Source organism: Serratia sp. CY38905, assembly GCF_052168875.1.
Lineage (GTDB): Bacteria > Pseudomonadota > Gammaproteobacteria > Enterobacterales > Enterobacteriaceae > Serratia > Serratia sarumanii.
Window position 1 is genome coordinate 112700 of the sequence record NZ_JBJNLV010000010.1, and the last position, 55613, is coordinate 168312.

Sequence of the window (55613 nt, forward strand, 5' to 3'; positions counted from 1 at the left end):
GTTGCGGCAAAGACCACACTCTGTTTGCTTTGAAAGACGGTAAAGTCAAATTCGAAGTTAAAGGCCCGAGCAATCGTAAATTCATCAGCATCGAAGCTGAATAATTTTTCGAGCCTTACGAAATAGATGTAAGCCCCGCAATTCGTTGCGGGGCTTTTTACATTTATGGGTTGCCTGAGGGCAGGCCCGTCAGCGTTGGCGAAGGTGATATGGATACGAAGCAGCAGGTCGGCGTTGGCATTTCTCTGGCGTTAACCACGGCGGTTTGCTGGGGCGCGTTGCCGATTGCGATGAAAGAAGTGTTGGTGGTGATGGAGCCGTTTACCGTTGTCTGGTATCGCTTTACCATGGCCGCCATCGGTTTGGGCGCGATCCTCGCGGTGCGCGGCAAGCTGCCGCCGCTGACGATGTTCCGCCAGCCGCGTTGGCTGCTGCTGTTGGCGATCGCGACGGCGGGGCTGCTGGGCAACTTTGTGTTCTTCAGCTCCTCGCTGCAATACCTGAGCCCGACGGCGTCGCAGGTGATTGGCCAGCTGTCGCCGGTGGGCATGATGTTCGCCAGCGTGCTGATTTTAAAAGAACGCATGCGCGTCACCCAGGTCATTGGCGCCCTGATGCTGATTTGCGGACTGATGCTGTTTTTCAACGTCAGTCTGATAGAGATCTTCACCCGGCTGACGGACTACACGCTGGGCGTCATGCTGGGCGTGTGCGCGGCGATGGTCTGGGTGAGCTACGGCGTGGCGCAGAAGGTGTTGCTGCGCCGGCTGGCTTCGCCGCAGATCCTGGTTATGTTGTACACTTTATGTGCGATGGCGTTGTTCCCTCTGGCCAAACCCGAGGTGATTTTCCAGCTGAGCGGCTGGCAATTGGCGTGTTTGCTGTTTTGCGGCGCCAATACGCTGATCGGCTACGGCGCGCTGGCAGAGGCGATGGCGCGTTGGCAGGCGGCGCAGGTAAGCGCGTTGGTGACGCTGACCCCGCTGTTTACCCTGCTGTTTTCAGATTTATTGGCGTTGGCCTGGCCCCAGGCATTCGCCGCGCCGACGCTGAACATTGTCGGCTATGTCGGTGCGTTTGTGGTTGTGGCGGGCGCCATGTTTTCCGCAATTGGTCACCGGTGGTGGCCGCGACGGGCAGAACCCCCCCTGGTTGCTCCTTTGAAGCAGCCCGGTGAATGATTTACGGAGACGGTAAATGAAGTTTGTAGATGAAGCAGCGATTCTGGTCGTTGCAGGCGACGGCGGCAACGGATGCGTCAGCTTCCGCCGCGAAAAATATATCCCCAACGGTGGGCCTGACGGCGGCGACGGCGGCGACGGCGGCGACGTCTACCTGCTGGCGGACGAGAACCTCAACACTCTTATCGACTATCGCTTTGAGAAGTCTTTCCGCGCCGAGCGCGGCCAGAATGGCCAGAGCCGCGACTGTACCGGTAAACGCGGTAAAGACGTCATCATCAAGGTGCCGGTCGGCACGCGCGTGAAGGATCAGGGCACCGGCGAGATCCTCGGCGACATGACCCGCCACGAGCAGAAGCTGATGGTCGCCAAAGGCGGCTGGCACGGCCTGGGCAACACCCGTTTCAAATCTTCGGTCAACCGTGCACCGCGTCAGAAGACGCTGGGTACCGCCGGCGAAGCGCGCGACCTGTTGTTGGAGCTGTTGCTGCTGGCCGATGTGGGCATGCTGGGCCTGCCAAACGCCGGCAAATCGACCTTCATCCGCGCGGTGTCCGCCGCCAAGCCGAAGGTGGCCGATTATCCGTTCACTACGCTGGTGCCGAGCCTGGGCGTGGTGCGTATGGATCACGAGCAGAGCTTTGTGGTCGCCGACATTCCGGGGCTGATCGAGGGCGCCTCCGAAGGTGCGGGCCTGGGCATTCGCTTCCTGAAACACCTGGAGCGTTGCCGCGTGCTGCTGCACCTGGTGGACATCGCGCCGATCGACGAATCCGATCCGGTGGAGAACGCCAAAGTCATCATCAACGAGTTGAACCAATACAGCGAAAATCTGGCGCAGAAGCCTCGCTGGCTGGTGTTCAACAAAATTGATGTGATTGGTGAGGAAGAAGCCGCCGAACGCGCCAAGGCGATTGTGGAAGGCATGGGCTGGGAAGGGAAGTACTACATGATCTCCGCCGCCAACCGCGAAGGCGTCAACGCGCTGTGCTGGGACGTGATGAACTTCATCAACACCCAGCCGAAAGCGATGGCGATCGAAGAAAGCGCACCGGAAAAAGTCGAATTCATGTGGGATGACTACCACCGCGAGCAAATCGCGGAAGTGGAAGCCGAAGCGGAAGATGACTGGGATGACGACTGGGACGAAGACGACGACGAAGGCGTCGAAATCATTTACCAGAAGTAATTCGGTGATAAGGGGCTCAGCAACGCTGGGCCCTTGTTATTTAAGCGCCTTTTCCGGCAGCCAGCACTGGGCGTTCAGGCCGCGCGCATCGCGGCGGTTTTCCAGCGTCAAACGCCCCTGGTGCAACTGCACGATGCGGATCACGATATTCAGGCCCAGCCCACTGCCGCCGTAGCGTTGATCCATGCGGCGAAACGCCTGCGTCAGCTCCCCGACCATCTCTTCCTTGATACCCGGGCCATCGTCGATGACTTGCAGCAGATAGCCGTTGTCTTGCGGCGTTAATCTCACCTGTATCGCGCCGCCTTCAGGGCCGTAACGGTGGGCGTTTTCGACCAGGTTGCGCAGCAGCAGCCGCAGCAGCACAGGATCGCCGTTTACTGTGGCAGTAGCCGGCAAGTGCCAGTCCAGCGTCTGCGCGCGTTGGGTGGCCATTTCGTCGAGCTCTTCACGCAGCGGCTGGATCACATCGGCCACCCAATCGACATGCTGATAATGGCCGCGGGCGAAGTCTTGCCCGGCGCGCGACAGCATCAGCAACTGCTCGACGGTGTGCATCAACTGATCGATGCGGGCGATCAGCGCCTGGCTGCCCTTGACGCCCTGTTTCTCCATCAGTTCCAGATGCAGGCGGATGCCGGCCAGCGGCGTGCGCAGCTCGTGGGCGGCGTCGGCGGTGAACAGGCGTTCCTGTTGAATGGTGTTGTCCAATCGTGAGAACAGCTGATTGAGTGCATTGGTGACCGCCACCATTTCCTGGCTGTCGCTGGCGATCGGCAGCGGCGTCAGGTTATCGGCAGAGCGCTTTTCCAGCCGTTTCTGCAATTGGTTGAGCGGGCGGATGATCCAGCTGATGGCCCAAAACGACGCCAGCAGCGTGACGATCATCATGATCAGCGAAGGCGCCAACAGCGACGCGATGGCCTCGGCGATCTCGCTATCGACGCGTTCGGTACGCACTTTGGCGGACAGGGTTTCGTCCACCAGGAAGCCGATCTGTTCCTGGCTTTCGTGCCACAGCCAGAAGGCGCTGATGAGTTGCGTGACCAGCAGGATCAGCGCCAGCATCAGCAGCAGGCGGCGGCGCATGCTGATCATGAGGAGGGTTCCAGGCGGTAGCCGATGCCGCGCACGGTGCGGATGCGATCCTTGCCCAGTTTGCGGCGCAGGTTGTGAATGTGCACTTCCAGCGTGTTGGAACCTAAATCGTCTTGCCAGGTATAGAGATCCTGCTGCAGGAGTTCACGGTTGACCGTCTGCCCGGCACGCATGATAAGACGCGCCAGAATGGCGAACTCTTTCGGCGTGACCTCCACCGGCTGCTGCTGCAGGTAAACCTGCTGGCTGGAGAGGTTCAGCTGCAGATCGTCCACCTGCATCAGATTGTCGCTGTGCCCCTGGTAGCGCCGCAGGAGGGCGCGCACGCGCGCCTGCAGCTCGACCAGCGCGAAGGGTTTGACCAGGTAGTCGTCGGCGCCGGCGTCCAGCCCGTCGACGCGGTCTTCCAGCGCGTCGCGGGCGGTCAGGATCAGCACCGGCAGATCGATCTGTTGGCGGCGCCACTGCCGCAGCAGCGCGGCGCCGTCGGTGTCCGGCAGGCCGAGATCCAGGATCACCATGCTGTATTGGCTGGTGATGAGCAGGCTGTTGGCCTCCGCCGCCGTGGCGGCGCAGTCGCAGACGTAACCTTCGCCGGTCAGCGCCAGCGCCAGCCCCTGTTGCAACAGTTCATCATCCTCAACGACCAGCAGCTTCATGACGATCCTCAGTTGTTTTGGTAAATATCCCGATACAGGCGGCTTTCGAAACGCACCAGCGGCGCGCGGCGCTGTTTCTGATCCTCCGGCGGCACGGCGTAGCCGGAGAGATACTGCACGAAGGCCATGCGCTGGCCGCTGGCGGTGGTGATGAAGCCCGCCAGGTTGTACACGCCCTGCAGCGCGCCGGTCTTGGCCGACACTTTGCCGTCGACGCCGGCTTCGTGCAGGCCGCCGCGGTAGCGCAGGGTGCCGTCATAGCCGGACAGCGGCAGCATCGAGATGAAGTTCAGCTCGTTGTCGTGCTGCGCGATGTACTGCAGCGCCTGCATCATGGTCGCCGGCGCCAGCAGGTTGTGGCGCGACAGGCCGGAGCCGTCGGCGATGATGGTGTTGCCCAGATCGATGCCGGCCTTCTGGCGCAGCACCTGGCGTACCGCATCGGCACCCGCTCGCCAGGTGCCCGGCACGCCGAAGCGTTCGTGGCCGATGGTGCGGAAGACGGTATCGGCGATCATGTTGTCCGATTTTTTCAGCATGATCTTCAACAGATCGTGCAGCGGCGCCGACTGGGTTTGCGCGATCACCGTGCCGGTGATGCCGGGACGCGTCTGGCGTTTCAAGTGCCCGTCGATCTGGATGCCGGCCTGGATCAGTTCGTCTTTCAGGATGGCGCCCGCATAGCTGGCACCGTCCTGGATGGCGAAGGCCAGCGGCAGCGGTTCGCTGCGCTGCGTCAGGCAGCCGGTCAGGGTAAAGCGGTTCAGCTCGCCCGGCACCACGTCCAGTTCGCAGTACTGCGCGTCTGCAGAGCCGCGCGCCAGGGTACGCACCTGGCTAAACATATTGACCGGATAATAGGAGGCGACGCGGATAAACGCCATGTCGCCCGGATTAGGCGCGCTGTACAGCGAGACCGAGAAACAGTTGCGATCGACGATGGCGGCGGCCGGCGGCGCGCTGAAGCACTGCGTCAGATCGTTCCACGGCCAGCCGGGCGCCTTGTCATGGCTGGCGAAGACCGAGGTATCGACCAGCACGTCGCCGCTGATTTGGCGCACGCCCTGTTTCTTCAGGACGGCCACCATATTGCGCAGGCTCTGGCGTTTGAAGGTCGGATCGCCGCTGAAGCGGGCGATCAGGTTGCCGCGCAGCACGCCGTCGCGGATATCGCCCTGGCTCTCCAGCGTGGTGGTGAAACGGTAATCGGGCCCGAGTTGCAGCAATGCCGCCAGCGCCGTCAGCACTTTTTGGGTACTGGCCGGCAGCGCCATCTGCTGAGAGTGATAATCGATCGTCGGCGCGCCGGCACCGATTTTCTGAACGACCAGGGCAAGGTTGGCCCCATCAGGCAGATATTGTGTGTACTCTTCAACCGGGGCCGCATTCGCATTCAGAACAAATGCGCAAGCCAATGCACTGACAATTCGTGAAAAACGCATAATCTCGGGATAACAGCTGGATAACGTGCCGTCATACTACGGTGCAATCAGGGAAAAAGTAAACGATGACCCTCAAGGAACTCTAGGCTAAAATGCGTATCAAAATGCAAAACCGATCTTGGCTTGGGCTCCGTTCCGAGTCAGGTTTCTTTTGTTTGTCGCCTGGAGGCGGGTGGCGGTATGCCAACCGTGTTTTCATACGAATACGTCAGGATGACGGTTATTTGAACAGGAAAGATTTAGAGGTATTTATACGATGAACCAAATTCCGATGACCTTGTTTGGCGCTGAAAAACTGCGCGAAGAGCTCGAATATCTGAAAAGCGTGCGCCGCCCGAAAATCATTGCGGACATCGCTGAGGCGCGCGAGCACGGCGATTTGAAAGAGAATGCCGAGTACCACGCCGCCCGCGAACAGCAGGGTTTCTGCGAAGGCCGCATTCAGGAAATCGAAGCCAAGCTGTCCAATGCTCAGGTGATCGATATCACCAAGATGCCGAACACCGGCCGAGTGATCTTCGGCGCCACCGTATCGGTGATGAATCTGGACAGTGAAGAAGAAGTGACTTACCGCATCGTTGGCGACGATGAGGCCGATTTCAAGAAAAATCTGATTTCGGTAAACTCGCCGATGGCGCGCGGCCTGATCGGCAAAGAGCAAGACGATGTGGTGGTGATCAAAACCCCTGGCGGCGACGTCGAGTATGAGATCCTGAAGGTTGAGTATCTCTGATCGAGGCCGTTGGTCATTAATGCGCCAACGTTTTGTAAAGATAGGAAAAAGGCCGCAAGCGGCCTTTTATCTTGGTCAGGCGCATGGCACCTTTTCGTTAACCTGATGGTTATTAACGCGGTAGACTGATCTTGCGCTCTTTCGACGGGCGGTAAAGAATAAGCGTACTGCCGATAACTTGCACATTGCAGGCGCCCGTTTCACGCACGATAGCATCGGCGATCAGGGTTTTGGTTTCGCGATCTTCAGCGGCGATTTTTACCTTGATCAGCTCGTGATGCTCCAGAGCCTGTTCAATTTCAGCCAGCACCCCTTCGGTAAGACCGTTATTGCCCAGCATCACCACCGGTTTTAACGGATGCGCCAGGCCTTTCAGGTGCTGTTTTTGTTTATTATTCAGATTCATTGTCTTTTTTGCTTAAGTTGGGATTGAAAACGGTACATTCTACCGCCATCTCATGTATATCACCAAATCGGTCTTCACCGGTGTGAGTCTACGTGAGCAGCGACCCTGACATAAGACTCTTTTTATGATAGTTGGAAAACGAGATGGCTAATAAAAAGCGTTCGGCTAGCTCCAGTCGCTGGTTACAAGAACACTTTAGCGATAAATATGTACAGCAGGCGCAGAAAAAGGGACTGCGTTCCCGCGCCTGGTTTAAACTTGATGAAATACAGCAGAGCGACAAACTGTTCAAACCGGGCATGACCGTGGTGGATCTCGGCGCCGCGCCGGGCGGCTGGTCGCAGTATGTGGTCACCCAAATCGGCGGTACCGGGCGCATCATCGCCTGTGATATTTTGCCAATGGATCCTATCGTTGGCGTCGATTTCCTTCAGGGCGATTTTCGTGATGAACTGGTGCTGAAGGCGCTGTTGGAACGAGTAGGCGAGAGTAAGGTTCAGGTGGTCATGTCCGATATGGCCCCGAATATGAGTGGCACCCCGGCGGTCGATATTCCAAGGTCGATGTATCTGGTGGAGTTGGCGCTGGATATGTGTCGGGATGTCCTCGCACCAGGCGGAAGTTTCCTGGTGAAGGTGTTCCAGGGAGATGGCTTTGACGAGTACCTACGGGAAATTCGCTCCCTGTTTACGAAGGTTAAGATTCGTAAGCCAGACGCTTCCCGCGCCCGTTCGCGCGAAGTGTACATTGTAGCGACAGGGCGCAAACTGTAGTACCCTAACGCTGTTTGTTAACACAGTTGTAAGATGAGGTTAATCCCTTGAGTGACATGGCGAAAAACCTAATTCTCTGGTTAGTCATCGCGGTAGTGTTGATGTCTGTATTCCAGAGCTTTGGGCCCAGCGAGTCGAATGGCCGTAGGGTGGATTACTCTACCTTCATGTCCGAACTGACCCAGGACCAGGTTCGCGAAGCGCGAATCAACGGACGTGAAATTAACGTTACCAAGAAAGACAGTAACAAATACACGACCTACATCCCTGTCAACGATCCTAAGTTGCTGGATACGTTGTTAACGAAGAATGTGAAAGTTGTCGGCGAGCCGCCTGAAGAGCCGAGCCTGCTGGCTTCTATCTTTATCTCCTGGTTCCCGATGCTGTTGCTGATCGGGGTCTGGATCTTCTTTATGCGGCAAATGCAGGGCGGCGGCGGCAAGGGCGCGATGTCCTTCGGCAAGAGCAAGGCCCGCATGCTCACGGAAGACCAGATCAAGACCACTTTCGCCGATGTCGCCGGTTGTGACGAAGCGAAAGAAGAGGTGAGCGAACTGGTGGAATACCTGCGCGAGCCGAGCCGTTTCCAGAAATTGGGCGGCAAGATCCCGAAAGGCGTGCTGATGGTTGGCCCGCCGGGGACCGGTAAAACGCTGCTGGCGAAAGCGATCGCCGGCGAAGCGAAGGTGCCGTTCTTCACCATTTCCGGTTCCGACTTCGTCGAAATGTTCGTCGGTGTGGGTGCATCCCGCGTGCGCGACATGTTCGAGCAAGCGAAGAAAGCCGCGCCGTGCATCATCTTCATCGATGAAATCGACGCCGTCGGTCGCCAGCGTGGCGCCGGCCTGGGTGGCGGTCACGATGAGCGCGAACAGACCCTGAACCAGATGCTGGTTGAGATGGACGGTTTCGAAGGCAACGAAGGCATCATCGTCATCGCGGCCACCAACCGTCCGGACGTGCTTGACCCTGCGCTGCTGCGTCCGGGCCGCTTCGACCGTCAGGTCGTGGTCGGGCTGCCGGATGTGCGTGGCCGTGAGCAGATCCTGAAGGTGCACATGCGCCGCGTGCCGTTGGCGGCCGACATCGACGCCTCCGTCATTGCGCGCGGTACGCCGGGCTTCTCCGGTGCCGATCTGGCTAACCTGGTCAACGAAGCGGCGCTGTTCGCCGCCCGCGGCAACAAGCGCGTGGTGTCGATGGTGGAGTTCGAGAAAGCCAAAGACAAGATCATGATGGGTGCGGAACGCCGCTCCATGGTGATGACCGAAGCGCAGAAAGAGTCGACCGCGTATCACGAAGCGGGCCATGCCATCATTGGCCGCCTGGTTCCTGAACACGATCCGGTACACAAGGTGACGATCATTCCTCGCGGCCGTGCGCTCGGCGTGACTTTCTTCCTGCCGGAAGGGGATGCGATCAGCGCCAGCCGTCAGAAGCTGGAGAGCCAAATCTCCACCCTGTACGGCGGCCGTCTGGCGGAAGAGATCATCTACGGGCCGGAAAAAGTCTCTACCGGTGCGTCGAACGACATCAAAGTGGCGACCTCCATCGCCCGCAACATGGTGACCCAGTGGGGCTTCTCCGAGAAGCTGGGGCCGCTGCTGTATGCGGAAGAAGAGGGCGAAGTGTTCCTGGGCCGTTCCGTGGCCAAGGCGAAGCACATGTCGGATGAAACCGCGCGCATCATCGACCAGGAAGTGAAGTCGCTGATCGAGCGTAACTACACGCGTGCTCGCTCGCTGCTGATGGAAAACATGGACATCCTGCACTCGATGAAGGATGCGCTGATGAAGTACGAAACCATCGATGCGCCGCAGATCGACGATCTGATGAACCGCAAAGACGTGCGTCCGCCTGCAGGCTGGGACGATGCGAACAAAGGCAACAGCTCCGACAACGGCGGCACCCCGAAAGCCCCGACGCCGGTAGATGAGCCTCGCACCCCAACGCCGGGCAACACCATGTCCGAACAGCTCGACAAGTAACTGCGGCTGTGTAATAACATCAAACCCCGGCATGCCGGGGTTTTTTTTTGCCCGGCGGGCAGTGAACCAGGCAACAGTAAGGTGGACCAACCATGCAGTTAACCGTGCGCGACATGACGCTCAATCTCTCCCATCCGCAGGTGATGGGCATCCTCAACGTGACGCCGGATTCGTTTTCCGACGGCGGCCGCCACAACACCCTGAACCAGGCATTGCTGCACGCGCATGCGCTGATTTCGGCCGGCGCCACGATGATCGATATCGGCGGCGAGTCGACAAGGCCGGGGGCAGCAGAGGTGAGTGAAGAGGAAGAATTGGAACGGGTCGTGCCGGTGGTGGAAGCGCTGGCGCAGCGTTTTGAAGTCTTTATCTCTGTCGATACCTCGAAAGCGGGCGTGATCCGCGAATCGGCGCACGCCGGCGCACACCTGATCAACGACATCCGTTCGCTGCAGGAGCCGGGTGCCCTGGCGGCGGCGGCGGAAAGCGGGCTGCCGGTCTGTCTGATGCATATGCAAGGGCAGCCGCGCACCATGCAGCAGGCGCCGCACTACGACGATCTCATCGCCGACGTTCAGGCGTTTTTCGAGCACCATATCCGGCGCTGTAACGAGGCGGGGATAACAAATCAGAAATTGCTGCTCGACCCAGGCTTCGGTTTCGGTAAAAATTTGGCGCACAACTATCAGCTTCTGGCGCGGTTGTCGGAGTTTCATCGTTTCGGTTTGCCGCTATTGGTCGGCATGTCGCGTAAATCGATGATTGGGCAACTGCTGAACGTGCCGCCGGATCAACGGGTGATCGGCAGCGTGGCCTGCGCGGTGATCGCGGCGATGCAGGGCGCGCAGATTGTCAGAGTGCATGACGTTAAAGAAACCGTCGAGGCGATGCGTGTCGTCGAGGCAACACTTTCAGCTAAGGGACAGTAGAGACATGAGCGAGCGCAAATATTTTGGCACCGACGGCATCCGTGGCAAGGTCGGGGACAGCCCCATCACGCCGGACTTCGTGCTGAAGCTGGGCTGGGCGGCCGGTAAAGTGCTGGCGCGTCACGGTTCCCGCAAGATCATCATCGGTAAGGATACGCGCATCTCCGGCTATATGCTGGAGTCCGCGCTGGAAGCCGGCCTGGCGGCCGCAGGGCTGTCCGCCTCCTTCACCGGGCCGATGCCGACCCCGGCGGTGGCTTATCTGACGCGCACCTTCCGCGCTGAAGCGGGCATCGTCATTTCCGCTTCTCATAACCCGTTCTATGACAACGGCATCAAGTTCTTCTCGATCGACGGCGCCAAGCTGCCGGACAACGTCGAAGAAGCTATCGAAGCCGAGATGGAAAAGCCGCTGACCTGCGTGGAGTCCGCCGAGCTGGGTAAAGCCAGCCGCATCATCGACGCCGCCGGCCGCTATATCGAATTCTGCAAAGGCACCTTCCCGAGCGAGCTGAGCCTGAAGGGGCTGAAAATCGTGGTCGACTGCGCCAACGGGGCGACCTACCACATCGCGCCGAGCGTGCTGCGCGAGCTGGGCGCCACGGTGATCGCCATCGGCGTTGAGCCGGACGGCATGAACATCAACGAGAAGTGCGGCGCTACCGACGTGCGTCAGCTGCAGGAGCGCGTGCTGCAGGAAAAAGCGCACGTGGGCCTGGCGTTTGACGGCGACGGCGACCGCGTGATGATGGTGGATCACCTGGGCAACAAGGTGGACGGCGATCAGATCCTGTACATCATCGCCCGCGAAGGCCTGCGTCAGGGCCAGCTGCGCGGCGGCGCGGTCGGCACCCTGATGAGCAATATGGGGCTGGAGCTGGCGCTGAAACAGCTGGGTATTCCGTTCGCTCGCGCCAAAGTGGGCGACCGCTATGTGTTGGAGAAGCTGCAGGAGCTGGGCTGGCGTATCGGTGCGGAAAACTCCGGCCATGTGATCCTGCTGGACAAAACCACCACCGGTGACGGCATCGTGGCCGGGCTGCAGGTGCTGACTGCCATGGTGCGCAACCACATGAGCCTGCACGACCTGTGCAGCGGCATGAAGCTGCTGCCGCAGATCCTGGTCAACGTGCGCTTCGCCGGCGATCACAATCCGCTGGAGTCTGAAGCAGTGCGCAAGGTCACCGAGCAGGTAGAGGCCGAGTTGGCCGGCCGCGGCCGGGTGCTGCTGCGCAAATCGGGCACCGAGCCGCTGATCCGCGTAATGGTGGAAGGCGAGGACGAGCAGCAGGTGACCGCGCTGGCGCATCGCATCGCCGACGCGGTGAAATCCGCCGGTTAAAACAGACAGTTAGCCATCGGGCTCGGCACAGCTGAGCCCGAATAGGCGATTGTTGGCGTTTTTTTCCGCAAACGCGCCGGCGGCTGCAAATTGCCCTTGCGCGGGTTGGCGGCTTTGGTTAGTATTCACACCCGCTTCAGTAGGCAGTTTATAAAAACGCCTGCTTGATGAGTGTGAAGCATTTGGCATGCGGTGAGGCCGCAAGGATACGGGTACTACTATGTACGAAGCTCTTCTGGTAATTTTCCTGCTGATTTCAATCGGGCTGGTTGCTCTGATTATGTTGCAGCAAGGTAAAGGCGCTGATATGGGAGCCTCTTTCGGAGCAGGTGCATCAGGCACATTGTTCGGTTCGAGTGGTTCCGGTAACTTTATGACCCGCATGACTGCTGTGCTGGCGACGCTGTTCTTCGTCATCAGCCTGATTCTGGGCAACCTCAGCAGCAACCAAAGCAAGAAAGGCAGCGAGTGGGAAAACCTGGGTCAGCCAGTGAAAACTGAGCAGACAACCGCGCCGGCAGCACCTGCCAAGCCGAGCAGCGATATCCCGCAGTAAGCCGAAAAAGTTTGTAAACGGTGGTTGTGAACTCGAAAGAACAACGGCCGTTAGCAGTAAGAATCAGTACCGAGGTGGTGGAATTGGTAGACACGCTACCTTGAGGTGGTAGTGCCCTAACGGGCTTGTGGGTTCGAGTCCCATCCTCGGTACCAAATCCCAGAGATAACTTGCAATTTTGCGATTATCGGCGTAGTATTTGCCACGTTTTCGGACGCGGGGTGGAGCAGCCTGGTAGCTCGTCGGGCTCATAACCCGAAGGTCGTCGGTTCAAATCCGGCCCCCGCAACCACTTTCCTTTAAGTGTTTATTTTCAAATACACTTTTCGATTGAAATCCGCTTTTCTCGATCAACATTTGAAAATGACACTTGCTCGAAAGTTGTACCGAGGCCGCCTAGCGGCAAACAGGGTCCAGTTGCATAAAGCCCCGATTTTTCGGGGTTTTTTGTTATTTGGCAACAGAATCACTGGGCTATTTAGCCCTTTTTTTATGTCTTGGGGGTGGGCTTGTCCACATTAGAGCAACAGTTAACAGAGATGCTTTCGGCACCCGTAGAAGCGTTGGGCTTTGAGCTTGTAGGCATCGAATTCATTCGTGCGCGCCAATCGACGCTCCGCATCTATATTGATAGTGATAACGGCATCAATGTTGATGATTGCGCTGATGTCAGCCACCAGGTCAGCGCTGTATTGGACGTCGAAGATCCAATCACGGTCGCTTACAACTTGGAAGTCTCCTCTCCTGGCCTTGATCGCCCGATGTTCACCGCAGAGCACTATACGCGTTTCCTCGGTGAAGAAGTCAGCCTGGTCCTGCGCATGGCGGTACAGAACCGTCGCAAGTGGCAGGGTATTATCAAGTCTGTCGAAGGCGAGATGATCACGGTTACTGTGGAAGGGAAAGATGAAGTGTTCGCGCTGAGCAACATCCAGAAAGCGAACCTGGTACCCCACTTTTAAAGTTTGGAAGAGGCAACTAGGATGAACAAAGAGATTCTGGCTGTTGTTGAAGCAGTTTCCAATGAAAAATCCCTTCCGCGCGAGAAGATTTTCGAAGCGCTGGAAACTGCATTAGCCACCGCAACCAAGAAAAAATACGAGCAGGAAATCGACGTGCGCGTCAGCATTGACCGCAGAACCGGCGATTTCGATACCTTCCGCCGTTGGGTCGCCGTAGACGAAGTGACGCAGCCAACGCGTGAAATCACGCTGGAAGCTGCTCAGTTTGAGGATCCGAGCATCGAGCTCGGCGGCTACGTCGAAGATCAGATCGAATCCGTGACCTTCGACCGCATCACCACCCAAACCGCCAAGCAGGTTATCGTGCAGAAAGTGCGCGAAGCCGAGCGTGCGATGGTGGTTGACGCTTTCCGTGAACACGAAGGTGAGATCGTCACCGGCGTGGTGAAGAAAGTGAACCGTGACAGCATCGCACTGGATCTGGGCAACAACGCCGAAGCGGTGATTGGCCGTGAAGACATGCTGCCGCGCGAAAACTTCCGTCCGGGCGACCGCATTCGCGGCGTACTGTACGCCGTGCGTCCTGAAGCACGCGGCGCGCAGCTGTTCGTCAGCCGTTCCAGCTCGGAAATGCTGAAAGAACTGTTCCGCATCGAAGTGCCGGAAATCGGCGAAGAAGTGATCGAAATTAAAGCGGCAGCCCGCGATCCAGGCTCCCGCGCGAAAATTGCAGTGAAAACCAACGACAAGCGCATCGACCCGGTCGGCGCCTGCGTAGGTATGCGCGGTGCGCGCGTTCAGGCCGTGTCGAGCGAGCTCGGCGGCGAACGCATCGACATCATCCTGTGGGATGATAACCCAGCGCAATTCGTCATCAACGCCATGGCGCCGGCCGACGTCGCGTCGATCGTGGTAGACGAAGATAACTGCACCATGGATATCGCCGTTGAAGCCAGCAACCTGGCGCAGGCGATCGGCCGTAACGGCCAAAACGTGCGTTTGGCTTCCCAGCTGCTGAAACAACACCGCGGCGACGATCGTTGGGAACTGAACGTGATGACGGCGGACGACCTGCAGGCCAAGCACCAGGCCGAGGCTCATGCCGCTATTGATACCTTCACCAAGTATCTTGATATCGACGAAGATTTCGCCACCGTACTGGTTGAAGAAGGCTTCTCCACGCTGGAAGAGCTGGCCTACGTGCCGATCAAAGAGCTGTTGGAAATCGACGGTCTGGATGAAGATACGGTTGAAGCATTGCGCGAACGCGCCAAAGCTGCATTGACCACGCTGGCCCTGGCACAAGAAGAAAGCCTGGGCGACAACAAACCGGCCGACGATTTGCTCAACCTGCCGGGTCTTGAGCGCAGCATGGCCTTTAAACTGGCCGCGCGTGGGGTTTGTACGCTGGAAGATCTTGCCGAGCAGGGTGTTGACGATCTGGCTGATATTGAAGGGCTTAGCGATGAGCAAGCCGGTGAGCTGATCATGGCTGCACGCAATATCTGTTGGTTTGGCGACAACGCGTAATAACTGTAGCAGGAAGGAACAGCATGACGACAGATGTAACCGTAAAATCGCTGGCAGCAGAGATTCAGACTCCGGTTGATCGCCTGGTACAGCAGTTTGCTGATGCAGGGATCAACAAGTCCGAGTCGGACTCTGTTACCCAGCAAGAAAAAGAAACATTGCTGGCGCACCTGAACCGTGAACACGGCAGCGCGCCGGGTAAACTCACTTTGCAGCGCAAAACGCGCAGCACCTTGAATATCCCGAGCACCGGCGGTAAAAGTAAATCGGTGCAAATTGAGGTCCGCAAGAAACGCACTTATGTAAATCGCGATACGCAGGAAGCCCAGTTGGCTGAAGCGGCAGAGCAGGCACAGCGTGAAGCGGAAGAGCAGGCACGGCGCGAAGCGGAAGAGCTCGCAAAACGCGAAGCGGAAGCGAAGCGCGCAGCCGAAGAGCAAGCCAAACGTGAGGCCGCGGAGATTGCTAAGCGTAATTCAGCGGAAAAAGAAAAAGTGACCAATCAACATACCGACGAAATGACCAAGCCAGCTCAGGCGGAAAAAGCACGCCGTGAAGCCGAAGCCGCTGAACTGAAACGCAAAGCGGAAGAGGAAGTGCGCCGCAAGGTTGAAGAGGAAGCCAAGCGCGTGGCGGAAGAAGCCCGTCGCATGGCCGAAGAGAACGGCGAGAAGTGGGCCCAGGCAGACGCGGCAAGCGCCGCGGTTGAAAGCGCCGACTATCACGTGACCACCTCTCAGCACGCCCGTGCCGCGGAAGACGAAAACGACGCCAAAGTTGAAGGCGATCGTCGCAGCCGCACCCGCGGCGGCAAAGCCACCAAGCAGAAGAAAGGCAACAAGCTGTCCGAATCCAAAGCGGATCGCGAAGAAGCGCGTGCCGTTACCCGTGGCGGTAAAGGCAAACGCAAGCCTAGCGCTCTGCAGCAGGGCTTCAACAAGCCGGCGCAGGTGGTTAACCGTGACGTGGTGATCGGCGAAACCATCACCGTGGCCGAGCTGGCCAACAAGATGGCGGTAAAAGGTTCTCAGGTCATCAAAGTGATGATGAAGCTGGGCGCCATGGCCACCATCAACCAGGTTATCGACCAGGAAACCGCACAGCTGGTTGCCGAAGAGATGGGCCACAAAGTTATCCTGCGTCGTGAAAACGAGCTGGAAGAAGCGCTGATGAGCGACCGTGATACGGGCGCTGCGGCCGAGCCGCGCGCGCCGGTCGTGACCATCATGGGCCACGTTGACCACGGTAAAACCTCTCTGCTGGACTACATCCGCTCCACCAAAGTGGCGGCGGGCGAAGCCGGCGGCATTACCCAGCACATCGGTGCCTACCACGTAGAAACCGAGAACGGCATGATCACCTTCCTGGATACCCCGGGCCACGCCGCGTTTACCTCGATGCGTGCTCGCGGTGCTCAGGCGACTGACATCGTGGTTCTGGTGGTGGCGGCCGACGACGGCGTGATGCCACAGACCATCGAAGCTATCCAGCACGCGAAAGCGGCGCAGGTGCCATTGGTGGTTGCGGTGAACAAAATCGACAAGCCGGAAGCCGATCCGGACCGCGTTAAGCAGGAACTGTCTCAGTACGGCGTTATGCCGGAAGAGTGGGGCGGCGAAGCGCAGTTCGTCCACGTGTCCGCGAAAGCCGGTACCGGTATCGACGAACTGCTGCAGGCTATCCTGCTGCAGGCCGAAGTACTGGAACTGAAAGCGGTTCGCAGCGGCATGGCGAGCGGCGTGGTGATCGAGTCCTTCCTGGATAAAGGCCGTGGCCCTGTGGCTACCGTGCTGGTTCAGGAAGGTACGCTGAACAAGGGCGACATCGTTCTGTGCGGCTTCGAATACGGCCGTGTGCGTGCGATGCGCGACGAATTGGGCCGTGACGTGACCTCTGCCGGTCCGTCTATTCCTGTGGAAATCCTGGGTCTGTCCAGCGTGCCTGCAGCGGGTGACGAAGCGACCGTGGTGCGTGACGAGAAGAAAGCGCGTGAAGTGGCGCTGTACCGTCAGGGCAAGTTCCGCGAAGTCAAACTGGCGCGTCAGCAGAAGTCCAAGCTGGAAAACATGTTCGCCAACATGACCGACGGCGAAGTGTCCGAGCTGAACATCGTACTGAAGTCCGACGTACAGGGTTCTTGTGAAGCGATCAGCGACTCGCTGCTGAAACTCTCCACCGACGAAGTGAAGGTGAAGATTGTCGGCTCCGGCGTAGGTGGCATCACCGAAACCGACGCGACGCTGGCTGCGGCTTCCAACGCCATCATCCTGGGCTTCAACGTGCGTGCCGACGCTTCTGCGCGCCGCGTGATCGAAGCGGAAAGCCTGGATCTGCGTTACTACTCCGTGATCTATAACCTGATCGACGAAGTGAAGCAGGCGATGAGCGGTATGCTGGCGCCGGAATACAAGCAGCAGATCATCGGCCTGGCCGAAGTGCGCGACGTGTTCAAATCGCCTAAGTTCGGCGCTATCGCTGGCTGTATGGTTACCGAAGGGACCATCAAGCGTCACAACCCAATCCGCGTACTGCGCGACAACGTGGTTATCTATGAAGGCGAGCTGGAATCCCTGCGCCGCTTCAAGGATGACGTTAACGAAGTCCGTAACGGCATGGAATGTGGTATCGGCGTTAAGAACTATAACGACGTGCGCGTCGGCGACATGATCGAAGTGTTCGAAATCATTGAGATTCAACGCACCATCGCTTAACGATTGCACATCTGCTTATATCTGTTTACGGGGGGCCTTTGTGCCCCCCGATTTGTCTGGAGAATCCAAAATGGCAAAAGAATTCAGCCGCGGCCAACGCGTGGCGCAAGAGATGCAGAAAGAGATTGCGATCATTCTGCAGCGTGAAGTGAAAGATCCGCGCGTCGGCATGGCGACCGTTTCCGGCGTAGAAGTGTCCCGTGACCTGGCGTATGCCAAGGTTTACGTCACCTTTCTGAACGTACTGACCGAGAACCACGATCCGGATCTGGTCACCAACGGCATTAAAGCGTTGCAGGACGCTTCCGGTTATATCCGCACCCTGCTGGGCAAAGCGATGCGCCTGCGCGTGGTGCCGGAGCTGACCTTCGCTTACGACAACTCCCTGGTGGAAGGCATGCGCATGTCCAACCTGGTGACCAACGTGGTGAAGAACGACGCCGAGCGCCGTTCCGCCTCAGGCGATGACAAGGAGGATTAATGAGTCGCCCTCGTCGCCGCGGCCGTGATATCCACGGCGTGCTGTTGCTGGACAAGCCGCAGGGGTTGTCGTCCAACGATGCGCTGCAAAAAGTAAAACGCCTGTACAACGCCAACCGGGCGGGCCATACCGGCGCGCTCGATCCGCTGGCGACCGGCATGCTGCCTATCTGCTTGGGCGAAGCGACCAAGTTTTCGCAATATCTGCTCGATTCCGACAAGCGCTATCGGGTGATCGCCAAGCTGGGGCAGCGTACCGATACCTCCGACGCCGACGGCCAGATCGTGCAGGAGCGCCCGGTGAACTTCACCCAGGCGCAGCTCGACGCGGCGCTGGACACCTTCCGCGGCGATATCCAGCAGGTGCCGTCGATGTATTCGGCGCTGAAATACCAGGGCAAGAAACTCTACGAGTATGCGCGCCAGGGCATTGAAGTGCCGCGCGAAGCGCGCAGCATCACGGTGTACGAGCTGCAGTTTATCCGTTGGGAAGGGGATGAGCTGGAGCTGGAGATCCACTGCTCGAAAGGCACCTACATCCGCACCATCACCGACGATCTCGGCGAGCTGCTGGGCTGCGGCGCGCACGTGATCTATCTGCGCCGCCTGCAGGTGGCGACTTACCCGATCGCGCGCATGGTGACGCTGGAACAGCTGAACGCCCTACTGGAGCAAGCGCAGGAACAAGCGATCGCGCCCGGCGAGCTGCTCGATCCGCTGCTGATGCCGATGGACAGCCCGGTTGAGAACTATCCGGAAGTGAATTTGCTGCCGGTGGTGGCGGGCTACGTCAAGCAGGGGCAACCGGTGCAAGTGGCCGGCGCGCCGGCTTCTGGCCTGGTGCGCATCACCGAGGGTGAAGAGCGAAAATTCATCGGCGTTGGTGACATCGCCGAGGACGGTCGCGTGGCGCCGCGCCGCCTGGTGGTCGAGCATTTCGACTGACGGCGGGGCTCTGCGTCGCCTTGCGATCGCACTGCGCTAAGAGTAGAATGGCGCAGCTTATGCATTGGGTTGCTGAATTAGAGATCGGCGCCTGTTTTTATTATCTATAATCTGGAGTATTACAATGTCTCTAAGTGTTGAAGCTAAAGCTCAAATCGTAGCTGATTTCGGTCGTGGTACTAACGACAGCGGTTCTACCGAAGTTCAGGTTGCCCTGCTGACTGCGCAGATCAACCATCTGCAAGGCCACTTCTCCGAGCACAAAAAAGATCACCACAGCCGTCGTGGTCTGCTGCGTATGGTTTCTCAGCGTCGTAAGCTGCTGGACTACCTGAAGCGTAAAGATGTAGCACGTTACACCAGCCTGATCGAGCGTCTGGGTCTGCGTCGCTAATCTAGCAAGTTTCAGTGGAAAGGGGCCTATTTTGGCCCCTTTCTTCTAGGAAGCATAAGCAAATCAGGTTAATGTATTACTGATGTTTCCAAACAGGTTCTTCCGTTACAGAGGTTCGCGCGGCTAATGAGAGGCTTTATCTCCCGCCTGAGATAAGGATTGTCATTAGTCGCGAGGATGTAGTGAGAAGGCAAATCGAGTCACAGGCGTGTCGAGTCGTCAATGCGATTGCGCGCCGCTAATCAAGGATATAATTTTGCTGACACCGATCATTCGCAAATTCCAGTATGGCCAGCATACCGTCACCATCGAAACCGGTATGATGGCGCGTCAGGCCACCGCCGCCGTTATGGTGAGCATGGATGACACCGCCGTATTCGTTACCGTCGTTGGCCAGAAAAAAGCCAAGCCGGGCCAGAGCTTCTTCCCGCTGACCGTTAACTACCAAGAGCGTACCTACGCCGCCGGCCGCATCCCGGGCAGCTTCTTCCGTCGCGAAGGCCGTCCGAGCGAAGGCGAGACCCTGACTTCTCGTCTGATCGACCGTCCGATCCGTCCACTGTTCCCGGACAACTTCCTGAACGAAGTTCAGGTGATCGCGACCGTGGTTTCCGTTAACCCGCAGGTGAACCCGGACATCGTTGCGATGATCGGTGCTTCCGCAGCCCTGAGCCTGTCCGGTATTCCGTTCAACGGCCCAATCGGCGCCGCGCGCGTGGGTTACATCAACGATCAGTACGTACTGAACCCGACGACCGATGAGCTGAAAGAAAGCCGTCTGGATCTGGTGGTTGCCGGTACCGCCGGCGCGGTGCTGATGGTGGAATCCGAAGCGGACGTGCTGAGCGAAGATCAGATGCTGGGCGCCGTGGTGTTCGGCCACGACCAGCAGCAAGTGGTTATCGAAAACATCAACGCGCTGGTTGCCGAAGCCGGCAAACCGAAGTGGGATTGGCAGGCGCCTGCGGTCAACGAAGCGCTGCAAGCGCGCGTGGCTGAACTGGCCGAAGCTCGCCTGGGCGATGCTTACCACATCACCGAAAAACAAGAGCGCTACGCTCAGGTTGACGCGATCAAAGACAGCGTTGTTGAAACCCTGCTGGCGCAGGACGAAACGCTGGACGCCGGCGAAATCCAGGACATCCTGGGCAACCTGGAGAAAAACGTGGTGCGTAGCCGCGTACTGCGTGGCGAGCCGCGTATCGACGGCCGTGAAAAAGACATGATCCGTGGCCTGGACGTGCGCACCGGCGTATTGCCGCGCACCCACGGTTCCGCGCTGTTCACCCGTGGCGAAACTCAGGCGCTGGTTACCGCGACCCTGGGCACCGCGCGCGACGCACAGAACCTGGACGAGCTGATGGGCGAGAAGACCGACAGCTTCCTGTTCCACTACAACTTCCCTCCGTACTCCGTGGGCGAAACCGGCATGGTCGGTTCTCCTAAGCGTCGTGAAATCGGTCACGGTCGCCTGGCGAAACGCGGCGTATTGGCTATGATGCCTAAACCGGAAGATTTCCCGTACACCGTTCGCGTGGTGTCTGAAATCACCGAATCCAACGGTTCTTCTTCCATGGCTTCCGTGTGCGGCGCGTCTCTGGCGCTGATGGACGCCGGTGTGCCAATCAAGGCTGCCGTTGCGGGTATCGCGATGGGCCTGGTGAAAGAAGCCGATAACTTTGTGGTTCTGTCCGACATTCTGGGTGACGAAGATCACCTGGGCGACATGGACTTCAAAGTGGCCGGTAGCCGCGACGGTATCACCGCGCTGCAGATGGACATCAAAATCGAAGGTATCACCCGCGAAATCATGCAGGTGGCTCTGAACCAGGCCAAGGGCGCGCGTCTGCACATCTTGGGCGTGATGGAACAGGCTATCAGCACCCCACGCGGCGATATCTCCGAATTCGCACCGCGTATTCATACTATCCGCATCAACCCGGATAAGATTAAAGACGTGATCGGTAAGGGCGGTTCCGTTATCCGCGCGCTGACCGAAGAGACTGGCACTACCATCGAAATCGAAGATGATGGTACAGTTAAAATCGCTGCGACCGACGGGGAGAAGGCGAAATTCGCTATCCGTCGTATCGAAGAGATCACGGCAGAGATCGAAGTGGGCCGTATCTACCAGGGTAAAGTGACCCGTATCGTTGATTTCGGCGCATTCGTCGCTATCGGCGGTGGTAAAGAAGGTCTGGTACACATTTCTCAGATCGCCGACAAGCGCGTCGAGAAAGTGACCGACTATCTGCAGATGGGTCAGGAAGTGCCGGTTAAGGTACTGGAAGTTGACCGTCAGGGCCGCGTGCGTCTGAGCATCAAAGAAGCGACGGCGCCGGAAGCGGGTTCACCTGCGCCTGAAGCAGAATAACTGTATAGATAGTTTTACAGCTCCCCGCCACGGGGTTGGGAGCTGTTCGTATCGCGCGGGTAGGATGCCCGCGTTTTAGCAAACGGAGGACAGGACGTTCATCCAATGTTTGTCTTCGGGAGTGGGAAATGAAGCCTTTCTTGCGCTGGTGTTACGTTGCGACAGCACTCATGCTGGCAGGATGCAGCAACCATGATTGGCGTAAAGACGAAGTTTTGGCAATCCCGTTGCAGCCAACGTTGCAGCAGGAAGTGATCCTGGCGCGCATGGAACAAATTCTTGCCAGCCGGGCACTGACGGATGACGAACGCGCACAGCTTTTATATGAGCGCGGTGTGCTGTATGATAGCCTCGGGTTACGTGCATTAGCGCGCAATGATTTCTCGCAGGCGCTGGCGATACGTCCCGACATGCCGGAAGTTTTCAACTACCTGGGCATTTACTTAACGCAGGCAGGCAATTTTGATGCTGCCTATGAAGCGTTTGATTCTGTACTAGAGCTTGATCCAACTTACAATTACGCGCGTTTAAACCGGGGCATCGCACTGTATTATGGCGGCCGCTTCCCGTTGGCGCAGGATGATCTGCAGGCGTTTTATCAAGACGACCCAAACGATCCCTTCCGTTCGTTATGGCTGTATCTGGTGGAGCGAGAAATCGATCCCAAGAAGGCCGAGGTAGCGCTTCAGCAGCGCTATGACAAAGCGGACAGAGGGCAATGGGGATGGAATATTGTCGAATTCTACCTGGGCAAGATCAGCGAAAAAACGCTGATGGAACGCCTCAAGGCAGATGCAACGGATAACACTTCGCTCGCTGAGCATCTCAGTGAAACTGACTTCTATTTGGGTAAACACTACCTGAGTCTGGGGGACAAGGACACCGCTTCGGCGCTGTTCAAACTGACGGTGGCTAACAACGTTCACAACTTCGTTGAGCACCGCTATGCATTGTTGGAATTGGCGCTTTTGGGCCAAGAGCAAGACGACCTATCGGAATCGGACCAGCAATAGCTGACGAACACCTATCAGCCTGATGAACATTGGTTTTTAACCAAAGTTATCGCCTTCACGGGCGAGGGCTTTTTTGTTCGTTTTATAATCTAATTTGAGCCGGTTCACACTTTTCAATGAAAATGACTGAAAATTTTCTCGACGAGTTATGTAGACTGGCTGCCATTATTAATGAGGCACGTGTACATGACGACTGAGTTTGAAACCTCTTTTGCTGATCTGGGGCTGTCTGCTCCAATCATTTCCGCCCTGAACGATCTGGGCTATGAAAAACCATCTCCGATCCAGGCTGAGTGTATTCCTCACCTGTTGAACGGCCGCGACGTGCTGGGCATGGCACAGACCGGTAGTGGTAAAACTGCAGCGTTCTCGCTGCCGCTGCTGCACAACCTGCAGGCAGACCTGAAAGCACCTCAGATCCTGGTGCTGGCACCGACCCGCGAACTGGCGGTTCAGGTTGCCGAAGCGATGACCGATTTCTCCAAACACATGAACGGCGTCAACGTGGTAGCCCTGTACGGCGGCCAGCGTTACGACGTGCAGCTGCGCGCTCTGCGCCAGGGCCCGCAAATCGTTGTGGGTACCCCAGGCCGCCTGCTGGACCACCTGAAACGCGGCACCCTGAACCTCTCTAACCTGAGCGGTCTGGTGCTGGATGAAGCCGACGAAATGCTGCGCATGGGCTTTATCGAAGACGTAGAAACCATCATGGCTGAGATCCCGGCTGAACATCAGACCGCGCTGTTCTCCGCCACCATGCCGGAAGCGATCCGTCGCATCACCCGCCGCTTTATGAAAGAGCCGCAGGAAGTGCGCATCCAGTCCAGCGTGACCACCCGTCCGGACATCAGCCAGAGCTACTGGTCGGTGTACGGCATGCGTAAAAACGAAGCGCTGGTGCGTTTCTTGGAAGCCGAAGACTTTGACGCGGCGATCATCTTCGTGCGCACCAAGAACGCGACCCTGGAAGTGGCCGAAGCGCTGGAGCGCAGCGGTTACAGCAGCGCCGCGCTGAACGGCGACATGAACCAGGCGCTGCGTGAGCAGACCCTGGAGCGCCTGAAAGACGGTCGTCTGGATATCCTGATCGCGACCGACGTTGCGGCCCGCGGCCTGGACGTTGAGCGCATCAGCCTGGTTGTCAACTACGACATCCCGATGGACTCCGAGTCTTACGTTCACCGTATCGGCCGTACCGGTCGTGCGGGCCGCGCCGGCCGCGCGCTGCTGTTCGTGGAAAACCGCGAACGCCGCCTGCTGCGCAACATCGAACGCACCATGAAGCTGACCATCCCGGAAGTGGAACTGCCGAACGCGGAACTGCTGGGCGAGCGTCGTCTGGCCAAGTTCGCCGCAAAAGTTCAGCAGCAGCTGGAAAGCAGCGATCTGGATCTGTACCGCGCACTGCTGACCAAACTGCAGCCGGAAGAAGAGCTGGATATGGAAACCCTGGCCGCAGCGCTGCTGAAAATGGCACAGGGCGAACGTCCGCTGATCCTGCCGCCGGATCCGGTCTTCAAGCCGCGTCAGCGCCGCGAGTTCAACGACCGTGACGATCGTCGCGGTGACCGTGGCGATCGCCGCGACAGCCGTGACGGCGATCGTCCGCGTCGCGAACGTCGTGACGTTGGCGAAATGCAGCTGTACCGCATCGAAGTGGGCCGTGACGATGGCGTAGAAGTCCGTCACATCGTTGGCGCTATCGCTAACGAAGGCGACATCAGCAGCCGTTACATCGGTAACATCAAGCTGTTCGCGTCCCACTCCACCATCGAGCTGCCAAAAGGCATGCCGGGCGAGATCCTGAATCACTTCACTCGCACCCGCATCCTGAACAAGCCGATGAACATGCAGCTGCTGGGCGATGCACAGCCGTTCGAACGTCGCGAGCGTCGTGACGGTGGCAACGGTGGCGAGCGTCGTGGCAACGGTCGTCCGTTCAACGGCGAACGTCGCGAAGGCGGCCCACGTCGTTCCTTCGGTGAACGTCGTGAAGGCGGCAACGGCGGCGAGCGTCGTGGCGGTAACTTCAACCGTGACGGCAAACCGGCCCCACGCCGTGATGACGGCGCACCGGCAGCACCACGTCGTCGTTTCGGCGACGCGTAATCGCTGATTCATCGCTCGCGGTGAAATGCTCTGAAAAACCAGCCTGCGGGCTGGTTTTTTTATGCCTGAAAGTTGCCGTCAAACGTCCCTGAATGGCGTATCATTCATAAGGTTTTTTCTTACGGATGATATGCACGGGAGATGCCATGAGTTGGCAGCAGTTCAAATCTCAATACCTGGTGCGCTTTTGGGCGCCGCTGCCGGCGGTGATCGCCGCCGGGATCCTTTCTACCTACTACTTCGGCATGACCGGCACCTTCTGGGCGGTGACCGGCGAATTCACTCGCTGGGGCGGCCATGTGCTGCAGTGGTTCGGCCTGCACCCCGAGCAGTGGGGCTATTTCAAGGTTATCGGCCTGCAGGGCACGCCGCTGGAGCGCATCGACGGGCGCATGATCATCGGCATGTTCGCCGGCTGCATCGCCGCCGCGCTGTGGGCCAACAACATCAAGCTGCGCCAGCCGCAGCACCGCATTCGCATCGTGCAGGCGCTGCTGGGCGGCATTATCGCCGGCTTCGGCGCGCGCCTGGCGATGGGTTGCAACCTGGCGGCATTCTTCACCGGCATTCCTCAGTTTTCGCTGCACGCCTGGTTCTTCGCGCTGGCGACCGCCGCAGGTTCGTACTTCGGCGCCAAATTCACGCTGCTGCCGATGTTCCGCATCCCGGTCAAATTGCAAAAGGTGAAGGCCGCCGCGCCGCTGACGCAGAAGCCTGAGCAGGCGCGCCGCCGCTTCCGGCTGGGCATGGCGGTCTTCGGCCTGGCGGTGGCTTGGTCGCTGTGGACGCTGTTCGATGCGCCGAAGCTCGGTATCGCCATGCTGTTCGGCATCGGCTTCGGTCTGCTGATCGAACGCGCGCAGATCTGCTTTACCTCGGCGTTCCGCGATCTGTGGATCACCGGCCGCACCCACATGGCGAAAGCCATCATCATCGGCATGGCGGTGAGCGCCATCGGCATCTTCAGCTACGTGCAGCTCGGCGTGGCGCCGAAAATCATGTGGGCCGGCCCGAATGCGGTGCTGGGCGGCTTGCTGTTCGGCTTCGGCATCGTGCTGGCCGGCGGTTGCGAGACCGGCTGGATGTACCGCGCGGTGGAAGGGCAGGTGCACTACTGGTGGGTGGGGCTGGGCAACATCATCGGCGCCACGCTGCTGGCCTATTACTGGGACGATCTGGCGCCGGCGCTGGCGACCGACTACGACAAGATCAACCTGCTCGACACCTTCGGCCCGATCGGCGGCCTGCTGGTGACCTACCTGCTGCTGGCGCTGGCCTTCGCCGCCATGCTGTGGTGGGAGAAACGCTTTTTCCGCGCCCGGCCTGAGGCGCAGGTGGTGAATTTGAGGAGCATGCCATGAAAGAGACGACGATAGTGCCGGACTACCGGCTGGACATGCTGGGCGAGCCTTGCCCGTACCCGGCGGTGGCGACGCTGGAGGCGATGCCGCAGCTGAAGCCGGGGGAAATCCTGGAGGTGATCAGCGATTGCCCGCAGTCGATCAACAACATTCCGCTCGATGCGCGCAACCACGGCTACAAGGTGCTGGATATCCAGCAGGACGGGCCGACCATCCGCTATCTGATCCAGCGTTAACGCCGAGGCGGTGGGGTTCCCCACCGCCTTTTCGCGTTTTATCCCTTCACGACATCGCCTTTCACTTCGGCAACAATCTCGAACGAACGCAGCCGCGCCTGGTGATCGAAGATCTGGCCGTTGACCATGATCTCGTCGGCATCGGTTTCACGCAGCAGCGTTTGCAGCCCGTGGCGCACGGTTTTTTCATCGCCGACGATCGACATCCGCAGCGCCTGCTCGACGCCGTATTGCTCACCGGCGGTCCACAGCGCGTGGATGTTATCCACCGGCGGCGGCAGCGGGCCGGGCGACCCGCGGCGCAGGTTGATGAATTGTTGCTGCATCGAGCTGAACAGGAAGCGCGCATCGCTATCGCTGTCGGCGGCGATCACGTTGACGCACACCATGGCGTGCGGTTGCGCCAGCTGTTTGGACGGTTTGAAGTTTTCGCGGTACAGCTGCAGCGCCTGGAACAGCATATCCGGGGCGAAGTGCGAGGCGAAGGCGAACGGCAGGCCAAGCTGCGCCGCCAACTGCGCGCTGTAGAGGCTGGAGCCGAGCAGCCAGAGCGGCACGTGCAGCCCCTGGCCCGGCACTGCCTGCACCGGTTGGCCGGGCTGCGCGTCGCAGAAGTAGTTTTGCAGCTCCTGCACGTCGCGCGGGAAGGTATCCACATCGCCGGACAGGTGGCGGCGCAGCGCCATCATGGTGCGCTGATCGGTGCCGGGCGCGCGGCCCAGCCCCAGATCGATGCGGCCGGGATAGAGCGACTCCAGCGTGCCGAACTGCTCGGCGATCACCAGCGGCGCATGGTTCGGCAGCATCACGCCGCCGGAGCCGAGGCGAATGCTCTGGGTGCCGGCGGCCAGATAGCCCAGCAGCACCGAAGTGGCGGCGCTGCCGATGCCGGTCATGTTGTGGTGCTCGGCCAGCCAGTAGCGCCGGTAGCCCCAGCGTTCGGCGTGCTGTGCCAAATCCAGCGAACAGTGGAAAGCGTCGCGCGCTTTGGCCCCTTGCGGGATTGGCGATAAATCCAGTACCGACAGCGGTACCGCAATGTTTTCAGTCATAACATCGTCCATCAGAGAGTGGATCGCTTAAAGGGCGATTGCAGGAATCTGCATACCAAAAAGCCGAAAATGATGCTTTTTAGTGTTAAAAGCATAATCCAATTTATAGTTATAAAAGAGGAGATATGTGCTTGTGATATCCTCATGAGAGCAATGGTGTTTTTTGGAGCAATTTGAGATATGGAAATGATGATCCCCGCCCGCCGCTTACCGTTCCGGGAGCCGACATAATGAAAAAAAAGACGCTGTTTACCCTGTTGCTGATGATGGTGGCGATCGCATTGGCGGTCCTGTTCCGCGCGCACAATCAGGATCTGTTACTGCAGGGTGAAGTGGACGCTCCCGAAGTGATCGTCGCTTCCAAGGCGAAAGGCCGGGTGGTTGAACGCCTGATCGAACGCGGTGACGACGTGAAAAGCGGCCAGCTGATTATCCAGCTCGACAGCCCCGAACTGATGGCGCAGCTGCGTTCCGCGCAGGCCACGCGCGACGAGGCCAAGGCGCAGCTCGATCAGTCGCTGCACGGCACCCGTGAAGAGAGCATCCGCAACCTGCGCGCCAATCTGGCGCAGGCCGAAGCGCAGTACCGCAATGCGCAAAACGACTACAACCGCAACCTGAGCGTGGCCGGCAAGGGCTACATCTCGAAGTCCGAGCTGGACGCTTCGCGCCGGGCGCGCGACACCGCCTTCCAGCAGGTGCAGGCGGCCAAGGCCAACCTGGACGAAGGCATCAACGGCGACCGCGTCGAGCTGCGGCAACAATACGCGGCGGCGCTGCGGGCGGCGGAAGAGAACCTGCTGCAGATCCAGGCGCAGAGCGACGATCTGCAGGTGAAAGCGCCGGTGGACGGCGAAGTGGGGCCGATCCCGGCCGAAGTGGGCGAGCTGCTGAACGCCGGCAGCCCGCTGGTGACGCTGATCCGGGTGCCGGACGCCTACTTCGTGTTTAACCTGCGCGAAGACATCCTGGCCCACGTGCGCAAAGGCGACAAGGTCAAGCTGCGGGTGCCGGCGCTGAAGGACAAAATGATCGACACCGAGGTGCGTTACATCGCGCCGCTGGGGGATTACGCCACCAAACGCGCCACCCGCGCCACCGGCGACTTCGACCTGAAAACCTTCGAAGTGCGCCTGTATCCGTCACAGCCGGTGGACGGCCTGCGTCCGGGGATGAGCACCTTATGGCAATGGAAAGAGTAAGGGCCGGCTGGCGCTGCTTCAGTCACGCGTTCGACAAAGAGTGTCGCGTCGCCTTTCGCAGCCCGGTGGTGCACTGGCTGAGCTGGATCTTTCCGCTGATCCTGTTTGGGCTGATCAGCAGCAACTTCTCCGAAGGCACGCTGCTCGATCTGCCGGTCTCGGTGGTGGACAGCGATCACAGCCCGCTGTCCAAGTCGCTGACCCGGCGGCTGGACGCCGGGTCGCACGCCCACGTCGAGGCCTACGGCGGCGGGCTGCCGGAGTCGCTGAGTCGCCTGCGCAGCGCGCAGGATTACGCGTTGCTGTACATTCCGCCGGACTTCGAGGCCAACGCGCTGTCGGGCAAACAGCCTAGCGTGGTGATGTACTACAACGCGCTGTTCTACGGCGCCGGGCTGTACTCCACCCAGGACTTTGGCGGCCTGATGAACGAAATCAACGCCAGCACCCGCAGCATCATCGCCACCGAGATGGGCAAAACGCTGCCGCCCTTGGCGGACGTGACGCTCTCCTACGGCAGCCTGTTCAACGCCAGCGGCAGCTATATCTATTACCAGCAGTTCGCCGCCACCATTCACCTGCTGCAGCTGTTCGCGGTGACCTGCATGATCTACGTGCTGGCGCGCAGCAAATCGCTGCTGCAGACCAAGCCGTTCAGCCTGGCGCTGCTCGGCAAGCTGGCGCCGTACACGCTGTGTTTCACCACCCTGCTGATGGTGGAGATCGCGGCGCTGGTGGGCATCTTTGACGCCCGCGTCAGCGGCAACCCGCTGTTTATGCTGATGATCGGCCTGTTTTACGTGATGGCGGCGCAGAGCATCGGCCTGCTGCTGTACACCTTTACCGGCAGCACCATCACCGCCTACAGCCTGATCGGTATTTTGGTCAGTATCGCGATGACTTTCTCCGGCATGGCGGTGCCTGAGCTGTCGATGCCGCTGCCGGCGCGCATCATTTCCAACATCGAGCCGCTGACCCACGCGCTGTACGCGATGTTCGACGTGTTCCTGCGGCAGGTGCACGCCAGCGCCATTTTCAGCGTGTGTGCGCTGCTGGCGGTCTACCCGCTGGTGGCCGCGCTGCTGGTGCGCAATCGCCTGCCGGCGCGGCTGGCAAAAGAGGGGAACGCCGGATGAAGCTCTATTGGCAAACCTTCGTTAAGGTGCTGCTCGGCATGCTGGAGCGGCCGGTATGGCTGATGCTGATCCTGTCGCTGTGCATCATGAGCATGGTGTACGCCAACCGCACGGTGTGGGATCTGCCGGTGGGGGTGGTCGATCAGGATCACAGCACCGCCAGCCGGCAGCTGATCCGCCAACTGGACGCCACCTCCAAGATAGCGATCGAAACCTACGACAGCCTGGAGCAGGCGCAGCGCGATCTCAGCTGGCGCAAGCTGTTTGCGGTGATCATCATGCCGGTGGATCTGGAGAAGAAGATCCTCAGCGGGCAGAACATCGTGGTGCCGGTGTACGGCGACGCCACCAACCGCCTGGCCAACGGCCAGATCCAACAGGACGTGGTGGCGGCCTACCAGCAGCTGCTGACGGAGTACAACAACGGGCTGCTGCTGCGCAGCGGCTTCAGCGAACGGCAGGCGCAGATACTGCTGACGCCGATACTGGGGCAAACGCTGGACGTGTTTAACCCCGGCATCAGCTTCGCGGCGATCATCTTTCCCGGCCTGCTGGTGATGCTGTTGCAGCACTCGCTGCTGATCGCCTGTATCCGCGTCAATATCGCCATGAAGAGCATGCCCGGCGGCAAGGCGCCGCTGGCGGCGCACCTCGGCGGGCTGACGGCGCTGCTGCCGATCTGGCTGTTCCTGTCGATCGTGCTGTTCGTGCTGTGGCCGTGGGTATTGGGCTATCGGCAGACGGCGAACATCGCCGAACTGCTGCTGCTGACCTTCCCGTTCCTGCTGGCGGTGCTGGGGCTTGGCAAGCTGGTGACCGAGTGCCTGCGCAGCGTCGAAATGATCTACCTGACGCTGGCGTTCATCACCACGCCGATCTTCTACCTGTCCGGCACCATCTGGCCGCTGCAGTCGATGCCGGCCTGGGTGCGCGCCATCTCCTACAGTATTCCCTCCACCTGGGGCACCAAGGCGATCGCCGGTGTCAACCAGATGGGGCTGTCGCTGAACGAAGTGTGGGGCGACGTGATGATGATGCTGGTGCTCGGCGTGGTCTACACCCTGCTGGGCTTCGGCGTCGGCTTCTTGCGCAACAGCGTGGCGCTGCGCGGGATGTTCAGGAAACGGCGAGTGTAGGGAACCAATAAAGGCGCCATATTCGGCGCCTTTATTATTTCGTATTATCGATATGTTTAAGGTTGTTTATTTAGCGGGATGTCTATTGTTATTTTGATTTAATTTCTTATATTGACTTTGGTAATTGTCATTGTCGACCTGTTTAGGGAAATAATGGTTGACGTTATTTTTATCTATAACGTGTTATTTAAAGGATGATATAAATATGTCAACAATAAGAGAGCTTACTTCTGATGAGATGAAACTGATTGGCGGTTGCCGGTGGCTTGATGGGGGCGGTCTCTTGCGCCGATAACAGCCCCGCAGGGAATAATAAGAATAACGGTGGTGCCTTGGGTGGCAATAAAAACGCCAATAGCGTTAATGGGCAGTGTCGATGGTGATGAGAATATCGCTTTTACCGTTTCAACAATAGAGGGTGGGTTATGGCCAATAGACGTCTTTTAGACCCGCTTTGTAATATGATGGCGCTAACGTTGAGCATGTTACTTGTCTCGCTCTCCTCGCTAAGTATTATTTCATACGGAGAACATTTGGTAGATGCGGTCATCGCGGTTTTTACTTATTTTGGTATCAGAAGCTGCTGCCAGATGTGTGTAAGTTTATTCCATTGGTTCCACGGCGGAAATAACCGTATTCATCTTGATAAATAAACAATGCCGGCGACAGAGCGCCGCCGGCACTGTCCTCGCTAAGACACCAACTCCAATCCCGCCACGCGGCGCCAGTAGCCGTTGCAGTCGGCGTGATCGGTCAAGGCCAAGGGCTTTTCGCCGCGTTCGTTGGCGCGGAAGGCATCGATTTGCGCCAGCGTCTCTGCGCCCTGCGGCGACAGCCGCACGATGTCCACCAGCCCCTGCATGCTCGGCAGCTCGTTGCCGAGGTTGTAGCAGTAGCCGCTCATGGTCTGAATGCCGTTGAGCACGAACACCTGCTGCTGTTCCTGCGAGCGCATCATGCGGCCCTGCGGATACTTGATGCAGCAGGTTTCGCACTCGTCCTTGCCGCGGTTCTCCGAGCGGGCGGTGAAGCAGCGCGCCGAATAGGCCAGCGGCAGGTGGCCGTAGCTCAGCACCTCCACCTCGAAATCGTGGCGAAAGCCCAGCTCGTCGCACTGTGCCAGCAGGTTGGTCAGCCAGTCGCGCGACAGCTCGACCGGCATGCACCAGCGCATCATGCCCTGGCGGCGCAGCAGGCGCAGGGTATAGGCGTTGTAGCAGTTCAGCGCATGGCCGGCGACGAACGGCAGACCGCGCTCCGCCGCCATGTTCACCGCGCCCAGATCGTTGGCTTCAAACAGGAACTCGCCGTTCTCCACATAGCGTTTCAGCTCATTCAGCTCGGACGGCGCCTGCAGCAGCGCCAACGTGGAGATCACCACCTGCTTGCCGCTGCGGGCGATTTCGCGCGCCAGCGCCAGCCAATCGCCGACCTTCATCTCGCGCCGCTTGGTGCAGACGCTCTCGCCGAGGTAAATGATGTCGGCGCTGCTCTCCGTCGCCTGTTGATAGAACGCCGCGATGTCGTTTTTCGGCCAGTAGTAGAGCACCGGCCCCAGTGCGTATTTCATGTTTCCTCCGGCTACTGCCATTTGCGGTGATAGGCGCCCAGCGTGGTTTGGGTGCCCTCGGACATCGCGCCCAGCGTCTCCATCCAGGCGGCGTCGGCACGGTAGGCGGCCGGATCGGCCTGGCAGCGGTCGATCGCCTGGCGCCAGACGCGTGCCACCTGGCTGACGTAAGCCGGGCTGCGCTGGCGGCCTTCGATCTTCACCGAGGCGATGTTGGCGGCCAGCAGCTCCGGCAGCAGCTCCAGCGTATTGAGGCTGGTGGGCTCTTCCAGCGCGTGGTAGCGCACGTCGTCCACCAGATAGCGGCCCTTGCACAGCGTCGGGTAACCGGCGTTTTCATGATCCTGGTAGCGGTCGATCAGCACGTCGTTCAGGCGCGACTCCATACCCTGCGGGGTTTGCTGCCAGCGCACGAAACGGGCCGGCGAACAGGCGCCGACGGTGTTCGGCGACTCGCCGGTCAGGTAGGAAGAGAGATAGCAGCGCCCCTCGGCCATGATGCACAGGCTGCCGAAGGCGAACACTTCCAGCGGCACCGGGCTGGTGCGCGCCAGCTGTTTCACCTGATGCATCGACAGCACGCGCGGCAGCACCACCCGGCCCACCTCGAAGTTGCGCTGGTAGAAACGGATCGCCTCCTCGTTGGTGGCGGAGGCCTGCACCGAAACGTGGCGCTCCAGCTGCGGGTAGCGCTGGGCGGCGTATTCCAGCATCGCCAGATCCGCCAGAATCAGCGCGTCGGCGCCCAGCTGGGCCGCCATATCCACCGCGCGCTGCCAGCGGGCGTAGCCGTCGGGATGGGCGAAGGTGTTGATGGCGATATGCAGCTTGCGGCCGTGGCGATGCACGTAATCGACCGCTTCCTGCAGCTTTTTCTCGGTGAAGTTGAGGCCGGCGAAGTGGCGCGCGTTGGTATCGTCTTTCAGGCCGATGTAAACGGCGTCGGCGCCGTTATCCACCGCGGCCTTCAGGGCCGGCAGGTTGCCGGCGGGACAAAGCAGCTCCATAGATTTATCCTGGCTTAGCCGTGCACCCGGCCGGGCGCACGCTGTCTTTAAAGGTTGCCGACGGCGGTGTTCCGCCGGCAAACGCGAATCGGGGAGGCCATTTTAGGCAAAGGGGCGTACACAGGTTTTGATTTGGGGCAGCTTATGGCGTATTGATAAACATGGCGGTGAAATGCACTATTTGTTGATATAGACCGCTGAAGCCGCGCGCCAGTGTGGCAAAATAGCGGTAGTCCGTATTGAAAGGAGTGGATGACCGTGTTGGAACAACTACGAGCACGCCTTGTGCGCCAGGGGCCGTCGCTGCTGCGCATCCCGCTGAAATTCACGTCGTTCGCCCTGCAGCGCCAGCTGCTGCAACAGGTGCTGAGCTGGCAGTTCCGCCAGGCGTTGGCGGATGGCGATCTGGAATTTCTCGAATCGCGCTGGCTGAAGATCGAAGTTCGCGATCTGGCGCTACAATGGTTTATGACGGTAGAAAACGACAAACTGGTGGTCAGCCAGCACGCCGAAGCGGACGTCAGTTTCAGCGGCGACGCCAACGATCTGATCCTGATCGCGGCGCGCAAGCAAGATCCGGATACGCTGTTCTTTCAGCGTCGGCTGCAGATTGAAGGGGATACCGAATTGGGCCTGTATGTGAAAAATTTGATGGACGCCATCGAGCTGGAAAGCATGCCTGCGCCGCTGCGCATGGGGCTGTTGCAGTTGGCTGATTTTGTCGAAGCAGGGTTGCAGGAGGGCACGGCGTCGGCTTCCCGTGTGGCGGTATCATGCTGATCCGCGTAGAGATCCCGGTAGACGCGGCGGGCATAGACGCCTTGCTGCGCCGCGCCTTTGGCCGCGACGACGAAGCCGATCTGGTGCAGCAGCTGCGCGAAGACGGCCTGCTGACGCTGGGCGTGGTCGCTACTGACGACGAGGGCGGGGTGGTGGGTTACGCCGCGTTCAGCCCGGTGGACGTGGCCGGCGAAGATCGCCAATGGGTGGCGCTGGCGCCGCTGGCGGTAGATGAAAGCCTGCGCCGCCAGGGGCTGGCTGAAAAGCTGGTGTACGAAGGTTTGGATTCGTTGAACGAATTCAGCTACGCCGCGGTGGTGGTGCTGGGCGATCCGGCCTACTACGGCCGCTTCGGTTTTAAACCGGCCGCCGCCTATGGCCTGAACTGCCGCTGGCCGGACACGGAAAGTGCGTTCCAGGTGTATCCGCTGGCGGAAGACGCCCTGAATGGCGTCAGCGGCGAAGTGGCTTTTTCGGCGCCGTTTAATCGCTTTTAACGACCGGCAATAGATACTCCAACGACAGCGGCGGGTGATTCACCAGCCGCTCTTTTTGTATTTTGCTCAGCTGTTTGACGCGGTATTCCAGCTTCAGCGCCGTTGAGCGATCCCCCACCTGGCAGTGAAATGCCAGCGTCAGCTCCCCTTTTCCGCGCAGCGCCTTGGCGCCTTTGCCGGCTTGATGCTGCGCCAGGCGGCGCGCCACGTCGGTGGTGATGCCGGTATACAGCATGCCGCTCGGTAAACGCAGCATGTAGAGGTGCCAGGGAGTGGGGGAGGTGTCGGTCATCGTACGCCGCTTTGGTGGCCAGGGTCGGCGTATGATGGCATGTTCGCCATCACAATCCCATCCCCGGCCGCCGGTGCCCTACCGCTTTACCCCTTTTTTCCCGCCAGCTCGAAGCGCGGCGAGACGATGCCGTACAGCGTCCAGCCGAGGAAGGTGGCGATGGCGCCCCACATCATCGCTTCCTCACCGGAGCTGTAGAGCGCGTAGAAGCTGTACAGCGCGCCGATGCCGGCGATGATATTGGCGATGCGCGCCTTGTTGTCCGGCACCTTCGCCACTTTCTGAATAATGACCAGCGCCGCCATCGACAGGATGTAAGGGATGATGTTGGTCACCACCGCCAGGTTCACCAGCACGTTGAACTGCTTGTTCAGCGACGGGCTGATGGTCATCAGCGACAGGCCGCTCTGGATGACGACGATGGTCAGCATGCCTTTAACCGGCGCGTCGGCCTTGCTCAGCTTGGAGAAGATTTTCGGGAAGAAGCCGCTGTCGGCGGAGGATTTGAACACCTGAGCGATGGTGAACTGCCAGCCGAGCAGCGAGCCGACGCAGGACATGACCATCAACGCCATGATGATCTTGCCGACCGTCGGGTTGAACATGTGGGAGAACGCCAGCCCGAACGGGGCGGTAGAGTTGGCCAGATCCATGTTCGGCACGATGCCGGCGATCACGTTGGTTGAAATGATATAGATCACCGCCGCGCTGAGGGTGCCGCCCAGTACGGCGATCGGCACGTTGCGCTCCGGGTTTTCCACCACGTCGGTGTTGGCGCAGGCGGATTCCAGCCCCAGGAACGCCCACAGGGTCATTGAGATGGAGGCGCCGATGGCTTCGAAGGTCGGCACCTGATGCGGGTTCCAGGCGGCGACGTAGGCGCTGCCGCTGAACCAGTACCAGCCGATGACCGAGATGCCCACCACCGGAATGATCACGCCCCAGACGGTGATGCCGCTGATTTTGCCGGTGATGCGCGCGCCGCCGAAGTTGGCGACGGTCGCCAGCCACAGCACGCCGATGGTGGCGATACAGATCCCGAGCGGGCTGAGGGTGGTATCGAACAGCTCGGTGCCGTAGCCGACGGCGGAAATGGCGATGGCGATGTTGGCGATCAGCAGCGAAACGCCGTAGGTGTAGTTCGCCATAAAGTTGCCCGATTTGCCGAAGGCGTATTCGGCGTAGCCGCCCATGCCGCCGGATTTACGGCTGAACATGCCGCATTTGGCGAAGGCGTAGGCCAGCGCCATCGAGCCGACGGCGGTCACCAGCCAGGAAACGATCGAAATCGTGCCCACTTCGGCCAGCTTGGTTGGCAGCATAATTATGCCGGAACCCATCATATTCACGGCGGTCAGGATCGTTAATTGCACGACCCCCATTTTATTATTGGACTTACTCATGATCATTTTCTCTTTTAGGATGCGATCCGGGCGGCGAGAATCATCGCCGCCCCGTAAGGTGATTAATTTTTCATGACGTAGCCGTAAGCGCGGTTCCAGCCATCCTCATCCTGTTGGATATAAACGCCCTGCAATTCCGGCGCGAATCCCGGCAATAAGTTGATGCCTTCTTCCAATGCCAGGAAATAACGCTGCGCGGCACCGCCCCAAATTTCACCGGGCACCACGCACAGCACGCCCGGCGGGTAAGGCAGGGCGCCTTCGGCGGCGATGCGGCCCTCGGCTTTAGCCAGCGAGACCAATTCCACATTGCCGCGCACGAACTCGGTATTGGCGTCCTGCGGATTCATCACCACGCGCGGGAAATAACTTTTGCGGAACATCTCTTTTTGCAGTTCTTTAACGTCGTAGCTGACGTAAAGATCGTGCATTTCCTGGCACAGCTGGCGGATGGTGTAGTTTTTGTAGCGCTGCTGGTGGTTTTTATAGACCGCAGGCAGCACCTCGCTGAGCAGGGAGTTTTGCTCGATGTGCTGCTCGAAGCGGGCGATCAGGGCCACCAGATGCTGCATCTTGGCGATGTCTTCCGCCGGCGTCAGCAGGAACAGGATCGAGTTGAGATCGCATTTTTCCGGCACGATGCCGTTTTCACGCAGGTAGTTGGCCAGAATGGTCGCCGGGATGCCGAACTCGCTGTAGCTGCCGGTGGCGGTATCGATGCCCGGCGTGGTGAGCAGCAGTTTGCACGGATCGACGAAGTACTGTGATTCGGCATAGCCCTCAAAGGCGTGCCATTTCTCGCCGGGCACGAAGTTGAAGAAGCGCAGATCGTTGGCCATCGCCGCGGTGTCATAGGCCTGCCACGGCTTGCCGTCGATCTGATCCGGCACGAACGGTTTGATCATCGTACAGGTGTCCAGCAGCATTTTGCGCGCTTCGATCCCCACGCGCACGCACTCCTGCCACAGACGCTGGCCGCTCTTGCCCTCGTGCATCTTGGCGTTGACGTCCAGCGCGGCGAACAGCGGGTAGAACGGGCTGGTGGAGGCGTGCAGCATGAAGGCGTTGTTGAAGCGCTTGTGGTTGCAGTAGCGGCTCTGCCCCTTGATGTGCTTGTCTTTTTTGTGGATCTGCGAGGTTTGTGAGAAGCCGGCCTGCTGTTTGTGCACCGACTGGGTGACGATGATGCCGGGATCGTTCTCGTTCAGCTCCAGCAGCAGCGGCGAGCAGTCTTTCATCATCGGAATGAACTGCTCATAGCCCACCCAGGCGGAGTCGAACAGGATGTAGTCGCACAGGTGGCCAATCTTGTCGACCACCTGGCGGGCGTTGTAGATGGTGCCGTCGTAGGTGCCGAGCTGGATGATCGCCAGGCGGAACGGGCGGGCTTCGTTGGCGCGTTCCGGCGCCACTTCGCGGATCTGTTGGCGCAGGTAGCGTTCGTCGAAGCAGTGCGCGTCGATGCCGCCGATAAAGCCGAACGGGTTGCGGGCGGTTTCCAGATAGACCGGCGTGGCGCCGGCCTGGATCAACGCGCCGTGGTGGTTGGATTTATGGTTGTTGCGGTCGAACAGCACCAGGTCGCCGCGCGTCAGCAGGGCGTTGGTCGCCACCTTGTTCGAGGCCGAGGTGCCGTTGAGCACGAAGTAGGTCTTGTCGGCGTTGAACACCTTGGCGGCGTGCTGCTGCGCAGCGCAAGGCGCGCCTTCGTGGATCAACAGGTCGCCCAGTTTGACGTCGGCATTGCACATATCGGAGCGGAAAAGCGTTTCGCCGTAGAAGTCGAAGAACTGGCGGCCCGCCGGATGTTTACGGAAGAACTCGCCGCCCTGGTGGCCGGGGCAGGCGAAGGTGGCGTTGCCCATTTCCACGTACTGCGTCAGCGTGTTGAAGAACGGCGGCAGCAGCTCGCTCTCATATTTGGCGGCGGCGGCCTCCAACTGTTTGCCGTAGAACTGGGTATTCTTGCCGCACAGCTCAAACACGCCATGCAGCGCCGGCAATACGGCGTTATCCAGCTCTTCTTCGCAGCAGACGGCGACGAACAGCGGAATGTTGAGGCCGTGCTCTTCAATGCGCGCCACCATGCCGTGCGTGACGTCGTCTACCGACAGCACGATGGCGGCGACGTCATTGAAATCGCTGTGATGCACATCGACGATGTCGCGTTCAGTTTCAAAGCAGCCGAGGGTTTGGGTGTTGGCGGCAATTTTTAATTTTTTCATTTTTCTCATTCTTCAGGCAAAGGCAGTCCGTCGGCAAATAATTCCATTTGCCGCTAACGCCTTCACGAAAATAAAGGTGTGCGAGAACCCAGCGATGCCGAAAGGCATTAACTGTGTTCGTTGTTTTATTTAGCTTGGATGCGCTTGGCCGAAATTAAGAATGAATTGCGTGTCCTTCCCGGTTAGCGAGAAAGCGATATTATCACCGGCGTGCGGAGAATAAATAAAAACGCAATGACACTCTTATCAACAGCGTAAGAGCGAAGGGAGAGGGTTATCTGTAGTTGAAGAATGCGAAGCTAAAGCAGCTGCGATGAGCCATCATCATAATATGGGTTGTGCGCCTGATATGCGCCATTTTGCGGTTATTGTTTTCCATTTTCTAATCCACCTTGCTGAGTGAAAAGATGGCGCTATTTTAACGCAAGGTTGGCTAAAAATCGTGATGAAAGTCACATAAATGCCGGTGTTTATAAATAACTATTCATTGGTTATGCAGTGAATTGCATAAACCGCCCCCAGATAGGCAAACGAGCATGTAAATAAATTGCTAATCGACTCCGGGCGGGTGCGCTAAATTTGCGTGTCGTCAGGATGGGAATAAAAGAACCGGTCGAATAAGTGGTTGCATAACGATCAAATAAATCCGTCTTGTATTTTTTATGTTATAAATCTTTTTCTGGCCTAAGTTAATAAAAATGCATTTATTGTGTTTTTATATTCAATTTGGGTTTTTGATGATTATCGTTATTTGTGACTCGCCTCAACAACGCAGGGTAAGATGAGGCGAGTGAACAGGGAGGCGAGTAACCTTGAATACCCCAGAACAACGGCAGCAGATTGCGGATTTCATCGGCAAACAACACGTCTTGACGCTGTGCGCTGGCGACGGCCTCGACATGTGGTGCGCCAACTGTTTTTACGTGTTCGACGCCGCGGCGATGGCGCTGTGGCTGATGACCGAACCGCACACCCGCCACGGCGGGCTGATGCTGAACAACGGCCGGGTGGTCGGCACCATCGCGCCGAAGCCGAAAAGCATCGCGCTGATCCGCGGCGTGCAGTATCGCGCCGAGGCGGTGCTGCTGAGCGGCGAAGAAGCCGAGGCGGCGCGCGCGCGTTACTGCAAGCGCTTCCCGATCGCCAGGGCGATGAAAGCCTCGGTTTGGCGGCTGGATCTGCACGAGGTGAAGATGACCGACAACACCCTCGGCTTCGGCAAAAAGCTGCATTGGGCGCGGTCTATACTTTAAGTCGACGTATTGATTACAACGGGAGATTGCATGGCGCGAGCACTGTTAGTCGGCGCAACCGGGCTGGTGGGGCGCGAGTTGTTGCAGCTGTTGCAAAGCGATCCGCAGATAACGGCCATCGTGGCGCCGACGCGCGCGCCGCTGCCGCCGCACGGCAAGCTGACCAACCCGGTCGGCGATGCGCTGTTCGAACTGCTGAGTAGCCTGCAGCAGCCGGTCGATCTGGTGTTCTGCTGCCTGGGCACCACCCGCCGGGCAGCGGGCAGCGCCGATGCCTTCCGCTACGTCGATTATCAACTGGTGGTGGAGAGCGCGCTGACCGGCCGCCGCTTGGGAGCGCAGCACTGCTTGGTGGTGAGCGCGTTGGGCGCCAACGCGGATTCCACCTTCCTGTATAACCGCACCAAAGGCGAGATGGAGCAGGCGCTGCGCGAACAGCACTGGCCGCGCCTGACGCTGGTGCGGCCTTCCATGCTGGTGGGGGATCGCCCCGCGCCGCGCCTGATGGAGCGCCTTACGCTGCCGCTGTTCAGGCTGCTGCCCGGCAAATGGCGCGCCGTCTCCGCCAAAGACGTGGCGCAAACGCTGCTGCAGCAGGCGTTCACGCCGGGCGAAGGGGTCAGGGTGCTGGAGTCGGATCGGCTGCACTGCTACCGAGGCTGACGCTGAGGTGGTCGAACGCCAGCTCCAGCCCGGCGGGCAGTTCGTTGTCCAGCAGCCACAGATCGAGATGATGGCTGATGTGCGTCAGCAGCGTGCGTTTGGGCTGCAGCAACCGCTGCGTCTCCTGCGCGCGGGTCAGGTCGTTGTGGTTGCGCGGCGCCTGCGGTTGTGGCGGCAGGCTGCAATCGAGCACCAGCAGATCCAGCGCCACGTTCTGCAGATAGTCGGCGGTGGCCGGCGGCAGGCCGACGGTGTCGGTCAGGTAGGCCAGCGTAGCGCCTGCCGCCTGGATCAGATAGCCGTGGGTCAGTTTGGAGTGTTGCAGCGGCAGCGGGGTGATGCGCATGCCGCCCAGTTCGACGGTGGCGAAGGGCGCCAGCGGCGGCTGAAACGCCAGAATGCCGGGGTGTTTGAACAGGTCGTCGCAGCCCTGTTCATCCGGCGGGCCATACACCGGAATGGAATTTCCGCACCCCCAACGCAAAGGAAATAACCCCTGAACGTGATCCATGTGGTAATGTGTCAGTAAAAAACGTTGAATTTGCCCCGCCGAAAATCGCCGCTCCAAAGCTGGCAATCCCGCATCCAATAAGGTCGTTTCCCCCTGATAGTTAAGCATGGCGCTGCATGCTCGCCGCCGAAATGCCGGCTCGCGCCGCGCCCGTTGGCAGATCAGGCAGTCGCAGCCGAACACCGGCACCTGCTGCGCGCCTCCGGTGCCGAGAAAGGTCAGTTGCATCGCTCCCCTCCGTTAAAGGTACTTCTGGGCAAAGCGGTTGATGTCGCGAAAATCCGCCAGCCGCGCCTGCAGCGTGGCGTGATCCCAGTGCCACCACTGACTGCGTTCGATGCGTTCTATCAGCGCGTCGTCAAAGCGCATGCCGATCTTCTTGGCCGCCACGCCGGCGACGATGCTGTAAGGCTCCACGTCCTTGGTGACCACCGCCGCGCTGCCGATCACCGCGCCGTTGCCGACGCTGACGCCCGGCATCAGGATGGCGTTATGGCCGATCCACACGTCGTGGCCGACGGTGACGTGGTGCTCGCGCCGCCAGTCGAAGAACGCCGCGTCGTCTTCCCCCAGCCCGTATTGGGAGGCGCGGTAGGTAAAGTGGTGCTGCGCGATACGCTGGTAGGTCGGGTGGTTGCCGGGATTGATGCGCGCATAGGAGGCGATGGAGACGAACTTGCCGATAGTGGCGTAAAAGATCTGGTTGTGCCCGGCGGTATAGGAGTAGTCCCCCATCTCCACCTCTTCCAGGATCGCATCGTCGGCCAGATGCACATATTGGCCGAGCCGGGTGCGGTTAAGGGTCACGTTGTCGCCGATTTTCGGCTGGGCAAAGTCGTTCATGGCGTCGCGTCCTGAGCTTGTCGGGTGGCGGTAGGCAGCAGCGCCAGCAGCGCCGCCAGGGTGTCGTCGAGTGGGCCGTCGTTGTGCAGCACCCGGCAGCCGGCGGGCAGACTCTGCTGATATTCCGCCGCCCGCGCCAGCCGCTGCTCGATCTGTTCGGCGCTTTCTCGCCCGCGATCCTGCAGGCGCCGGCGCAGGATCGCGGCGCTGACCTGCAGGCACACCGGCAGCAGCTGCGCGCCATAGCGCTGCTGCGCCTGCGGCAGGTGGGCGCGCGAACCGTTGACAGCCACGTCGATCCCCTGCAGCAGCCAAAGATCCACTTCGATCCCGAACGCGTAGCGCTGCTGGTGCGCCTGCCAGTCGAGCGCGAACAGCCCCTTGGCGCGGCGGTGCAGAAATTCCGGTTCGCTCAGCGCGATATGATTCTCGCAGCCGGCGTCCGCCGGCCGAGTGATGTAACGGTGCGCCACCAGCGGCGCGCGATCGGCGTCGGCCCGCAGCGCGGTCAGCAGGCTGTCCTTGCCTGCGCCGGAAGGCCCCATCAGGTAGATGAGCCGCGCCATCAGAACACCTGCCTGCCCTGGCGCCACACGTTCTGCACGTAAACGTGCTCGCCGTGCGGACGCGCCAGCACCAGATCCGCCCGCAGTCCTTCGGCAATGGTGCCGCGATCCTGCAGATCCAGCGCCCGCGCCGGGTTGCGGGTGATCATGCGCACCGCCTGGGGCAGGTCGTAGGCGTTGCGTTCGTCCGCCGCGAGGCGAAACGCCGCGTCCAGCAGGCTGGCCGGGTAATAATCGGAAGAGAGAATATCCAGCACCCCCAGTGCCGCCAGGTGGTGCGCCGCCACGTTGCCGGAGTGGGAACCGCCGCGCACGATGTTCGGCGCGCCCATCAGCACCTGCAGGCCCTGCTGGTGCGAGGCGCGGGCGGCCGCCTCGGTGGTGGGGAACTCGGCAATGGCGCTGCCCAGCGCGCAGGATTCGGCCACGTGCGCGGCGGTGGCATCGTCATGGCTGGCCAACGAGATGCGGCGCGCGCGGCAGTGGGCGGCGATCGCCTCGCGGTTCGGCGCGGCCCAGCGGGCGGACAGGGCGACCTGCTGCTCCTCGTACTCGCTCATCTGTTGATCGTTGAGGTGGTATTTGCCCTGATAGTATTCGCGGTATTTTTCGCGCGAGGCGAACTGGCGCTGGCCCGGCGAGTGATCCATCAGTGACACCAGCGACACGCCCGGCTTGTCCATCAGCTGTTCGAACAGCGGCAGCGTGCTCTCGTGCGGCAGCTCGCAGCGCAGGTGCAGCCGGTGCTCGGCGCGGTTCACCCCGGCGCGCTGGCTGTGGATCACCGCGTCGATCATCTTCTGCAGGTTTTCCAGCCGGTGGCCGCCGTCGCGCACGTCGCCGATCGCTACCGCGTCCAGCACCGTGGTGATGCCGTTGGCCACCATCAGCGCGTCGTGGCTGCTCATCGCCGAATGGGCCGGCCAGTCGACGTTCGGGCGTGGGGTGAAGAACTTGTCCAGGTTGTCGGTATGCAGCTCGATCAGCCCCGGCAGCAGCCAGCCGCCGTCGCCGTCCAGCGCCTGCGGCAGCCGGCTCGGGCTGTCGGCGAAGCTGCGGATCACGCCGTCCTGCATCTCCAGCGAGCCTTGCACCACCTGGTCATCCAGCACCAGCTTAACGTTATTGACGATCATCAGAGGGCCTCCAGCGCCTGCGGCGCCTGCATGTCATAAAGCCGGTCGGCGACCTGTCGGCGGACGCCTTCATCGTGGAAAATGCCGACGATCGCCGCGCCGCGCGCCTTGGCGCGTTCGATAAGCTGCACCACCGCCGCGCTGTTGCGGCTGTCGAGCGAGGCGGTCGGTTCGTCCAGCAGCAGAATGGGGTAATCGACGATAAAGCCGCGCGCGATGTTCACCCGCTGCTGCTCGCCGCCGGAGAAGGTGGACGGCGCCAGCGGCCACAGGCGCTGCGGCACGTTGAGCGCAGCAAGCAGCGCTTCGGCGCGTTCACGGCACTCGGCGCGCTCGACGCCCTGTTCCAGCAGCGGCTGCATCACCACCTCCAGCGCGCTGATGCGCGGGATCACCCGCAGGAACTGGCTGACCCAGCCCAGCGTATGGCGGCGCACCGCCAGAATCTGGCGCGCATCGGCGCTGACCATGTCCAGCCAGTCGCCCTGGTGGTTGATCCAGATATGGCCGCTGTCCGGCAGGTAGTTGGCGTACAGCGAGCGCAGCAGGGTGGATTTGCCGCTGCCGGAGTGGCCGTGCAGCACCACGCATTCGCCGCCGTGAACCGTTAGGTTGGCGTCGTGCAGCACCGGCAGGCGGGTGCCGTACTGCTGGTGCAGCACAAAGGTTTTACTGAGATGTTCAACTCGGATTTGCATAGTCATCTGTATATCGCCTTGGGTTACGACAGCACCGAAGAAACCAGCAGCTGGGTGTAGGGATGGTGCGGATCGTCCAGCACCCGGTCGGTCAGGCCGCTCTCCACCACTTCGCCCTGTTTCATCACCAGCAGGCGGTGGGCCAGCAGCCGCGCCACGCCGAGATCGTGGGTGACGATCACCGCCGCCAGCTGCATCTCCACCACCAGGTTGCGCAGCAGATCGAGCAGGCGCGCCTGCACCGACACGTCCAGCCCGCCGGTCGGCTCATCCATAAACACCAGCTTGGGGTGGGTGACCAGGTTGCGGGCGATCTGCAGCCGCTGCTGCATGCCGCCGGAGAAGGTGGTCGGCAGATCGTCGAGGCGCGACAGCGGGATTTCGACGTCTTCCAGCCACTGACCGGCCTGGCGGCGAATGTCGCCATAGTGGCGCTGGCCGATGGCCATCAGCCGTTCGCCGATGTTGCCGCCGGCGGAGACCTGCGGCCGCAGGCCGTCGAGCGGGTGCTGGTGCACCACGCCCCAGTCGGTGCGCAGCAGGCGGCGGCGATCGCTCTCCGCCATGGCGTACAGATCCTGTTCCTGGCCCGCCTGCGGGCGGTACAGGATCTGCCCGCGCTGCGGCACCAGCCGCGCCGAGATCGACTTCAGCAGCGTGGTTTTGCCGGAGCCGGATTCGCCGACGATGCCCAGCACTTCACCGGGGTAGATGTCGAACGACACGTCGCTGAAGCCCTTGCCGGGGGCGTACAGGTGGGTGAGCCGGTTCACCGACAGCAGCGGGGTGGTGCTCAAAGGGGTGGAAGTCATCAGTGCTGCGCCTCTTGCGAAGATTGCGCCAGCTGCTGCCGGCAGTAGTCGGTGTCCGAACAGACGAACATGCGGTTGCCCCGATCGTCGAGCACCACCTCGTCCAGGTAGCTGTGGCGCGAGCCGCACAGCGCGCAGGGTTCGTCCCACTGCTGCACGCTGAACGGGTGGTCGTCGAAGTCCAGGCTCTCCACCTTGGTGAACGGCGGCAGGGCGTAGATGCGTTTCTCGCGCCCGGCGCCGAACAGCTGCAGCGCCGGCATCATGTGCATTTTCGGGTTGTCGAATTTCGGGATCGGCGACGGATCCATCACGTAGCGATCGTTGACCTTCACCGGGTAGGCATAGGTGGTGGCGATGTGGCCGTAGCGCGCGATGTCCTCATACAGCTTCACCTGCATCACGCCGTACTCCTCCAGCGCGTGCATCTTGCGGGTCTCGGTTTCGCGTGGCTCGATAAAGCGCAGCGGCTCCGGGATCGGCACCTGATAGATCAGGATCTGGTCTTCGCGCAGCGCGGTTTCCGGAATGCGGTGACGGGTTTGGATCAGCGTGGCCTCCGGCGTGCGTTCGGTGGTGGCCACCCCGGCGACGCGCTGGAAGAAGCGGCGGATCGACACCGCGTTGGTGGTGTCGTCGGCGCCCTGGTCTATCACCTTCAGCACGTCGGCGCGGCCGATAACGCTGGCGGTGAGCTGAATGCCGCCGGTGCCCCAGCCGTAGGGCATCGGCATCTCGCGGCCGCCGAACGGCACCTGATAGCCGGGGATCGCCACCGCCTTCAGGATGGCGCGGCGGATCATGCGCTTGGTCTGCTCGTCCAGATAGCCGAGGTTATAGCCGGTCAATACTTCACTCATCGCGGGCCTCCTGACGCTCGCTGTATTCCTGTCGCAGCCGCTTGAGCAGCTCCAGTTCGGCCTGGAAGTCGACGTAGTGCGGCAGCTTGAGATGGGAGACGAAGCCGGCGGCCTCGACGTTGTCGGCGTGGGCCAGCACGAACTCTTCGTCCTGCGCCGGGCCGGCGACGCCTTCGCCGTAGTCAGGGCTTTGCAATGCGCGATCTACCAGCGCCATCGCCATCGCCTTGCGTTCGGCGCGGCCGAACACCAGCCCGTAACCGCGGGTGAAGTGCGGTGGGTGGTCCTTTGGATCGACGAAGCCGTTGACCATTTCGCACTCGGTCAGCAGGATTTCGCCGATGTCGATGGCGAAACCGAGCTCTTCAGGCACGATCTCTACCGAAACGTGGCCGGTGCGGATCTCGCCGGCGAACGGGTGGTTGCGGCCGTAGCCGCGCTGGGTGGCGTAGCCGAGCGCCAGCAGAAAACCTTCGTCGCCGCGCACCAGCTGCTGCAGGCGCGCCGAGCGCGAGCAGGGGTAAACCGGCGGATTGCGGGTGATGTCGTCCGGCGCGCTGCCGTCGTCCTGTTCCTCCCGCGCCAGCTGCTGGCGACACAATAGATCGAACACGTGGCTGCAGTTATCCGGCAGCGGTTCGTCGGCCTGCGGCGCACGCGGCGCCTCGCCTTCCGCCAGCAGCGCGAAGTCCAGCAGCCGGTGGGTGTAGTCGTAGGTTGGCCCCAGCACCTGCCCGCCGGGCAAGTCCTTGTAAACCGCCGAAATGCGCCGCTCCAGCCGCATGTTTTGGCTGGCCAGCGGCTCGCTGACCGCCAGGCGCGGCAGGGTGGTGCGGTAGGCGCGCAGCAGGAAGATCGCCTCCACCAGATCGCCGCTGGCTTGTTTGATGGCCAGCGCCGCCAGCTCGCGATCGTAGATGCCGCCTTCGGTCATCACCCGATCCACCGCCAGCCCCAGCTGCTGTTCGATTTGTTCTGCGCCGATCGCCGGCAGCGCGTCGTCGCCGCGCCGCAGCTGTTCCTGCAGCTGATGGGCCGCCTCAATGGCTTTTTCGCCCCCTTTTACCGCTACGTACATCAGCACACCTCCACGCGGGTGGTCCGCGGGATCGCCAGCAGGCGATCGCCGCAGGTCAGCAAAATATCCAGCCCCAGCGGGAAGCGCTGCGGGCGGTTGACCAAATAATCCAGCAGCGCCGGCGGCAGGCGCGGCGCAATCAGGCGTTGGCTCTCGATGCCGGGGCCGGTCAGGCGCAGCGCGGCGCCGTTCTCCAGCTCGCCGAGCTGCACGATGACCGTGGCGCCGAACTCCGGCGAGATTTCAGTGCCGTGCGGCAACGCCTGCAGATCGGCGGCCTGCACGTGCTCATCGAACAGGGCAAAACAGACCTCCTGCGCCGTGGCGGCCAGCGGCGCACCGCTGTGAAAACGAATGTTTGTTAGCACTTGCTCACTTTTAAGCGCCGCGCACAGCTGCAGCGGCGTTTCCTGATCGGCCAGCGTCAGCAGCGCGGCGGTGCTGGCGGCGTTCAGCGGCGCCCAGGCCGGGCCGTTCGGCAGCATCACCCGGTGGCCCGGTTCGCTCAAGGCTTTAAGAATCAAACGGAAAGCGTGCTGCGATTGGTCTATCGGTTGCTCAAAACCGGTCAATAAACTCATGGCTTAATCCCCTCGCACCAGCGTAAAGAAGTCCACCCGGCTGGCGGCGATCGCCCGGGCGCGCAGCTGGCGCTGCTCGTGCTGCAGCGCGGCCAGCGGCGCGATCAGCTGTTGTTGCAGGCGTTCGCCGTGTTCCGGCTGTTGCAGCAGCGCATCGGCCAGCGCGCACAGCTCGGCGTGCGCCTTGTCGCGCCCGGCGATATAGCTGTAGCCGTAGCCGCCGTTGTCCAGCTGCACCACCGCGCGGGTGACCGTCATGTCCCCCAGCACGAAGCGGCGGCCGGTGGCGCCCATGCGCCCCTGCAGCTGGGCCAGGCCGATCTCCGGCGCGCGGATGCTGCGGTAACCCGGGCTGAGGTTCAGCGCCTGCCAGTGGCTGCGCAACTGCTCGGGCCGGCTGTGCGCCAGCACCGACATCCAGCGTTGTCTCGACTCTAAGGCTTGCATTCAGTGCTCCATCGTCAGTTCAATCATGTCGGCGCGGGCCAGGCTGACGGAGTATTCCGCCACGTCTTCGCCGCCGCTGCGGACGTTAAGGGTGCGCACGCACAGCAGCGGCGCGTGGGTGGCGATCTCCAGCAGCCGGCTCTCTTTGGCCTGCGCGCGGCGCGCGCTGATGCGCGTCTGGCGGCGGGTCAGCGCCTGCTGGAGGTGCTGTTCGATAAACTGGTGCAGCGAACCGCTGTGGAACTGCTGCAGCGCCGGCCACCAGTCCAGATCGGGCAGATAGTGGTCGATCACGCTCATCGGCACGCCGTTGACCCGGCGCAGGGTGCGCAGGTGGATCACCATTTCGCCTTCTTCACGCGAGAGCGCGCTGGCGATATGCCCATTGCACGGGCGCAAGACGGCGAGTAAGCGCTCACTGGTGGGGTGGCTGCCCTGCTCGAACAGGTTCTGGCTGAAGCGGGTATTGGCGTGCAGCGGGTAGTCGTAAGGCCGCATCAGCACCAGAATGCCGACGCCGTGGCGGCGCTGCAGCCAGCCGCGTTCTACCAGTTGATCCACCGCGCGGCGCAGGGTGTGGCGATTGACCTGGTAACGTTCGGCCAGCTGCTGTTCCGAAGGCAGGTAGTCGCCGCAGCGGTACTGCGTGCGCAGCTCCTGTTCCAGCTGCGCGGCGATCTGCTGATAGCGGGTGGGGTAAGTGGTCGGATGTCTAGATAACTCCATCATAATAAAAACCTCGTCATACCGATGGCTGTGCGATGAAGGCGAAAGCGGTGCGTTTCATCGTGCGTCTACCCTGTGGTTTTCAAGTTGGCATCATGGTGCCGGGCGCAGATGACAATCGCGTTACGCGTCGGTGGCGAACAGATGAACTATTTTGGACAGCCCGGGCGTGCACGGGCGGCGGCGGCGCGCTATGCTGGCGCCACTGTTGACTGACTCTGGCCGCGACCATGCCGCAATCTCTGAACGCCCCTGAACCCGCCCCACGCGCCTGGCCGCTGTGGAAACCGATCCTGTTTCTGCTGGTGGTGGCCGTCGGCCTCTACTACGTCAAATGGCAGCCTTACTACGGCAAAGCGTTCGTGGCGGCGGACAGCCATTCGATCGGCAAATCGATCCTGGCCGACGGCGCTGCGAGCCCCTGGCTGGCGGCCTGGCAGTACGCGCTGGTCTACTTCACCGCGGTATGGAAGGCGGCGCTGCTCGGGGTGCTGTTAGGCTCGCTGGTGCAGGTGCTGATCCCGCGAGACTGGCTGGTGCGCACGCTTGGCCACCGGCGTTTTTCCGGCACCGTGCTGGGGGCGCTGATCGCGCTGCCGGGCATGATGTGCACCTGCTGCGCCGCACCGGTTGCCGCCGGCATGCGCCGCCAGTCGGTGTCCAGCGGCGCCGCGCTGGCCTTTTGGCTCGCCAACCCGGTATTGAACCCGGCGACGCTGGTGTTCATGGGGTTTGTGCTCGGTTGGCCGTTCGCCGCCATCCGCCTGGTGGCGGGCGTGGTGATGGTGCTGGGTATCGCCTGGCTGGTGCAGCGCGTGACCGCCAACGATCCGCAGCCCGCCGCGCCGCAGCCGCCGCTGATGACGGCGCAGAACGACGAGCGGCCGTTCCTCGCCCGCTGGGGCAAAGCGCTGTGGGCGCTGTTTTGGTCGACCATCCCGATCTACGTGCTGGCGGTGCTGGCGCTGGGCGCGGCGCGGGTCTGGCTGTTCCCGCACGCCGACGGCGCCGTCGACAATAGCCTGCTGTGGATCATCGGCCTGGCGATCGTCGGCTGCCTGTTCGTTATCCCCACCGCGGCGGAAATCCCGATCGTACAGACCATGATGCTGGCGGGCATGGGCGCGGGCCCGGCGCTGGCGCTGCTGATGACCCTGCCGGCGGTCAGCCTGCCTTCGCTGCTGATGCTCAACAAGGCCTTCTCCGCCCGGGCGCTGTGCCTGACGGCGGCGCTGGTGGCGCTGTGCGGCGCACTGACCGGCGTGGTGGGGATGGGGTTGGTGTAACTGATTCGTGACTTGACGCTATCTCAATGGAGGAGATGCCGCCTTTGAACGTTTAAGCACCGGCACAGCGATTTATTTAAGCCATTCGGAAGCAGGAAAACGAATGGCTTTATTCAAAGCGAAAATTCGGGGGCGCTATCGAGGATGATGTTGAGCTGCGCTAGCTCACAGCTGGACTTACAGTGTCTAGGGGCGCTGTTGGTCGGCTTTGAGCGAGGAGCGGAAGTAGTCACTTTTGTGGTCTGCTCTCACGAAAGTGACTACAGGAACAGTTGCAATTCATATTAACCATTCAGTTGGCAGACAATTAGCTAGGGTGTAACCTGTCTAACTCAGAGAAAAGGAAGAGCTATGAGCTAAGCTATGAAAAAATACAAAAGCACCGGAGTAACAGGAAGAGCAGGTGAGCTATATTTTGCTTATTGGATAGTTCGCTATTTTAATTGGCCTTGCCGATTGCTTGATATTGATGTTGGCATAGATGCTCAAGTTGAAATTTTTGAAGATGAAATATCAACTGGGGACTTTTTTGCGGTTCAAATTAAATCAACGGTTGGAAACACCCCTGATATACAGATCGATCTATCTGACTTTATGTACTGGCAACAGTTGGAAACTCAAGTTGTTTTGGTCTCCATCGTAATGGCGGATAGCCATAATGATCCTGAGATGTTCTGGAAGCCATTTTCAAAACAATGTCTGGATGAAATAGTTCAAGAAATAACCTCAAAAGGACACCAGTCCAAAAAAGTCACCTTCACAGATTCAGATAAATTATGTGTTGAATCCAAAAATTCCTGGAGGATGGCAATGCTTTCAGAATCCGACAAAGATCTGATAAGGCTCGCCAAATCATTATTAGATGATTTAGAACAACATGACTTAGATAATTTTGTAGAGGAAGACTATTACCTCCAAGATAAACACAAGGACTATATAACTTTTAATAGCGAAATTGACATATTCAACCATCATTTCATCGATTATGAAAAGCTGAAAGATGCTGTATCTCATGATAGAAGGCTGGTGCTAAGAGCTCCCCTTATAGAAGAAGCTATCGATTACTTTGAGAATAACGAGGCGATATTGCTTTATATGTTCAATCATGCTTTTAATTGGATTAAGGGCGACCGAACTCCAAATGAAATACTGCCCCAAACATTGAGTCGTGAAATTAGACGGCAGACAAAAGATTGGGTTTATCACATGACGGGTTATTAAAGGGCGCAGTTGCGCCCTAATTAATTAGGCCGCGTTCTGCATCATTATTTCAGCAATCTGATGTCGATATTCACTTACACCACTAAATATTTGACACATGTTTACCAAACATGTGACCAGCTCACCATAAATTAATATATCGCGAGGTAAGTAACGTCTGTTCCTGGCACAAAGCAGCCTATCAGATTGGCTCTGTGCCGTAGCTGTATCAGTTCGAGCTTGGGCCAACACATAGCACTATCAGCTCATCGCAACCTATGCACCACCTGGTTGCTGCTGCCGCGCCAAATCAGCGCCGGGTCTTTTAAATCTTGCACGAACTTGCCGTCGATCAGCACGTTGATCCTATCCACCACCTGCATTTGCTGTGCGTCCAGCTCCGCCAGCCGGTAGCCGGTCCACAGCCAGATATCCTTGCCGGGGCACTCGGTGCGCACCCGTTTCACTAGCGTTAAGATGCTCGGCACGTTGGCCGGGTGCAGCGGATCGCCGCCGGAGAGCGACAGCCCCTGGCGCGGCACGCGCGTATCGTTCAGATCGGCGATGATGCGGTCTTCCAGCGCCGGGGTAAACGGCTGGCCGGAGTTGAGCCGCCAGGTGCTTTTGTTGTAGCAGCCGGGGCACTGGTGCACGCAGCCTGCGACAAACAGCGTGCAGCGGGTGCCGGGGCCGTTGACGACGTCGATCGGGTAGTACTGGTGATAATTCATGTGAGGCCTGCCCATCAGGCTATTTTACTGGCCATTTTGCCTCCGGGCAGTGCCCCCACTCCTCACGTACTGCGTGTACGCTGCGGTTTGTGCGCGCTGGCCGAAGGCAAACTGGCTGCGACAATCACGCCTGATGAACAGGCTTCTGCATAGGCTGCACGGCGCTTTTCAGCCGAGCTGCCCGTTGCCGAGGTGTTTCACCCGGCGTTTCACCTCTTCCTGCTTGCCGGCGTTGAACGGCCGGGCATCGGGGCTGCCGAGATAGCCGCACACCCGGCGGGTGACCGAGACCTTGGCCGAGTCGTGGTTGCCGCATTTCGGGCAGGTGAAGCCTTTGCTGGTGCAGGAGAACTCACCGGTGAAGCCGCATTCGTAGCACTCGTCGATCGGCGTGTTGGTGCCGTAGTAAGGCACCCGGCTGTAGCTGTAGTCCCACACGTCTTCCAGCGCCTTCAGGTTGTGCTGCAGGTTCGGGTATTCGCCGTAGCAGATGAAGCCGCCGCTGGCCAACGGCGGGTAGGGCGCTTCGAAATCCAGCTTGTCGTACGGATTGACCTTCTTCTCCACGTCGAGGTGGAAGCTGTTGGTGTAATAGCCCTTGTCGGTGACGCCCGGCACCACGCCGAAATCGGCGGTGTCCAGCCGGCAGAAGCGATCGCACAGGTTCTCGCTCGGCGTGCTGTAGAGGCTGAAGCCGTAGCCGGTCTCGTCTTTCCAGGCGTCGACGGCGGCGCGCAGCCGTGCGACGATCGCCACCGCTTTGGCGCGCAGCGCCTCGTCGTCATACACGTGATTTTCGCCGCCGAACAGCGCGTTGATGGTCTCGTGCAGGCCGATATAGCCCAGCGAAATTGAAGCGCGGCCGTTCTTGAAGATATCGGCGATGTTGTCGTCGGCCTTGAGCCGCACGCCGCAGGCGCCTTCCATGTATAAGATTGGCGCCACCCGCGCCTTGATGCCTTCCAGCCGGGCGATGCGCGTCATCAGGGCCTTTTTCGCCAACTGCAGGCGCTGATCCAGCAGCGCCCAGAAGCGCGATTCATCGCGCATCGCCTCCAGCGCGATGCGCGGCAGGTTGAGGCTGATGACGCCGATGTTGTTGCGGCCGTCGTGCACCAGCTCGCCGTCCTGCTCGTAGGTGCCGAGGAAGCTGCGGCAGCCCATCGGCGTTTTGAACGAGCCGGTGACCTTCACCACCTGATCGTAGTTGAGGATGTCCGGATACATGCGCTTGCTGGCGCACTCCAGCGCCAGCTGTTTGATGTCGTAGTTCGGATCGCCGTACTGGTGGTTGAGGCCGTCGCGGATGGCGAACACCAGTTTGGGGAACACGGCGGTCTTGCGGTTTTTGCCCAGCCCGGCGATGCGGTTTTTCAGGATCGAGCGCTGGATCAGGCGCGATTCCCAGCTGGTGCCGAGGCCGAAGCCGAAGGTGACGAACGGCGTCTGGCCGTTGGCGGTGTGCAGGGTGTTGACCTCGTACTCCAGCGACTGGAAGGCGTCGTAACACTCTTTCTCGGTGCGCGCCATGGCATAGCCTTTGGCGTCCGGGATCTGCCACGCTTCCGCCACCTGCAGGTGTTTGCGGAAGCTCTCGTCGACGAACGGCGCCAGAATTTCATCGATGCGGTTGATGGTGGTGCCGCCATAGATATGGCTGGCGACCTGGGCGATGATCTGCGCGGTCACGGCGGTGGCGGTGGAGATCGACTTCGGCGGCTCGATTTCGGCGTTGCCCATCTTGAAGCCGTTGGTCAGCATGCCTTTCAGATCGATCAGCATGCAGTTGAACATCGGGAAGAACGGCGAGTAGTCGAGATCGTGGTAGTGAATTTCGCCGCGTTCATGGGCCAGCACCACGTCGCGCGGCAGGATATGCTGCTTGGCGTAGTGTTTGGCGACGATGCCCGCCAGCAGGTCGCGCTGGGTGGGGATCACCTTGCTGTCCTTGTTGGCGTTTTCGTTCAGCAGCGCGCGGTTGCTCTGCTCGACCAGGCCGCGAATCTCCTGGTTCAGGCGGCCGCGCAGCTCGCGCGCCACGTCGCGATCGTGGCGGTATTCGATATAGGCGCGCGCCAGCTGTTTGTATTCGCCGGCCATCAGCTGGTTTTCCACCGCCTGCTGGATCTCGTGGATATCGACGCGCGGCTGCTGCTCCATGCGCTGAGCGACCACGCGGGCGACGGTGGCGCAGTAGTCGGCGTCGACCACGCCCACCGCCAGCGCGGCGCGCTCGATGGCCTGCGCGATGCGCGCTTCGTCAAAAGGTACCTGGCAACCGTCCCGCTTAATCACTACTGGTTTCACGTTGTACTCCTTGTTCCCCGAGGGAGCGTTCATACCCGCCTGGCGTGGCGAGCAACCGTCAAATTTCGCTTATCCACAGGGCAAAGCCGCAGCGCGTAAGGGCTGTGGCGGCGTGTGGATGATTTTGTGGATAACTACTATATATAGGTGTTCGCAATTCTTAATGCACTATATATAGATATTGGCGAGATTCTTTTGATGTAGAACAAGGAAATCGGAAGAGCGTGCGCAAGCTGAACAGTCGTCAATCGCTCACCGGCCGATCGCGAAAATGCGCCAGCAGAAAATCAACCCAGACGCGCACCCGCGGCGGCAGATCCGCCGAGGCGTAATAGAGCCACAGCTGCACCGGGCGCGGCCAGCACTCCGCCAGCACCGGCCGCAGCGTGCCCTGCTCAAAGTGCTTTTCGAGGTACCAGCGCGCCAGGTTGACGATGCCGAGCCCGGCCAGCGCCGCATCCAGCAGCATCTCCGGGCGGCTCACCACCAATCGGCCGTTCAGATCCAGCGCCAGCGTTTCACCCTGATGGCGCAGCTGCCATTTGACGTGGCGGCCGTTGCTGGGGTTGCGGTGCAGCAGGCAGTCGTGCCGCAGCAGATCGTGCGGCGTTTGCGGTTCACCGCGCCGCGCCAGATAGTCGGGCGACGCTGCCAGCACCATATGCATCGGGTAGAGCGGGCGCGCCACCAGCCGGCTGTCGGGATCGACCCGGCTGCCGATGCCGACGTCGAAACCTTCGCCCACCAGATTCACCACCCGGGCATCCAGCGACAGATCGAGATCGATCTGCGGGTAGCGCGCCAGAAATTGCGGGATCAACGGCATCAGCATCTGGCGGCCAAAGCCGGGGATCATCGTGACGCGCACCACCCCGGCCGGCGCCTGCCGTTCGCCGCCGGCGCTTTCCAGCGTCGCCGCCAACGCCTGCCACAGCGGCGCCACCTGCGCCAGCAGCGCTTTGCCCTCGTCGGTCAGCAGCACGTTGTGGGTGTTGCGCTGAAACAGCCGCAGCGCCAGCTTCTCTTCCAGCGCGCGGATATTTTTGCTGACCGCCGCCGGCGTGACGCCCAGCTGGCGGGCGGCGGCGGAGAAATTTTGCGCCTGCGCGGCGGCGAGGAAGGCCGGCAGCAGGCGGTGCACGTCAAAGGGCAGCGACATAGTGGTTGATACTTTCGGTTGAAATTGAAGTGACCTTGAACAGCC

At 60.2% G+C, this 55613-nt stretch carries 55 protein-coding genes and 2 tRNA genes (1 of these 57 cut by a window edge); 32 read left to right on the forward strand and 25 right to left on the reverse strand.

Features of this window, described 5'->3' with window-relative positions; translation table 11 throughout:
- The 3 genes from rpmA to cgtA all read left to right on the forward strand — a co-directional run.
- Positions 1 to 104, forward strand: partial view of a 50S ribosomal protein L27 gene (gene rpmA, locus ACJ8MK_RS19390; protein WP_004933559.1) — the final stretch only. It extends 154 nt beyond the left edge of the window; only the last 104 of its 258 coding nucleotides appear in the window; its start codon lies off the left edge, out of view; the stop codon is at positions 102 to 104.
- Between the two features lie 105 nt (positions 105 to 209).
- Entirely contained in the window at positions 210 to 1181 is a 972-nt protein-coding gene (locus ACJ8MK_RS19395; protein WP_033636816.1) for a DMT family transporter, read from the forward strand.
- A 16-nt stretch (positions 1182 to 1197) separates the two neighbouring features.
- A complete protein-coding gene (gene cgtA / locus ACJ8MK_RS19400; protein WP_004933553.1) occupies positions 1198 to 2370 on the forward strand; it encodes an Obg family GTPase CgtA in 1173 nt (390 codons plus the stop codon).
- 36 nt (positions 2371 to 2406) lie between these two features.
- Here cgtA and pmrB read toward each other — a convergent pair whose 3' ends face one another.
- Genes pmrB through dacB form a run of 3 tightly spaced genes read right to left on the reverse strand, consistent with a single transcriptional unit; the run spans position 2407 to position 5569 of the window.
- Positions 2407 to 3468 carry a two-component system sensor histidine kinase PmrB gene (pmrB, locus tag ACJ8MK_RS19405; protein WP_193168867.1) on the reverse strand — a complete coding sequence of 354 codons (1062 nt, stop codon included), beginning with the start codon at positions 3466 to 3468 and terminating at the stop codon, positions 2407 to 2409.
- Complete coding sequence (gene pmrA / locus ACJ8MK_RS19410) at positions 3465 to 4127, reverse strand: two-component system response regulator PmrA (protein WP_033648677.1); 663 nt, start codon at positions 4125 to 4127, stop codon at positions 3465 to 3467. The genes pmrB and pmrA overlap by 4 nt, the downstream gene beginning before the upstream one ends.
- Before the next feature lie 8 nt (positions 4128 to 4135).
- Entirely contained in the window at positions 4136 to 5569 is a 1434-nt protein-coding gene (dacB, locus tag ACJ8MK_RS19415; protein WP_033648675.1) for a serine-type D-Ala-D-Ala carboxypeptidase, read from the reverse strand.
- A gap of 256 nt (positions 5570 to 5825) precedes the next feature.
- Between dacB and greA the strand changes: the two genes are divergently transcribed.
- A complete protein-coding gene (gene greA / locus ACJ8MK_RS19420) occupies positions 5826 to 6302 on the forward strand; it encodes a transcription elongation factor GreA (RefSeq protein WP_004933539.1) in 477 nt (158 codons plus the stop codon).
- Positions 6303 to 6414: 112 nt separating this feature from the next.
- On the opposite strand, the gene yhbY is transcribed toward greA, so the two are convergent.
- Entirely contained in the window at positions 6415 to 6708 is a 294-nt protein-coding gene (yhbY, locus tag ACJ8MK_RS19425) for a ribosome assembly RNA-binding protein YhbY (RefSeq protein ID WP_004933536.1), read from the reverse strand.
- Between the two features lie 143 nt (positions 6709 to 6851).
- On the opposite strand from yhbY, the gene rlmE reads away from it, so the two are divergent.
- The 19 genes from rlmE to yedF all read left to right on the forward strand — a co-directional run bounded on the left by rlmE (position 6852) and on the right by yedF (position 26411).
- On the forward strand, positions 6852 to 7481 hold the full coding sequence (gene rlmE, locus ACJ8MK_RS19430; RefSeq protein ID WP_004933533.1) for a 23S rRNA (uridine(2552)-2'-O)-methyltransferase RlmE: 630 nt from the start codon (positions 6852 to 6854) through the stop codon (positions 7479 to 7481).
- A gap of 56 nt (positions 7482 to 7537) precedes the next feature.
- Positions 7538 to 9469 (forward strand): ATP-dependent zinc metalloprotease FtsH, encoded by a 1932-nt coding sequence (gene ftsH / locus ACJ8MK_RS19435; RefSeq protein ID WP_004933529.1) that lies wholly within the window; start codon positions 7538 to 7540, stop codon positions 9467 to 9469.
- Between the two features lie 92 nt (positions 9470 to 9561).
- The gene (folP, locus tag ACJ8MK_RS19440; protein ID WP_033648673.1) at positions 9562 to 10398 is read left to right on the forward strand and encodes a dihydropteroate synthase; all 837 of its coding nucleotides are present in this window, start codon (positions 9562 to 9564) and stop codon (positions 10396 to 10398) included.
- Positions 10399 to 10402: 4 nt separating this feature from the next.
- Entirely contained in the window at positions 10403 to 11740 is a 1338-nt protein-coding gene (gene glmM / locus ACJ8MK_RS19445; protein ID WP_021504256.1) for a phosphoglucosamine mutase, read from the forward strand.
- A 220-nt stretch (positions 11741 to 11960) separates the two neighbouring features.
- Positions 11961 to 12296, forward strand: coding sequence for a preprotein translocase subunit SecG (secG, locus tag ACJ8MK_RS19450; RefSeq protein WP_004933519.1), 336 nt, complete (start codon positions 11961 to 11963; stop codon positions 12294 to 12296).
- A gap of 68 nt (positions 12297 to 12364) precedes the next feature.
- A tRNA-Leu gene (locus ACJ8MK_RS19455) sits at positions 12365 to 12451 on the forward strand.
- 60 nt (positions 12452 to 12511) lie between these two features.
- Positions 12512 to 12588, forward strand: a tRNA-Met gene (locus tag ACJ8MK_RS19460).
- 217 nt (positions 12589 to 12805) lie between these two features.
- Positions 12806 to 13258, forward strand: coding sequence for a ribosome maturation factor RimP (rimP, locus tag ACJ8MK_RS19465; protein ID WP_028127574.1), 453 nt, complete (start codon positions 12806 to 12808; stop codon positions 13256 to 13258).
- A gap of 21 nt (positions 13259 to 13279) precedes the next feature.
- On the forward strand, positions 13280 to 14788 hold the full coding sequence (gene nusA / locus ACJ8MK_RS19470) for a transcription termination factor NusA (protein WP_019453340.1): 1509 nt from the start codon (positions 13280 to 13282) through the stop codon (positions 14786 to 14788).
- A gap of 23 nt (positions 14789 to 14811) precedes the next feature.
- Entirely contained in the window at positions 14812 to 17499 is a 2688-nt protein-coding gene (infB, locus tag ACJ8MK_RS19475) for a translation initiation factor IF-2 (protein WP_033652759.1), read from the forward strand.
- 70 nt (positions 17500 to 17569) lie between these two features.
- Positions 17570 to 17980, forward strand: coding sequence for a 30S ribosome-binding factor RbfA (rbfA, locus tag ACJ8MK_RS19480; protein ID WP_004933508.1), 411 nt, complete (start codon positions 17570 to 17572; stop codon positions 17978 to 17980).
- Entirely contained in the window at positions 17980 to 18924 is a 945-nt protein-coding gene (gene truB / locus ACJ8MK_RS19485; RefSeq protein WP_033636823.1) for a tRNA pseudouridine(55) synthase TruB, read from the forward strand. The genes rbfA and truB overlap by 1 nt, the downstream gene beginning before the upstream one ends.
- 124 nt (positions 18925 to 19048) lie before the next feature.
- Positions 19049 to 19318, forward strand: coding sequence for a 30S ribosomal protein S15 (rpsO, locus tag ACJ8MK_RS19490; RefSeq protein WP_004933502.1), 270 nt, complete (start codon positions 19049 to 19051; stop codon positions 19316 to 19318).
- A gap of 256 nt (positions 19319 to 19574) precedes the next feature.
- On the forward strand, positions 19575 to 21692 hold the full coding sequence (gene pnp, locus ACJ8MK_RS19495; protein WP_039567787.1) for a polyribonucleotide nucleotidyltransferase: 2118 nt from the start codon (positions 19575 to 19577) through the stop codon (positions 21690 to 21692).
- Positions 21693 to 21820: 128 nt separating this feature from the next.
- Positions 21821 to 22705 carry a lipoprotein NlpI gene (nlpI, locus tag ACJ8MK_RS19500; RefSeq protein ID WP_033636826.1) on the forward strand — a complete coding sequence of 295 codons (885 nt, stop codon included), beginning with the start codon at positions 21821 to 21823 and terminating at the stop codon, positions 22703 to 22705.
- A 122-nt stretch (positions 22706 to 22827) separates the two neighbouring features.
- Complete coding sequence (yrbN, locus tag ACJ8MK_RS19505; RefSeq protein ID WP_223182019.1) at positions 22828 to 22902, forward strand: protein YrbN; 75 nt, start codon at positions 22828 to 22830, stop codon at positions 22900 to 22902.
- Positions 22892 to 24814: a DEAD/DEAH family ATP-dependent RNA helicase gene (locus ACJ8MK_RS19510; protein WP_033652762.1), complete on the forward strand. Its 1923-nt coding sequence runs from the start codon at positions 22892 to 22894 to the stop codon at positions 24812 to 24814. The genes yrbN and ACJ8MK_RS19510 overlap by 11 nt, the downstream gene beginning before the upstream one ends.
- A 146-nt stretch (positions 24815 to 24960) precedes the next feature.
- Positions 24961 to 26175 carry a selenium metabolism membrane protein YedE/FdhT gene (gene yedE, locus ACJ8MK_RS19515; protein WP_016929320.1) on the forward strand — a complete coding sequence of 405 codons (1215 nt, stop codon included), beginning with the start codon at positions 24961 to 24963 and terminating at the stop codon, positions 26173 to 26175.
- Entirely contained in the window at positions 26172 to 26411 is a 240-nt protein-coding gene (gene yedF, locus ACJ8MK_RS19520; protein WP_004933486.1) for a sulfurtransferase-like selenium metabolism protein YedF, read from the forward strand. The genes yedE and yedF overlap by 4 nt, the downstream gene beginning before the upstream one ends.
- A gap of 38 nt (positions 26412 to 26449) precedes the next feature.
- Here yedF and ACJ8MK_RS19525 read toward each other — a convergent pair whose 3' ends face one another.
- The gene (locus tag ACJ8MK_RS19525; protein ID WP_172448237.1) at positions 26450 to 27463 is read right to left on the reverse strand and encodes a luciferase-like monooxygenase; all 1014 of its coding nucleotides are present in this window, start codon (positions 27461 to 27463) and stop codon (positions 26450 to 26452) included.
- Between the two features lie 230 nt (positions 27464 to 27693).
- Between ACJ8MK_RS19525 and ACJ8MK_RS19530 the strand changes: the two genes are divergently transcribed.
- The 3 genes from ACJ8MK_RS19530 to ACJ8MK_RS19540 are packed head-to-tail and all read left to right on the forward strand — an operon-like array spanning position 27694 to position 30937.
- Positions 27694 to 28665 carry an HlyD family secretion protein gene (locus ACJ8MK_RS19530; RefSeq protein WP_033636831.1) on the forward strand — a complete coding sequence of 324 codons (972 nt, stop codon included), beginning with the start codon at positions 27694 to 27696 and terminating at the stop codon, positions 28663 to 28665.
- A complete protein-coding gene (locus tag ACJ8MK_RS19535; protein WP_101427668.1) occupies positions 28647 to 29801 on the forward strand; it encodes an ABC transporter permease in 1155 nt (384 codons plus the stop codon). Before ACJ8MK_RS19530 ends, ACJ8MK_RS19535 begins: the two co-directional genes overlap by 19 nt.
- Entirely contained in the window at positions 29798 to 30937 is a 1140-nt protein-coding gene (locus ACJ8MK_RS19540; RefSeq protein ID WP_049213112.1) for an ABC transporter permease, read from the forward strand. The genes ACJ8MK_RS19535 and ACJ8MK_RS19540 overlap by 4 nt, the downstream gene beginning before the upstream one ends.
- A 691-nt stretch (positions 30938 to 31628) precedes the next feature.
- On the opposite strand, the gene ACJ8MK_RS19545 is transcribed toward ACJ8MK_RS19540, so the two are convergent.
- Positions 31629 to 32507, reverse strand: a complete 879-nt coding sequence (locus ACJ8MK_RS19545; protein WP_442517982.1) for a U32 family peptidase — start codon at positions 32505 to 32507, stop codon at positions 31629 to 31631.
- 11 nt (positions 32508 to 32518) lie between these two features.
- Entirely contained in the window at positions 32519 to 33514 is a 996-nt protein-coding gene (gene ubiU, locus ACJ8MK_RS19550; protein ID WP_015376422.1) for a ubiquinone anaerobic biosynthesis protein UbiU, read from the reverse strand.
- A 258-nt stretch (positions 33515 to 33772) separates the two neighbouring features.
- Here ubiU and ubiT point away from each other — a divergent pair, with 258 nt between their 5' ends.
- Positions 33773 to 34294, forward strand: coding sequence for a ubiquinone anaerobic biosynthesis accessory factor UbiT (ubiT, locus tag ACJ8MK_RS19555; protein ID WP_442517983.1), 522 nt, complete (start codon positions 33773 to 33775; stop codon positions 34292 to 34294).
- Positions 34288 to 34791, forward strand: coding sequence for a GNAT family N-acetyltransferase (locus ACJ8MK_RS19560; protein WP_033648656.1), 504 nt, complete (start codon positions 34288 to 34290; stop codon positions 34789 to 34791). The genes ubiT and ACJ8MK_RS19560 overlap by 7 nt, the downstream gene beginning before the upstream one ends.
- Here the strand turns inward: ACJ8MK_RS19560 and ACJ8MK_RS19565 are convergent.
- From ACJ8MK_RS19565 to speFL, 4 genes are all read right to left on the reverse strand, one after another.
- Positions 34778 to 35083: a GIY-YIG nuclease family protein gene (locus ACJ8MK_RS19565; RefSeq protein ID WP_139291246.1), complete on the reverse strand. Its 306-nt coding sequence runs from the start codon at positions 35081 to 35083 to the stop codon at positions 34778 to 34780. The genes ACJ8MK_RS19560 and ACJ8MK_RS19565 overlap by 14 nt on opposite strands.
- 86 nt (positions 35084 to 35169) lie before the next feature.
- Positions 35170 to 36486 carry a putrescine-ornithine antiporter gene (potE, locus tag ACJ8MK_RS19570; protein WP_025305085.1) on the reverse strand — a complete coding sequence of 439 codons (1317 nt, stop codon included), beginning with the start codon at positions 36484 to 36486 and terminating at the stop codon, positions 35170 to 35172.
- 62 nt (positions 36487 to 36548) lie between these two features.
- A complete protein-coding gene (speF, locus tag ACJ8MK_RS19575) occupies positions 36549 to 38711 on the reverse strand; it encodes an ornithine decarboxylase SpeF (RefSeq protein ID WP_033648654.1) in 2163 nt (720 codons plus the stop codon).
- A 274-nt stretch (positions 38712 to 38985) separates the two neighbouring features.
- Positions 38986 to 39090 (reverse strand): leader peptide SpeFL, encoded by a 105-nt coding sequence (gene speFL, locus ACJ8MK_RS19580; RefSeq protein WP_004933443.1) that lies wholly within the window; start codon positions 39088 to 39090, stop codon positions 38986 to 38988.
- A gap of 433 nt (positions 39091 to 39523) precedes the next feature.
- Here speFL and ACJ8MK_RS19585 point away from each other — a divergent pair, with 433 nt between their 5' ends.
- Both ACJ8MK_RS19585 and ACJ8MK_RS19590 read left to right on the forward strand, forming a co-directional pair.
- Complete coding sequence (locus tag ACJ8MK_RS19585; protein ID WP_033648653.1) at positions 39524 to 39964, forward strand: YhbP family protein; 441 nt, start codon at positions 39524 to 39526, stop codon at positions 39962 to 39964.
- Between the two features lie 30 nt (positions 39965 to 39994).
- Positions 39995 to 40627, forward strand: coding sequence for an NAD(P)H-binding protein (locus tag ACJ8MK_RS19590; protein WP_033648650.1), 633 nt, complete (start codon positions 39995 to 39997; stop codon positions 40625 to 40627).
- Here ACJ8MK_RS19590 and phnP read toward each other — a convergent pair.
- From phnP to phnF, 11 genes are read right to left on the reverse strand one after another with little or no spacing between them, the layout of a single operon-like run.
- Entirely contained in the window at positions 40584 to 41366 is a 783-nt protein-coding gene (gene phnP, locus ACJ8MK_RS19595; RefSeq protein WP_442517984.1) for a phosphonate metabolism protein PhnP, read from the reverse strand. The two genes, ACJ8MK_RS19590 and phnP, sit on opposite strands and share 44 nt — an antisense overlap.
- Before the next feature lie 12 nt (positions 41367 to 41378).
- On the reverse strand, positions 41379 to 41981 hold the full coding sequence (locus ACJ8MK_RS19600; protein ID WP_442517985.1) for a DapH/DapD/GlmU-related protein: 603 nt from the start codon (positions 41979 to 41981) through the stop codon (positions 41379 to 41381).
- On the reverse strand, positions 41978 to 42547 hold the full coding sequence (gene phnN / locus ACJ8MK_RS19605) for a ribose 1,5-bisphosphokinase (protein WP_442517986.1): 570 nt from the start codon (positions 42545 to 42547) through the stop codon (positions 41978 to 41980). Before phnN ends, ACJ8MK_RS19600 begins: the two co-directional genes overlap by 4 nt.
- A complete protein-coding gene (phnM, locus tag ACJ8MK_RS19610; protein WP_342098655.1) occupies positions 42547 to 43683 on the reverse strand; it encodes an alpha-D-ribose 1-methylphosphonate 5-triphosphate diphosphatase in 1137 nt (378 codons plus the stop codon). The genes phnN and phnM overlap by 1 nt, the downstream gene beginning before the upstream one ends.
- Positions 43683 to 44387 (reverse strand): phosphonate C-P lyase system protein PhnL, encoded by a 705-nt coding sequence (gene phnL / locus ACJ8MK_RS19615; protein WP_019453319.1) that lies wholly within the window; start codon positions 44385 to 44387, stop codon positions 43683 to 43685. The genes phnM and phnL overlap by 1 nt, the downstream gene beginning before the upstream one ends.
- 17 nt (positions 44388 to 44404) lie before the next feature.
- Complete coding sequence (gene phnK, locus ACJ8MK_RS19620; protein ID WP_164097573.1) at positions 44405 to 45193, reverse strand: phosphonate C-P lyase system protein PhnK; 789 nt, start codon at positions 45191 to 45193, stop codon at positions 44405 to 44407.
- Complete coding sequence (locus ACJ8MK_RS19625; RefSeq protein WP_016929301.1) at positions 45193 to 46053, reverse strand: alpha-D-ribose 1-methylphosphonate 5-phosphate C-P-lyase PhnJ; 861 nt, start codon at positions 46051 to 46053, stop codon at positions 45193 to 45195. Before ACJ8MK_RS19625 ends, phnK begins: the two co-directional genes overlap by 1 nt.
- Positions 46046 to 47131, reverse strand: coding sequence for a carbon-phosphorus lyase complex subunit PhnI (locus ACJ8MK_RS19630; RefSeq protein WP_442517987.1), 1086 nt, complete (start codon positions 47129 to 47131; stop codon positions 46046 to 46048). Before ACJ8MK_RS19630 ends, ACJ8MK_RS19625 begins: the two co-directional genes overlap by 8 nt.
- Positions 47131 to 47712 carry a phosphonate C-P lyase system protein PhnH gene (gene phnH, locus ACJ8MK_RS19635; protein WP_442517988.1) on the reverse strand — a complete coding sequence of 194 codons (582 nt, stop codon included), beginning with the start codon at positions 47710 to 47712 and terminating at the stop codon, positions 47131 to 47133. The genes ACJ8MK_RS19630 and phnH overlap by 1 nt, the downstream gene beginning before the upstream one ends.
- 3 nt (positions 47713 to 47715) lie before the next feature.
- Positions 47716 to 48159 (reverse strand): phosphonate C-P lyase system protein PhnG, encoded by a 444-nt coding sequence (gene phnG, locus ACJ8MK_RS19640; RefSeq protein ID WP_019453314.1) that lies wholly within the window; start codon positions 48157 to 48159, stop codon positions 47716 to 47718.
- Positions 48160 to 48888 (reverse strand): phosphonate metabolism transcriptional regulator PhnF, encoded by a 729-nt coding sequence (gene phnF / locus ACJ8MK_RS19645; RefSeq protein ID WP_060428779.1) that lies wholly within the window; start codon positions 48886 to 48888, stop codon positions 48160 to 48162. It abuts the gene before it with no gap.
- Positions 48889 to 49115: 227 nt separating this feature from the next.
- Between phnF and ACJ8MK_RS19650 the strand changes: the two genes are divergently transcribed.
- Together ACJ8MK_RS19650 and ACJ8MK_RS19655 are read left to right on the forward strand one after the other, a co-directional pair.
- A complete protein-coding gene (locus ACJ8MK_RS19650) occupies positions 49116 to 50171 on the forward strand; it encodes a permease (protein ID WP_442517989.1) in 1056 nt (351 codons plus the stop codon).
- 363 nt (positions 50172 to 50534) lie between these two features.
- Complete coding sequence (locus tag ACJ8MK_RS19655; RefSeq protein ID WP_442517990.1) at positions 50535 to 51392, forward strand: DUF4365 domain-containing protein; 858 nt, start codon at positions 50535 to 50537, stop codon at positions 51390 to 51392.
- Positions 51393 to 51637: 245 nt separating this feature from the next.
- Here ACJ8MK_RS19655 and nrdG read toward each other — a convergent pair whose 3' ends face one another.
- From nrdG to ACJ8MK_RS19670, 3 genes are all read right to left on the reverse strand, one after another.
- A complete protein-coding gene (gene nrdG, locus ACJ8MK_RS19660) occupies positions 51638 to 52102 on the reverse strand; it encodes an anaerobic ribonucleoside-triphosphate reductase-activating protein (protein ID WP_049198750.1) in 465 nt (154 codons plus the stop codon).
- 168 nt (positions 52103 to 52270) lie between these two features.
- The gene (gene nrdD / locus ACJ8MK_RS19665) at positions 52271 to 54409 is read right to left on the reverse strand and encodes an anaerobic ribonucleoside-triphosphate reductase (RefSeq protein ID WP_047569581.1); all 2139 of its coding nucleotides are present in this window, start codon (positions 54407 to 54409) and stop codon (positions 52271 to 52273) included.
- A gap of 244 nt (positions 54410 to 54653) precedes the next feature.
- A complete protein-coding gene (locus tag ACJ8MK_RS19670; protein ID WP_033636854.1) occupies positions 54654 to 55568 on the reverse strand; it encodes a LysR family transcriptional regulator in 915 nt (304 codons plus the stop codon).
- Between the last annotated feature and the right edge of the window lie 45 nt (positions 55569 to 55613).

What these genes read in the sequence shown, in the direction of transcription:
- ACJ8MK_RS19395 (WP_033636816.1), top strand. Translation starts at nt 210, where the DNA reads ATGGATACGAAGCAGCAGGTCGGCGTTGGCATTTCTCTGGCGTTAACC.
- cgtA (WP_004933553.1), top strand. Translation starts at nt 1,198, where the DNA reads ATGAAGTTTGTAGATGAAGCAGCGATTCTGGTCGTTGCAGGCGACGGC.
- pmrB (WP_193168867.1), bottom strand. Translation starts at nt 3,468, where the DNA reads ATGATCAGCATGCGCCGCCGCCTGCTGCTGATGCTGGCGCTGATCCTG.
- pmrA (WP_033648677.1), bottom strand. Translation starts at nt 4,127, where the DNA reads ATGAAGCTGCTGGTCGTTGAGGATGATGAACTGTTGCAACAGGGGCTG.
- dacB (WP_033648675.1), bottom strand. Translation starts at nt 5,569, where the DNA reads ATGCGTTTTTCACGAATTGTCAGTGCATTGGCTTGCGCATTTGTTCTG.
- greA (WP_004933539.1), top strand. Translation starts at nt 5,826, where the DNA reads ATGAACCAAATTCCGATGACCTTGTTTGGCGCTGAAAAACTGCGCGAA.
- yhbY (WP_004933536.1), bottom strand. Translation starts at nt 6,708, where the DNA reads ATGAATCTGAATAATAAACAAAAACAGCACCTGAAAGGCCTGGCGCAT.
- rlmE (WP_004933533.1), top strand. Translation starts at nt 6,852, where the DNA reads ATGGCTAATAAAAAGCGTTCGGCTAGCTCCAGTCGCTGGTTACAAGAA.
- ftsH (WP_004933529.1), top strand. Translation starts at nt 7,538, where the DNA reads ATGGCGAAAAACCTAATTCTCTGGTTAGTCATCGCGGTAGTGTTGATG.
- folP (WP_033648673.1), top strand. Translation starts at nt 9,562, where the DNA reads ATGCAGTTAACCGTGCGCGACATGACGCTCAATCTCTCCCATCCGCAG.
- glmM (WP_021504256.1), top strand. Translation starts at nt 10,403, where the DNA reads ATGAGCGAGCGCAAATATTTTGGCACCGACGGCATCCGTGGCAAGGTC.
- secG (WP_004933519.1), top strand. Translation starts at nt 11,961, where the DNA reads ATGTACGAAGCTCTTCTGGTAATTTTCCTGCTGATTTCAATCGGGCTG.
- nusA (WP_019453340.1), top strand. Translation starts at nt 13,280, where the DNA reads ATGAACAAAGAGATTCTGGCTGTTGTTGAAGCAGTTTCCAATGAAAAA.
- infB (WP_033652759.1), top strand. Translation starts at nt 14,812, where the DNA reads ATGACGACAGATGTAACCGTAAAATCGCTGGCAGCAGAGATTCAGACT.
- rbfA (WP_004933508.1), top strand. Translation starts at nt 17,570, where the DNA reads ATGGCAAAAGAATTCAGCCGCGGCCAACGCGTGGCGCAAGAGATGCAG.
- truB (WP_033636823.1), top strand. Translation starts at nt 17,980, where the DNA reads ATGAGTCGCCCTCGTCGCCGCGGCCGTGATATCCACGGCGTGCTGTTG.
- rpsO (WP_004933502.1), top strand. Translation starts at nt 19,049, where the DNA reads ATGTCTCTAAGTGTTGAAGCTAAAGCTCAAATCGTAGCTGATTTCGGT.
- nlpI (WP_033636826.1), top strand. Translation starts at nt 21,821, where the DNA reads ATGAAGCCTTTCTTGCGCTGGTGTTACGTTGCGACAGCACTCATGCTG.
- ACJ8MK_RS19510 (WP_033652762.1), top strand. Translation starts at nt 22,892, where the DNA reads ATGACGACTGAGTTTGAAACCTCTTTTGCTGATCTGGGGCTGTCTGCT.
- yedE (WP_016929320.1), top strand. Translation starts at nt 24,961, where the DNA reads ATGAGTTGGCAGCAGTTCAAATCTCAATACCTGGTGCGCTTTTGGGCG.
- yedF (WP_004933486.1), top strand. Translation starts at nt 26,172, where the DNA reads ATGAAAGAGACGACGATAGTGCCGGACTACCGGCTGGACATGCTGGGC.
- ACJ8MK_RS19525 (WP_172448237.1), bottom strand. Translation starts at nt 27,463, where the DNA reads ATGACTGAAAACATTGCGGTACCGCTGTCGGTACTGGATTTATCGCCA.
- ACJ8MK_RS19530 (WP_033636831.1), top strand. Translation starts at nt 27,694, where the DNA reads ATGAAAAAAAAGACGCTGTTTACCCTGTTGCTGATGATGGTGGCGATC.
- ACJ8MK_RS19535 (WP_101427668.1), top strand. Translation starts at nt 28,647, where the DNA reads ATGGCAATGGAAAGAGTAAGGGCCGGCTGGCGCTGCTTCAGTCACGCG.
- ACJ8MK_RS19540 (WP_049213112.1), top strand. Translation starts at nt 29,798, where the DNA reads ATGAAGCTCTATTGGCAAACCTTCGTTAAGGTGCTGCTCGGCATGCTG.
- ACJ8MK_RS19545 (WP_442517982.1), bottom strand. Translation starts at nt 32,507, where the DNA reads ATGAAATACGCACTGGGGCCGGTGCTCTACTACTGGCCGAAAAACGAC.
- ubiU (WP_015376422.1), bottom strand. Translation starts at nt 33,514, where the DNA reads ATGGAGCTGCTTTGTCCCGCCGGCAACCTGCCGGCCCTGAAGGCCGCG.
- ACJ8MK_RS19560 (WP_033648656.1), top strand. Translation starts at nt 34,288, where the DNA reads ATGCTGATCCGCGTAGAGATCCCGGTAGACGCGGCGGGCATAGACGCC.
- ACJ8MK_RS19565 (WP_139291246.1), bottom strand. Translation starts at nt 35,083, where the DNA reads ATGACCGACACCTCCCCCACTCCCTGGCACCTCTACATGCTGCGTTTA.
- potE (WP_025305085.1), bottom strand. Translation starts at nt 36,486, where the DNA reads ATGAGTAAGTCCAATAATAAAATGGGGGTCGTGCAATTAACGATCCTG.
- speF (WP_033648654.1), bottom strand. Translation starts at nt 38,711, where the DNA reads ATGAAAAAATTAAAAATTGCCGCCAACACCCAAACCCTCGGCTGCTTT.
- speFL (WP_004933443.1), bottom strand. Translation starts at nt 39,090, where the DNA reads ATGGAAAACAATAACCGCAAAATGGCGCATATCAGGCGCACAACCCAT.
- ACJ8MK_RS19590 (WP_033648650.1), top strand. Translation starts at nt 39,995, where the DNA reads ATGGCGCGAGCACTGTTAGTCGGCGCAACCGGGCTGGTGGGGCGCGAG.
- phnP (WP_442517984.1), bottom strand. Translation starts at nt 41,366, where the DNA reads ATGCAACTGACCTTTCTCGGCACCGGAGGCGCGCAGCAGGTGCCGGTG.
- ACJ8MK_RS19600 (WP_442517985.1), bottom strand. Translation starts at nt 41,981, where the DNA reads ATGAACGACTTTGCCCAGCCGAAAATCGGCGACAACGTGACCCTTAAC.
- phnN (WP_442517986.1), bottom strand. Translation starts at nt 42,547, where the DNA reads ATGGCGCGGCTCATCTACCTGATGGGGCCTTCCGGCGCAGGCAAGGAC.
- phnM (WP_342098655.1), bottom strand. Translation starts at nt 43,683, where the DNA reads ATGATCGTCAATAACGTTAAGCTGGTGCTGGATGACCAGGTGGTGCAA.
- phnL (WP_019453319.1), bottom strand. Translation starts at nt 44,387, where the DNA reads ATGACTATGCAAATCCGAGTTGAACATCTCAGTAAAACCTTTGTGCTG.
- phnK (WP_164097573.1), bottom strand. Translation starts at nt 45,193, where the DNA reads ATGACTTCCACCCCTTTGAGCACCACCCCGCTGCTGTCGGTGAACCGG.
- ACJ8MK_RS19625 (WP_016929301.1), bottom strand. Translation starts at nt 46,053, where the DNA reads ATGAGTGAAGTATTGACCGGCTATAACCTCGGCTATCTGGACGAGCAG.
- ACJ8MK_RS19630 (WP_442517987.1), bottom strand. Translation starts at nt 47,131, where the DNA reads ATGTACGTAGCGGTAAAAGGGGGCGAAAAAGCCATTGAGGCGGCCCAT.
- phnH (WP_442517988.1), bottom strand. Translation starts at nt 47,712, where the DNA reads ATGAGTTTATTGACCGGTTTTGAGCAACCGATAGACCAATCGCAGCAC.
- phnG (WP_019453314.1), bottom strand. Translation starts at nt 48,159, where the DNA reads ATGCAAGCCTTAGAGTCGAGACAACGCTGGATGTCGGTGCTGGCGCAC.
- phnF (WP_060428779.1), bottom strand. Translation starts at nt 48,888, where the DNA reads ATGATGGAGTTATCTAGACATCCGACCACTTACCCCACCCGCTATCAG.
- ACJ8MK_RS19650 (WP_442517989.1), top strand. Translation starts at nt 49,116, where the DNA reads ATGCCGCAATCTCTGAACGCCCCTGAACCCGCCCCACGCGCCTGGCCG.
- ACJ8MK_RS19655 (WP_442517990.1), top strand. Translation starts at nt 50,535, where the DNA reads ATGAAAAAATACAAAAGCACCGGAGTAACAGGAAGAGCAGGTGAGCTA.
- nrdG (WP_049198750.1), bottom strand. Translation starts at nt 52,102, where the DNA reads ATGAATTATCACCAGTACTACCCGATCGACGTCGTCAACGGCCCCGGC.
- ACJ8MK_RS19670 (WP_033636854.1), bottom strand. Translation starts at nt 55,568, where the DNA reads ATGTCGCTGCCCTTTGACGTGCACCGCCTGCTGCCGGCCTTCCTCGCC.